Here is a 56,810-nt window from a genome sequence, read left to right as displayed (position 1 = left end):
CACCGCCAAAGCCAACGGTCTCAGCCGCTTCAAAGTGGTCTTCACCGAAGCGCTGCCCAACGCCATGATCCCCTCGATCACCGTACTTGGCCTTGCGCTGGGCGACCTGCTCTACGGCGCGGTGCTGACCGAAACCGTCTTCGCCTGGCCCGGCATGGGCGCCTATGTGGTGAACTCCATTCAGGCGCTGGATTTCCCGGCTGTGATGGGTTTCACCGTGGTGGTCTCGCTGGCTTACGTGCTGATCAACTTGGCTGTTGATTTGATCTATATGGCGGTTGATCCGCGCATCCGGGAGGTCTCGTGATGAGCGACGCAACCGTCTCTGTGAACCCAATCAAACGCGCGTTGTCGCGGGTGGATTGGGGTTATCTCTGGTATCAAATCAAGAAAAGCCCGCTCACGCTTGGCGGCGGCGCCGTAGTGCTGACCGTGCTGTTTCTGGTGATCTTCGCACCGGTCTTTGCCACCCATGATCCCAACGCAATCGATCTGCGCGCCCGTCTGGCTGCGCCCAGCTGGGACCATTTCTTTGGCACGGATGAAGTGGGCCGTGATCTCTACTCCCGCATTCTTTATGGCGGGCGGCAATCCGTGGCTGTGGGCTTCTTTGTGGTGCTGGTTGCCGGTTTCATCGGCACGTTTGTGGGCGCTTTTGCCGGCCTGATTGGTAGGCGTGTGGATGTGGTGATCATGCGGCTGATGGATGTGGTGCTTTCTGTGCCGTCCTTGGTGCTGATCATGGCGCTGGCTGCCGCGCTTGGCCCAAGCTTGATCAATGCGGCCATTGCCATCGCCCTGGTGCGCATCCCGGTCTACGTGCGCATTTCACGCGGCCAGACTTTGCTGATCCGAGAAATGTCTTTTGTAACCGCCGCCGAAACCTTCAAAGCGTCCAAACTGCACATTCTGCGCTGGCATATCCTGCCCAACATCCTATCTCCGGTCATGGTGCAGGCGACGCTGGACCTCGGCAGCACCATCCTTCTGGCCTCCGCGCTGAGCTTCATTGGCCTTGGTGCGCAGCAGCCCACCGCCGAATGGGGCGCCATGGTGGCCACCGGACGCAACTACATCTTGGACCAATGGTGGTACTCAGCCTTCCCAGGCTTTGCCATCCTGATCACCGCCACCGCCTTCAACCTCTTGGGTGACGGCATCCGCGACATCCTTGATCCCAAACAGAAGGCACGCTGACATGGCGGACCCAGTACTAAAAATTGACGGGCTGGAAGTTCTGTTTCCAGGCTTTGCAGGTGATGTGCACGCGGTGAACGGCGTGGACTTGGATGTGCAACCGGGCGAGATTGTAGGCCTTGTGGGCGAAAGTGGCTCGGCCAAGTCGGTCACGGCCATGACGGCACTTGGCTTGTTGCCCACAGGCGCGTTCCGCCAATCTGCGGGCACCATCAGCATTCTGGGGCGGGACGTCGCCACCATGTCTGAGCGCGAGATGAACAAGCTGCGCGGCGGCGATGTGGCGATGATCTTTCAGGAGCCACAAACCGCACTCAACCCCACCAAGACCATTGGCAAACAGATGTTGCGGGTGATCGAACTGCACTCCGATCTGCGCGGCATGGCAGCCCGGGATCGGGCCATCGAACTGCTCAAGGACATGCGCATCAACGATGCCGAAGAAATCTTGGGGCGCTACCCGTTTGAACTCTCCGGCGGTATGCGCCAGCGTATCCTGATCGGCATGGCCTTTGCCTGCTCACCCAAGCTTCTGGTGGCGGACGAACCCACCACCGCCTTGGATGTGACGGTGCAACGGCAGGTGCTGCAATTGTTGCACGCCAAGGCCCGCCAAACCGGGGCCTCGGTGCTGTTCATCTCACATGATTTGGCAGTGATCAGCCAGTTCTGTGACCGCATCTATGTGATGTATGCAGGCCGTGTGGTGGAATCCGGACCGGCGCAAAAGGTGCTGGGCAATCCGCAACACCCCTACACCGCCGCCTTGATCGAAGCCCTGCCTGAGGACGCTGATCCGGGGGCGCCGCTTGCGTCAATTCCGGGCACCGTGCCCAATCTGGTCAACCCGCCAAAAGGCTGCGCCTTTCAGGCCCGCTGTCGTCACGCACATGCCGCTTGTGACTCGCGTCCTGTGCTGACCGACGTTGGCAGTAAACACCAAGCCGCCTGCTGGCTGCGCGAGGAGATCTCCGCATGACTACTGACAGCGTGATGACGCTCTCCAACATCCACATGCGCTTCCCGTTTGGCGAAGACTGGCGTGGTCGCCCACGTGGGTTTGTGCATGCGCTCAACGGCATTGATCTCGAAATCCTGCGTGGCAAAACGCTGGGTGTTGTTGGTGAATCCGGCTGTGGCAAGTCCACCTTGGCGCAGGTGCTTATGGGCATTCGCAAGCCGTCTGAGGGCGAAGTGATCCGCAACTTTGGCGCAGATCATGATGTGCAAATTGTGTTCCAAGACCCGCAAAGCTCGCTCAACGCGCGTATGCCGGTCTGGCGTGTGATCACCGAACCCGTCTTTGCTGTTTCCAAACGCCCCAAAGCCGAATTGCGTGCATTGGCAGCCGATCTTGCCGCCAAAGTGGGCCTGCGCCCTGAGGTGCTCGACCGCTATCCCCATGAATTCTCCGGTGGTCAGCGTCAGCGGATTGCCATCGCCCGCGCGCTGTCCTCCGATCCGGATGTGATTGTGCTCGACGAGCCGACCTCGGCGCTTGATATCTCCATTCAGGCGCAAATTCTGAACCTGCTCAAAGACCTGCAGGCTGAACGCGGCCTGACCTACATTTTCATCTCCCACGACATTTCCGTGGTGCGCTATCTCTGTGATGAGGTCGCCGTGATGTATCTGGGTCAGGTGGTGGAGCATGGCGCGTCTGACGCTGTCCTTGCCGGGCCCAAACATCCCTACACCCGTCTCCTGCTGGACTCGATCCCCACCATGCGCGCCACCGGCGGGCTGGGGGAGGCGCTTAGAAACACGGACCTGCCGTCCAACCGAAACCTGCCCACTGGCTGTTTCTTTAAAGACCGCTGTGAGCAGGCAGGCGCGGGCTGTGACGTGCGACAAAACATGGTGCCTACCGAGCAGGCCCAGGTGCGCTGTTGCCAAACAACAGCCGCCACCCCACAAAAGGTGTCCGCATGATGCTGGTCCCAATTCAACACGCGGCCATCGACGTGCAACTTGCCTATGCGAGCACCAATAACTTCGCCGGTGAGGTGCTCTACACCACGCCGGAGGATCAACAGGCGCGCTTGCACACACATGCCGCCGATGCGCTCTTTCATGCCGCCGATCGCGCCGCCGCCCTTGGACTGCGCCTTCTGCTGCTGGATGCCTATCGTCCCCAAGCGGTGCAACGCCGCTTGTGGGAGGTACGGCCCGACCCCGAATTTGTTGCAGACCCCGAGATCGGCTCGGATCACAGCCGCGGTACCGCTGTGGATTTGACGCTCACGGATGCCGATGGTGCCGTGCTTGACATGGGCACAGACTTTGACGCCGCCCTGCAACAATCGCATCACTCCAGAATCGACATCTGCCGTGAAGCTCAGCAAAATCGTTTGATTTTGTTAGGCCTCATGGCAGGTGCCGGTTTTGAGTTGAACCCCTATGAATGGTGGCACTACGCGCTGGAGAATTCGGAGAACTATCCGCTTCTCTGACGTAGTTGGGGCAGGGCGCCTTACCGCGCCCTCCGCCGCAACAGCCAGACAAAGAACATCCCGCCGATCAATCCGGTGACAATGCCAATGGGCATGTCTTCCGGTGCCATAATCGTGCGGGCGATGATGTCGGACCACAGAAGGTAGATCGCCCCAAACAAGGCCGAGGCCGGAATCACGCGGGCATAATCCCCGCCCACCAACAGGCGCACAATGTGCGGCAGCATCAGACCAACAAAGCCAATCATGCCGGAAAATGCCACCATCACCCCGGTGACCAACGCGCCGACAACAAAGATGATCAGGCGAAACCGCGCCACCGGTATGCCCAGCGTGGCAGCGGTCTCATCACCCACTGTCATGGCATTCAATTTGCCCGCGTTGGCCCAGATGTAAGCCCCGCAGAGGACAAGGACAGCAAAGGGGAAAGCCAGATGACTCCATTGTGCCAATCCCAATCCGCCCAACATCCAGAACACCACCGTGTGCGTTGCGCGTGGATCGCCCAGAAAGATCAGCACATTGGCCAGCGACATCACAATGAAAGACACCGCCACGCCCGCTAAAATCAACCGATCCGCGCTGGTGGCCGAGGCAAACTGCGACACCGCTAAAACCAGCAAAGTAGCGGCCAGTGCCCCGCCAAAGGCAAACAGCGGCACGGTGATCAGGCCCAAAAACATGCCGGTGTGCATCAGTGCCAAAATCGCGCCAAAGGCAGCGCCGGAGGAAATGCCTAACAGATGTGGGTCCGCCAGTGGGTTGCGCGTCACAGCCTGTAAACTGCCGCCAACAACCGCCAAACCGGCCCCCATCAGGCAGGCCAACAAGGCGCGTGGAAACCGAATGTCCCAGACAATTGCCTCGCGTCCTTTGGACCAATCCTGTTCCATTGTGCCCGGCGCCACCTGATTGATCAGGATGCTCCAAACCGTGTGCAGGGGCACAGACACGGCCCCGACACTGATTGCGATCGAAATCGAGAAAAGCAACAGGAGTCCCCCTGCGCCAATCACATAGGGAAATCTGCTCTTTGGCTGCCCTGCTGCTCTCTCGCCCATTTACTTCGCCCGGAATGCTTCGGCGAGGGTTTTCACCGCTGCGATGTTGCGCGGTCCCGGGGTTGCCTCAACGTACTCAAGGGTCACAAACCGGTCGTTCTTCACGGCGTCCATCTCCGCAAAAGCCGGGTTGTTCATCATAAACGCACGTTTTTCTTCGGCGGTCACATTGCCGTAGTTCACGATCACGATGACCTCCGGATTGCGCTCCACAACCGGCTCCCAGCCGACCTTGGCCCAGCTTTTCTCCAGATCGTTCATGATGTTGGTGCCGCCAGCCGCTTCAATAAGCGCGTTTGGCATTGCATAGCGCCCTGCGGTGAACGGAGAGTCTTCGCCGCTGTCATAGACAAACACACGCGGCGCGGTGTCCAGCGGTGCCAACCCATTGGTGAAGGTCGCAAGATCCGCTTTGTAGCCATCGACCAGCGCATCCGCCTTGTCTTTCACATCAAAAATCGCGCCGAGGTTCATGATGTCTGTGTACATGTCTTCCATACTGGCGGCGTCTTTTTCGCCAATGTGAATGCAGCTTTCGGTCAGCTCATAAACCTTGATGTCAAACGGTGCGAGGGTCTCCGGCGTGACTTCGCCGCCCACTTTCATGCCGTAGTTCCAACCGGCAAAGAAGAAGTCCGCCTCCGCACCGATCAGCACTTCTTTGGATGGGTACTTTGCAGAAAGCTCCGGCAGTTCTTCCACACCGGCGCGCATCTCTTTGTCCAGCGTCTTCCAGCCGGAAATGCCGGTGTAACCCACCATGCGATCCGCTAGCCCCAGAACCAGCATCATCTCGGTCAGGTTCACGTCATTGGAAATGGCCGCTTTTGGCGGCGCGTTAAACGTCACTTGGCGGTTGCAGCTGTCCACGGTGGTTTCCGCCAACGCGGTGTTGGTGGACAGGGCCAGCAGGGCGCCAACAGCGGCAGTGGTCAATTTGGTGGTCAAAAATTTGGTCCTTTAGGTGGGGAGGTGAAACGTAAGGTGTTGGTTCTGACTGACGCTCAGCACCTGGCGCTGGGCGGTAATCGAAAACGTGTCAGAGACAAGCTGTTCGCTGAGCACGTCATCGGCGCTGCCAAAGCCTAGGCAGTGTCCGTTTTTCAAAAGCAGGATGGCGTCACACACGTCTGCGGCCATGTTGAGATCGTGCAGCGAAACCACGATGGTCAGCCCAAGCGACCGGATCAGCGAGAGGATTTCGAGCTGATGGCGAATGTCGAGGTGGTTGGTCGGCTCATCCATCACCAACACTTGCGGTTGCTGCGCCAAAGCCCGCGCCACCATCACCCGTTGGCGTTCCCCGCCCGACAGCGTGTCAAAATCGCGGGTGGCCAATACTTCCAGCTGCATCCGCGCGATTGCTTGGGTTACTATCTCCGCATCCTGTGCCCCACTCGATGACAAAGCGCTGCGATGCGGGGTGCGCCCCAGCGCCACAATGTCACGCACCGTCAAGCCAAACGCGCCGGGTTGTTCCTGAAGCACAGCGGCGACCTTGCACGCTGCCGCTTTGGCGGACATGCCCCAGAGATCCTGCCCATCCACCATGACCTGCCCCGTTGTGGGTTTCTGATAGTGATAGATCATTCGCAACAGCGTCGACTTGCCCGCGCCATTGGGGCCAACCACACCAAGCACGCGCCCTGGATAGACCTCAAAACTCACAGGGTGCAGCAGAAACGGTTGGTTTTTTGCAGGACGCCAACAGATGTCTTTGGCCACCAAATGCCCGGTTCTCATGACAGGCGCTCCGCGCTGTCCTCAATCGCCAACATCATCGATGGCACCCGCGCCAACGTGTGTGTGCGCAGCTTGCCGGGGCGATCCACCGAGGAGCACCAGCCATCGCCTAGCACCGCATATTGCTGTGCAAAGGACACCAAGTCTTCGATATCCTGCTCCGGTGTGATGTCGCCAAACAGATAGGTGGCCTTGCGGGTGCTGTGATAGGCCACAGTGCAAGGATGTTTGCAGCCCGCCATACAGGCGACGCCCGAAATCTCGAACTCTTCCGTGATCGCATCACCCGCCATCTCGATGGCTTCGCGCAGGCGCTTGATCAACTCATAGCCGGGGCGACAGGTCTCGCCGACATGTTTGCAGGATGTGCAGATAGAAATTCTGTGGGTGGTGTGGTGCATCTCGCCCTCCGCGATAGCGCGGGGCAAGCACAGTCAGTTTTTCACACGGTTCAAACCGTAAAGCCATCTTGGCCTCCTGTCCGGACGCCCCGCCCGGGTTGAAGTTATCGTCTGGATGGCAGGTCTCCTGACTCGCGGATTGTGGCTTTCCCGAACCTTCCCAAACGCCTGGCGTTCAGTGGTCTTTTCGGGGTCGCTTACCGCTTACAGTTGCGGGGGCAGTCACGGATTTGGCACCTTGAGGTGGCCGCACCGTATTCCCTTTTCATCCCGGTTGACTGGCGTCGTTCGGGAACCATCCCTTTCCAAGTCGTGGAAACTGGCGGCTGAGTCAATAGCCATTCTGCGCCGTCGAAAACAAAATGCTGCGACACCTCGCGTCATGGATCACAAGATATTGTTTGAATACAATCCCCGCAGCTTGGCAAAGCGCGTCTTAACCGGAAACAGCTTCCCAATCTGTGCGGCTTGGAAGGTTGTTGTGCGCTGGAAAAACCGGACAGGGCAGCCTACATTGGGGGCCATACGCCGCACTGCGCCATCACATTTGGGGGAGGCCAAGACAATTGTTCCGAAGGGCAACTTGCGTCTTTTTCAAGCTTGGTATACATCGGCATACAATACCTGCCCTGTGACTCGCTATTGCATTAAAGACAGGGCGTTCATGCTTAAGCCAACCTCAAATCGCTAGGATCATCATGAGCTTGTATACAGATTATCTGAATGAGATTGAGACCCGGAAATCCGAAGGTCTGAATCCAAAGCCAATCGATAACGGCGCGCTGGTCAGCGAACTGATCGAACAGATCAAAGACACCGCCAACGCCCATCGCGAAGACTCTCTGAAGTTCTTCATTTACAACACCTTGCCCGGCACCACGAGTGCTGCTGGCGTTAAGGCAGACTTCCTCAAAGAGATCATTCTCGGCGCGGCTGACGTGGCCGAAATCTCCCCGGAGTTCGCCTTTGAGCTGCTGTCGCACATGAAGGGTGGCCCGTCTGTCCGCGTGCTGCTCGACTTGGCACTGGGTGACGATGCCGCGATTGCTGCACAGGCTGCGGACGTGTTGAAGACTCAGGTCTTCCTTTATGAAGCGGACACCGATCGTCTGGAAGAAGCGTTCAAAGCGGGCAATGCGGTCGCCAAAGAGCTGCTGGAAAGTTACGCCAAGGCGGAATTCTTCACCAAGCTTCCCGAAGTGGACGAAGAGATCAAGGTTGTGACCTTTATCGCCGGTATCGGTGACATCTCGACCGACCTTCTGTCCCCCGGTGCCGAGGCGCACTCCCGCGCAGACCGTGAACTGCACGGCAAATGCATGTGCTCGCCGGAAGATCAGGTGGCCATTCAGGAGCTGCAGAAACAGCACCCTGATGCGCGTGTGATGCTGATTGCGGAAAAAGGCACCATGGGCGTGGGCTCGTCCCGTATGTCCGGTGTGAACAACGTGGCGCTGTGGACTGGTAAGAAGGCATCGCCTTACGTGCCATTCATCAACATCGCACCTGTTGTGGCAGGCACCAACGGCATCTCCCCGATCTTCCTGACCACCGTTGGCGTGACCGGCGGCATCGGCATTGATCTGGACAACTGGGTCAAAAAGACCGATGCGGACGGCAATGTTGTGGTCGATGAAGACGGCGAAGCCGTGCTGGAAGAGGCCTACTCCGTGGCCACCGGCACCGTGTTGACCATCAACACCAAAACCAAGACGCTGCAGGATGCCGACGGCAATGTGCTGAAAGACATCTCTGCTGCCTTCACCCCTCAAAAAGTGGAGTTCATGAAGGCGGGCGGCTCTTACGCCGTGGTCTTTGGTAAGAAACTGCAGACATTTGCTGCTGGTGCACTTGGTCAGGAACTGAAATCTGCCTATGCGCCATCCAAAGAGCTGTCTGTAGAAGGCCAGGGCCTTACCGCTGTTGAAAAAATCTTCAACCGCAACGCGCTGGGCACCACCCCGGGTGTGACGCTGCATGCCGGTTCTGACGTGCGCGTGAAAGTGAACGTTGTGGGCTCTCAGGACACCACCGGTCCGATGACCGCGCAGGAACTGGAGGCGATGGCTGCCACCGTGATCTCCCCGTCCGTGGACGTGGGCTATCAGTCCGGCTGTCACACCGCGTCGGTTTGGGACAAGAAGGCACAGGCCAACATCCCTAAGTTGATGAAGTTCATGAACGACTTCGGCCTGATCACCGCGCGTGATCCGGAAGGCGAGTATCACGCGATGACCGACGTGATCCACAAAGTGTTGAACGACATCACCGTGGACGACTGGGACGTGATCGTTGGCGGCGACAGCCACACCCGTATGTCCAAAGGCGTTGCCTTTGGTGCGGACTCCGGCACCGTTGCTCTGGCGCTTGCCACCGGCGAAGCTTCCATGCCGATCCCTGAGTCTGTGAAGGTGACCTTCAAAGGCCAAATGGCCCCGCACATGGACTTCCGCGATGTGGTACATGCCACCCAGGCGCAGATGCTGGATCAACACGGTGACAACGTCTTCCAAGGCCGCGTGATCGAGGTGCACATTGGCACGCTTCTGGCGGACCAAGCCTTCACCTTCACCGACTGGACCGCAGAGATGAAGGCAAAGGCCTCCGTCTGTATCTCCAACGATGAGACCCTGATCGGCTCGCTGGAGCTGGCCAAAGGCCGCATCCAGATCATGATCGACAAAGGCATGGACAACGAAGCCGCGCTTCTGCAGGGCTTGGTGGACAAAGCCGACGCGCGGATTGCCGACATCAAATCCGGCGCCAACTCTGCGTTGAAGCCGGATGCGGACGCGAAATACTTCGCCGAAGTGGTTGTGGATCTGGACCAGATCGTTGAGCCCATGATCGCCGACCCGGACGTGAACAACGACGACGTGTCCAAGCGCTACACCCACGACACCATCCGCCCAATCAGCTACTACAACGCTGAAAAGAAAGTGGATCTGGGCTTTGTGGGCTCCTGCATGGTGCACAAGGGTGACATGAAAATTGTCGCGCAGATGCTGAAGAACCTCGAAGCTGCCAATGGCAAAGTTGAGTTCAAGGCACCGCTGGTTGTGGCGGCACCGACCTACAACATCATCGATGAGATGAAAGAGGAAGGCGACTGGGAAATTCTGGAGCGTTACTCGGGCTTCACCTTTGACGACATGTTCCCGAAGCAGCAGGCGCGCACCGAGTACGAGAACATTCTCTATCTTGAGCGTCCAGGCTGTAACCTCTGCATGGGTAACCAGGAAAAAGCCGCCAAGGGTGACACCGTTCTGGCCACCTCGACCCGCCTGTTCCAGGGCCGTGTTGTGGGCGACCTGCCAGAGAAAAAAGGTGAGTCGCTGCTCGCCTCCACGCCGCTGGTTGTGCTGTCTGCTATCCTGGGTCGCACCCCAACGCTGGAAGAGTACAAAGCGGCTGTTGAAGGCATCGACCTGACCAAATTTGCGCCACCACTTGAGGTGCCTGCAAACACCAAGTCGGCACACTTCTAAAGCCAAGGGCATGCACTTCGGTGCACCCAAAATAAACCACCCCCGCTGCGGAAACGCGGCGGGGTTTTTTTGTTACCTGCGCTTTGGGTGCCGCGATTGAGTAGCGTCAAAAGCCAGTGAGCGTCTGTTGCCAGACAGCTTGCCAGCTCAAAAAGAAAAGAGGAAAGCCCACCATGGCTTGTCGCGCGTTAGCGGCTATGGGGATCAAGAGCACACTTGAATGCGACGCCACCATTGACGCACAGTACACAGTATTATCGGCCATCCGCTTTGAAACAACTGGAGTTCATTCAATGAAAAATCTAATTGGCTCGGCTGCTATCGCCTTATCTTTTCTGTGCAGTGCTTCTCTGGCGACCACGCCAACCGATGCGAATTTTAACGATACCGGCGATATTCTGGCCCGCTCGGAAAAACACGCTGACATCGAATATGACATTATGGTGCAGCGCGCCACTCAGGCCGCCATCCACTATATGCCTGCAGTTGCTCAAGTGGACTTTATCAAGGCGACGGTGCGTGCTGGCGGGGATTACGATACGGTGAACTTTGTCACCAAGCCGTTTGGGTCGGAGAAAGGTTTTCTGACGGCAAACGACACCACTGCGTACGCATGGGGGTCGATCTCGGTCAAAAACGGTCCAATGGTTGTTGAAGTGCCGCCAATGACAGACAAAGTCGACTACTTTGGATCTTTCATTTCGGCATGGCACGTGCCCATGGTTGATGTTGGCTCTAGAGGGGCTGACGAGGGCGATGGCGGGAAGTACCTGTTCCTTCCCCCCGGATACAGCAATGAGTTTGGGACAGCAGATGAGTTGGCAGCGCAGGGTTACATAATTGTGCCCAACTTTGACACGCATGATGCGTCTTTTTCCTTCCGTCCAACACTGCTGAACGGCGCCACGCATGCCGAAGCTGGAGAGCATGCAAAGGGTATCAAAATCTACGCTCTGGAAGAGGCTGTGAACGGCGAAATCGAGCCAACGCATTACCTTGATGCGACCGATCTACCGTATGACTGTCTGCCCTACTACAACATGACTTTCATAGAAGACATCAACGATGTGGTGCAGAACAACCCGGTTCGAGAGAAAGATCGCGCCGTTTACTCTATGCTCCAAAGTATTGGCATCAAAAAAGGCGAGGCGTTTGATCCAACGCCAGCCCAGAAAAAAGCGGCACTTGAGGGCCTGGAGCTCGCATACGCATACATGCAGGCAAAATTTGTAACCGAAGGCGAAACTGTTGCGCCGCTTTGGGTGAAGGATGGCGAGAAGCTCTCAGAATGGTCCTTTTGGAATTTCGGCCCTCAGGCCCAAATGGGGTTCCCGTTTGAAGATGGTGAGGAGATCCTTATCGACAAGCGTGCAGCGACCTATTTCTACGTTACTTTCCTGCCTAGCGAACTGGGTGGTGCTACGTTTTACCTGACCGGTTTGCGTGATTCAGATGGGAATATGCTGAATGGTGAAGACACGTATAAGCTTAACGTGCCGGCTGATGTGCCCGCGAAAGATTTCTGGTCGGCCATCGTCTACAACATGGAAACCAAGAACTTCAATCGGGGTGTCGACCGTGTTGGCGCGTCCACCAAAGACCTGGATAAGATGGTGAAGAATGAGGATGGTTCGGTTGATGTGTACTACGCACCAAACTTGGACAAAGTTCCCGAGGGCTACGAGGCGAACTGGGTGACCACAGAAAGTGCATCAAGCGCAAATGATTGGTTTTTTCTGTTCCGCCTGTACCGGCCGGAAACGGAAGACTGGTTCAAGAACTGGATGCTGAATGATGTAGAAAATATCTCGAAAAAGTAAAATCCAAAGGGCTCTTTTGGGAGCCCTTTTTTGCTACCGCTTCGAAAAGTCGTCTCTGGCAACCATGTTCGGGCTTGAGCGATTTTGCTGGTTAGAGATCACAGGATCGCCTCGTGTGGCACAAGTGCACAGCGCACGCGTTACGCACAAATGAGACGGAGTTAACTATTTTGAGAGGGTGGTTTGGTGGAGCCTAGGGACGCAAAACCACTGTCCAGCAGTGTCCGTCGCTGACTGGTATCTTTCGAAAAATGACTTTAATTGCAAAGGGTTGTGGAGGGTTATGTCCGAGATTGTCCGGTCGCGTCTATTGACTGCCCGAGAAATTTAGGGGCAGGTTAGGGGCACAATAGGGGCGGGGATGCTGGATCGCGCAGCCCCACAGAATAAAAGGACTTCACTCATGAACACGACTTACCCGGCCCTTTGCGGCGTTGCCGCGAATGACTTCGCTGACGCGCTTGCCGCAATGTTTCGACTTCCCGACGCGGCGCGCGAGGTATTCCCCGAAGTTTGGCGCGATATGGCCGCCCTACTACACACATTGATCGAAGATTACCGGATGAACACCGGCGATGTTGCGGAGGCGTCCGGCTTGCCGGTGCAAGTTGTTTCGCGCTATCGCGTAGCAGTCGGCGTGTAATCCGGGGGGAGAGACTATGGCACGGGGTATGCACCTCCTCACCGCAAAGCAGGTTGAAAATGCCGCGCCCGGCAGTGGAGTGAATGACGGCGGCGGTCTGTTTTTGCGCGTCACCGCCAAGGGAAATAAGCGCTGGGTCTTCCGCTACAAGAGAAAAGGCCAAAAACAAAAGGAGATGGGGCTAGGTGGCTTCCCCGCCACGACACTAGCTCAGGCCCGCCCGAAGGCCGCTGCGGTGCGAGATGTCTTGGCACGGGGCTTGGACCCCGTGACCGAGGCCGCTGTGCAGGTCGCGCAGGAGAAGGCGCAAGCGGCTGCAGAGGCAGCGAAGGGCGTGACCTTCGGAGCTTACGCGGACAAGTTCGTCGAATGGAAAATAGCCCACTCGGGGTTTAGTAATCCGAAACACACCTACCAGTGGCGGCACACATTCAAGGTCCACGCGGCACCGCTACGTGACAAACCATTGGCGGACATAACGCGCAGGGACATTCTGCCGGTTCTTGAGGAGCTGTGGGAGTGCAAACACGTGACCGCGACACGGGTGCGTGGCCGCCTTGAAAATCTCTTCGACCACGCCATCCAGAATGAGGCGTACCATCACGACAACCCCGCAAGCTGGAAGCTGTTCAACGCCACATTGTCTGCACCCAAAAAGCTGACGCATGGGCACAGGTCTGCAATGCCGCGCAGTGAGGTTTTTGACTTTGTGACCGAGTTGAGGGGGCGCGAAGGGTGTGGCGCGTTGGCACTTAAGTTTGCAATACTGACCGCTGCTCGGTCTGGGGAGGTGCGCCTTGCAACATGGGCGGAGTTTGATCTTGAGCGGGCAATTTGGTCAATCTCCGCAGAGCGCATGAAGGCGAAGCGTGAACACGTGGTTCCGCTATCTGGCGACGCAATAGCGGTCTTGGAGCGTGCACGAAGCCACTGCCTGAGCGCCCCCAGCCCGAACGACTTCGTGTTTCAGGGCGTTCGTGTGGGCAAGCCGCTGTCTGATATGACCCTGAGGGCAGTCATGAGGCGCATGGGGCGGGAACAGTATGTTCCGCACGGGTTCCGGAGCACTTTTAGAGATTGGGCCGCTAATGACACCGAGTTCCCACGCGAACTTGCGGAGGAGGCCCTCGCGCATCAGCTAGGCCAAGTTGAAAAGGCGTATCGCCGCGAGCAGGCGGTGGAGCGCCGCCGTGTTTTGATGGAGGCGTGGGCCGACTTCGTGAGCGGCAGGCAAGTAAGCGGCGACGCGGTGGTTCAGCTGCACGCACGCAAATAGCACTCAACCTGCGCACGCCCAGTGACGATCGAGCCGCACGGGGCGTGCAACCTCAAGGGTGGTTGCGCCAATTCTTGGGGGAAATTCAGTCAAATACGATTTACCGAAAGATTGTTCTTCACATTTGACTGGCCTGTCAGAAAAGCGAAATCTTGTCCCGAAGGCGGGCAAAACCTAGACTTAGCTGTTGAGCAGTCATGGACGGGATCGGATATTGACGGAAATCACCGGAGACCGTCTATGAAGAACACCGCCGCCCCTCAGCCCTCAAAAGGCGAAGACCACTCTACCCGCTTGTTCCGCGTTCAGGAACTGACCGCGCGGTTGGGGGTGGGCCGCAGTACAGTCTATGATTGGCTGCAAAATCCGGACCCGGAGCACCCTTTCCCGCGTCCGGTCAAAATTGGGCGCATCACCGCGTGGCGCGCGAGCGATGTGCAAGCTTGGCTTGATGCGCTGCCCGCGTCGGTTGCCGCCTAACTCTACACCTCTGTGAAATGAAAAGCCCCGCAGTGCGGCCAGCACACGCGGGGCTAAAAGAAAGTTTTGTCTTGAAAAATACTACACAACCCGCGCTGGGCGGGCAACCAATCCATGTACCGTCACCCGGTGAAGTCTTGGACGTTCTGAACGACTTCCGTCGCTCCGGCGCTTAACGAGGCATTGGCCGTGATTGGCGCGGATAGCACAGGCGATCTGTCGCGCCTTATGCGCCTTCCCTACACCCTCAATGTGCCCAGTGAAGGCAAACGCCGAAAAGGGTGTGTGGTGCGCTTTGCCTCACCAGTGGACGCCTTGGCAGTACAGGAGGCCGCAGCTTGAACTCTGCACACACATACACCGTAGGCAACTTCTGCGCCATCATGCAGGACGTCGCAGCTACTTTGAGCCTGCCCGGGTACAATCCGTCACGTTCCACGCATATCGCACAGGGGGGGCTCTTTAGTGTTGCCGCGCAGCCCAACCGAGTGCCGGACCTTGCCCTGATCTCGCAGTTGATGGGGTACATGCCGAACCCGACAGGGATGGACCGAAACGGGCAAGTGGGCGTCGCAAACGCAGTGAAAGGCGCGGTAACTGGAACCGGATTTGAGGCAGCAGGACGAGATCTCTTCCTTGCATGGAGCGCCAAGTGGTGCGGTTCTGACCCGGTTGAAGATGCGCGTATTTATGACACGTTAGGTGCCCCGAAGAATGACTGGTCGTCGCTACTGCGCATTTGCCACCAGCTTGACCCCAATCTTGCTCAAGAGGTGCGTCTTGCTGAGGCAAAGCAGGTGTTTTCTAAGGCGGCTGTTCGCGAGGGCATAATCGACAATTTGGTCGCCCGTAACGGCGGAAGTAAGTCCTCACGTGCGCTTGAGCGATTGGTGCTGACCCCAACAACCGCTCCCTCAGCAACAAGTATTCCCCCACGCCAGTGGCTCTACGGGCGCAGCCTGATTGCTGGATCGCTCAGCATCATTGCTGCACCGGGCGGCACAGGAAAGTCCGTGCTGACTATGGTTGAGGCGGTCGCTATGGCGTGCGGACGGACATTGCTCCCCGGTGAAGCGCCGCAGCGTCCGCTCCGCGTTTGGGTCCACAACGCAGAAGACCCTCAAGATGAATTGGACCGGCGCTTGGCGGCGATCATGAAGCAATACGGCCTCTCGGACGCTGATCTTGGTGGACGTCTCTTTCTGACGTCTGGACGCGAAATTGACCTGTGTTTGGCAAAGTCTGAACGCGGTGAACCGCGTATGGTGCCGGGGATTGAAGACAAGCTGGCGGAGTTCGTCGAGGGCCACAGTATCGACGTCCTTGTTTTGGACCCCTTGGGCGCGGTCCACACGCTGCCTGAGAACGACAACACGGCGGTCAACGTGCTCTTGGGCGCGCTTCGCCGTATCATGGGCCGCACCAACCTTGCAATTCAAGCTGTACACCACACCGGCAAGCAGGCGGCTAATGACATGAAGGGAAGCGGCTCCGGTGCGGTTCGTGGGGCGTCGGCGTGGGTGGATGGGGCACGGAATGTTCGCCAACTCGCGCGCATGACGTCGGCTGAAGCAACAAACTTCGCAATCCCGGCGGAAGAGGCCTTCAAATACTTTCGAGTGGACAACGGGAAGGCAAACCTTGCGCCAGCGGCCAAGGCGGTGTGGCGCAAAATCGAACCGGTGGGCTTGGGTAACGGCACGCCGCAATACCCGGACGGGGATAGCGTGGGCGTACCCGTTGAGTGGTCGCCACCTACCCCCATGGCCGAGACGGTGACTGCGGGCGAATTGCAACTGGTGCAGGCCGCGATTGACAAGGCCCCGAACCCTCCTCGCGCCAGCGAACAATCTTCGGATTGGGTGGGATATCTCGTGGCGGGTGTCTTGGGCCTTGATGTGGGGCTGCGCGGCACCAAGCGCGAAGAACGTAGCGCTGAGCAAAACCGCGAACGGGGGCAGGTCAAAGGCCTCGTGAAGCAGTGGCTAAATAGCGGCGGACTTCTCCGAGAACCTGTATCTGATCCGAAGAAGGGGCGTGCCACCCCTGTTATCCGCACCGGGCAGCCCGCAGTGCTCCTGCCTAACGGCGGCGGAGAAAGTGCCTGTAGCTAAGTTCGCTGGACGCGACCAACGCCAAGGAAGTGCACTTCTCCCATTTGATCCGAGGTGGGGTAAAGGTGGGGTCCACCACCGAGTCGGGTAAAGTAAAATGGCGGTGGAATAGGGGGGTGTGTCCCCAACAGGGACGCCCCCACCACCACCTGTTTTACTATAGAGCGGAAGTGGTGGGGGAGAAGATCAAATTGGGGTGCGAAGTGCGGCAACTCAAAGACTTTAGCCGGTACCGGTGGCTCGCATTGGGGGCACAAGCGTGGCTTGCACTAGTGCGAGCCACCTTTGATGCGCGCTCGCATCTTGCGGTGCGTTTAAGTAGGCCCGAAGAGTCCGTAGAACGGCCCACTGCTTTGTCTCGCCTGTGGACATGTCCATAATCGGACGTAAGACGCCGATATGGTCACGGTAGAGGTTCAAGAGTTCTTGTTGCTCGTCTGTGCTCACGGGACGAATACGCGGACGCCCAGTGCGCGCGGTAGCAGGTGGACGCACGGGCTTGGAGGCGCGGGGGGGATCTGGCAGGCTGCGGCGCGACGGTGCTACAGGAAGGCCCTTTGAGGGCTGCCACGCCTCCTGATGGGCAAGGGTCTCCGGAGTGCACTCCAAGGCGCTCACCGGGCGCTGTCCGGTGCTCTCTATGCGTGCTGGTAGCTTGTTCAGCCGCACGTCCAACCACTTCGGGTCGTTCCGCGTGTCAATTTGTAAGCGTTGGTACTTCCAGCGCAGCCAATCCGCGACGGCAGGGGCGAGCGCGGCCACGTCAATGCCGCCCAGCGCCTCCGCAAACGCCTCCTCGTTCTCTCCAAGGTCGATTGTGCGCCCCGAAATCCAAGGGTCTTTTTTCCTCGCATCGCCAAGCCGGTTGGCTGCACGGCGAGCTTCCGCCCGGTTCCACTCCTCTGCAGTGACTTGACCGGCCTCAAAGCGGCGCTTCTGGCGTTCCCGGAAGGCATTGGCAGCCTTGGGGCCGCAGTGGCTCAGGCAGCGCCCCTTACCCTCTTTTATCGGCAGGTTTGCACAAGCACCTCCGTTTCGGGTGCGGGCACCACACGTCGGGGCTAGAGGCCCGCCGCGCTGAAACATCTTGGCGCTCTCTTGGAATGCTTCGCTCTGGATTGATCCTGTCATGGTCACGCTCTCGCTATTGCTATACCGCCGCTCATGGGTGTTACTTTATAACATACCTCCAACCTCGTCACTCTTTGGATTATGCGAACCTGATCAGGTGATTTTTCCAAGGATTGGACCTTCAAGCGGATCCCGGCGTCACCGATTGCCTTAACCCCAGAGCAGAAACTGGCGAAAGTACTGCTATGGCCGAGATGTGGGGTGAAGCCGCCTTTTAGACTATCCGTAGGAATGACGGCTCTCAGCCCAAAGCGGACACGGCTCCATTGCTTCATGGTGCAAAAGCGGACATCCACGAAGAGGCTTTCGCATGGCTGCTGAGCGGGACCAAACCGACCTTGGATTCTCAGCCTACGCTGATGCAGCATTGGCTTGGGCCTGCGGCACGTTTGTTGTTGCGGCGCAGCGCTTGTCGTCAATGCGGTCGTTCGCGGGCGTCGATTTCGCTTGAACCGAGACCGCACTTTAGCTGCACCGCGCTCAGACACGAAAGTTGAGGACAAATCTGCAATTCCTCTTGTCTTGGCGAACGGCGGCTTCAGGCGATGTTGCAAGAAAACGCAGGGCAACTCAAAATTTACCGTAGTTGTTCCCGGTCGCATTCGGGCCGATCTTTTCCTGGACGTCCCAGTGCTCGACGATCTTGCCATCGTTCAGGCGGAGCAGATCAAAAACGGCCCAGTCATCGCCGCCCTGTTTCACATGACTGAAGATGACGACGAAATTACCCTGGCCCAGAAGGCGGTGCACATTGACATATTGCGAAGCGTGACCGCTTTCCATCACTCCCTTGAAATGCCTGCCAAAGCTCTCCAATCCGTCACCCACCTCGGCGTTGTGCTGGTCGTATTGCTTGACCGAGTTATAGTCTGTCACCAGATCGGCCCGCCCGCCCTTCAGCAAATTGTCGACAAAGCCCTGCATCACCTCCTTGTTGGCATCGGTCTTGTCGAGATCTTCGATCTCGGTCGGGCCGTCCACTATCGTTCGGCCCGAGATAGTGGGGCATTAATACTCGTCGAACACATCCCAGTGTTCGACAATCCGGCCCTCTTCGTCGGTGTCGAAAATGTCGGCGGTGACCCACTTCGCCTCACCATTGTTGAGGCTTTGATAGACGTGGACGAAAACGTAATTCCCGTCCTCGATAAAGCGCAGGACCTGAATGTCGCGCACCGGGCTGCGCTCTAGAAACGGGGTGAAGAATTCAATAAACCCTTCCTTGCCATCACGCACGCCAGCGGAATGCTGGGTGTAGCGGTGGCCCGTGTACTTATCGAGCGCCTCATTCATATTGCCGTCTCGGATACCCTCCAGATAAAGGCCATTGGCATTTGCTAAGTGGATACTGTCAGTCACGAAGTTTGTCCCGATTTAAAAGTTAAACGAGGCCAATAAACACCAGCAGCGCGCCTTTGCCGGACCATGCCACGATGGCCGACAGTGTGCCTGTGATCATAGCGGGAATGCCGTCTTTCCAGGTATCCCAGATCAGATGGCAACCGATGGCGCCGATCGATGTGCCCAGAAGCGCGAGCGCCCCAAGCGGGCCCACCCACGATCCTTGAAACCAGATCGCAGTTGCTCCGAACAATTCAACGCACCCGACCAGAAGCATGATTTGCCGGTTCAGGCCATAGGAAATGAACATACCCAATTGAACGTCGAAGATCTTCTTTTGCCATCCAAACATCTTGATCGAACTGGCAAAGAGGAAAAACGCTGACAGCACGCCAATCATGATGTCCAGTGTCATGATTTCGGGTCCTTTTGCGATCTTCGAAATGCAGACGGCGACATGCCTGTCCATTTGCGAAAGGCTCTGGAAAAGGCCGTAGGGTCGGAATAGCCGAGCCCTGCTGCAACGTTGTTCACCGAATGCCCGTCTTGCCGTAGTAGCTTTTCCGCCTGTTCCCGTTTGAGCCTTGTGATGACCTGCGACGCCGTCTGATCATACTTTGTCAGGCGGCTGTTCAGCGTATCGGGATGGATGCCGCACAGCTTTGCGAGTTTTTCAACACCGAATCCGGGGGTGGCGAGATGATTGCCTATCAAACCTTCTAACCCGGCGAGGAAGTCGATTGGGGCGACAAGGTCACGACCCTGAGCCAGCACATCCGGCGCGTTTTCCAGAACCTGTGGCGTCAGGCTGTAGCTCAGCCATGAGGATGGGAACCTGATCGAGTACCCTTGGGGGCTGCACTTGATGGGCTTGACACCGTGAAACTGTTTGGGCAGCGCGTCAGGGTCGCTGACCCGCAGTATGATTTCGTGGGGGTCCCATCTGAAATCCAGAACCCGGTGCAGAAGCGAAATCCAAATACTCGCCAGAAACGCGTCCGCCTGTCCGGGGGACACTGTGGGGCAAAAGCTTCTCCTGGCGCTGAAATAGGCGTGGCTCTCTTCGACAAGCAGGGATTGCGTCGTCGCGTTGGATTCCCTTGATACGGCCTGCGTAAACCGTGTGAAAAAGCCCCCAAGCGTCAATGCCTCGGTCAGCATATCGCCGAGCGGGATGAACTGAACCAGGTCGGTGTTTTGTCCGACCGATGCACAGAAGTTGGGATTGGTTGCCTCGGATACAGCCTGAAAAACCTGATAGATCACGTCATGGGGAAGAAAACTCTGAGGGTCCATCATCTGCGCCTCATTCAACCCGAGCGGGTCCAGAACAAACGCCGGTTCGACATTCACGGTCTGCAATGCGGCAATCACCGGAGCCGCCACTGAGGCCCGCACAAGCGGCAGTTTGCTGCCCGGATTGAATGTGTGATCGGTGGTCATGTCCGCTCCAATGGCGGCCAGCTTATTGGCTCAGATCGGACAGGTCACAAAAAAATCACAAAACCTGACATTTTCCGGAGATCTTTTTTCAGCCCTCCGCAGAGGTGTCAGGCTTTTCTTGGGGGGGGCGTCTATCCTGGTCGTCAGAAAAGAAGAATTTTTAATTCGAAATCAGGAGGGCACAATGAGTTACATCATCACCCGGCCCTTGAAAGACGGAGTGGTCGCCGCAAGTCTGTCTGGGTCAAAACAGGATGCGGCACAGGACGAGGAATTATCTACCCTGTTTACAAACGTGCATCTCTTTGATGGCGGCGAGCGTAAGTTGATGTCGAGTTCGACCGAGAGCCGCGAATTTCCGAACATGTAACAGGTTCAAGCATCACAGAAACGACCATCCCGGTCATAATAGGTGCCTACGATGAAACATAAATCAGACAACGCAGTTGCTGGATCAAAGCAATCAAACGACCTGTTCCGATACCCCCTTGATCATCTGAAGAAACTTGCATTGCTTTTCCTGACACTGGCTTTGTCGTCCGCAATAAGCCCCGCCTTTGCAATTACTGACGAGGAGGTCGAAGCCAAGAAACAAACATTGTCCGAAGGTGTCGAACCCCGGACAGAAGAAGAACGATCCGGCGACATCGATGTGATTGAGCGTTACAAGGACGCAATTGTAATCGATGCGCTGATCCCTGGCACACCGGAAGGGTATGTTGACGGAACGATCGCGGACTACGAAGCAATGGTTGCACGATCCCGCGAGCACGCGTTTGATGCGGTGTCTTACACTGCCGCTGTCGATGACACGTTCGAGCCGCTGCAGATTGTCCAGTGGATCGGTAAGGCGTTGGAATACTACGCCGCCAACTCAGACCGTTATCAATTCGTCGAAACCGTCGATGATCTGCGGAGAGCCAAATCCGAAGGCAAATTCGCTGTCATGCTGAACTTTCAGGGCTCTAACGCCTTGGGGGGCGAATGGAAATGGTCGATGTCTATTACCAACTCGGCATCAGACAAATGAATTTCGCCTATAACGTCCGGAATTTCATGGCGGATGGCGGTGGCGTCGATCCGTTAAGGGATGCGGGGCTGAGCAAGCAGGGTTTTCAACTTGTTACTGAGATGAACCGGGTTGGCATGATCGTGGACTGCACGCATTCGAGCAACAAGACCTGCCTCGATGCCGCGAGCGTCTCGACAAAGCCGATCATGCTGAGCCACTCCAACCCGTACGGAGCCTATAATTTGCCGCGCAATGCACCGGACGAAGTTGTCCGCGCTGTGGCAGAAACCGGCGGGGTCATCTGCACCAACGGGTTGGGTGGTTTCCTGAACAAGGAAGGCAACGCTGGGTCAGAAGACGTTGCGCGACACGTCAACTACGTCAAGGAACTTGTCGGTGCCGAGCATACTTGCTTCGGGTCAGACCACTTGACGGCCGAGGCTTACGTCAGCGCCTTGGATTTCGTCTTGCGCAACCCGGACTCGTACCCGCCGGAATTGGGTTACGGGAGCCAGACACAGATTGCGCGACCTCAGGATATCTGGGGTGTTGTCAGGGTGCTCGAGGACGTCCACGGCTGGAGCCCGGAGGATGTGCGGGGATTTCTCGGTGAAAACCTGATGCGTGTGTATCAGGCCAATTGGGTTGAGTGACATTGCACGTGTTGGCCAACGCGTATGACTTCATGGCCGCGCGGGGTGTTGATCCCTCGGCACCCCGCGGATTCAAAAAATTGACCAAAGGAGACTATCTATGCTGCATCGATTTCTACTTTCAACCGCGTTGACGTTCGTCGCAGGAATGGCTGCGGCCCAGGACTGCGACGTCGCTATCGTAAACGGCAGGGTGATGGACCCTGAAACCAACTTTGACGCGGTGCGAAATGTCTGCATCAAGGGTGATCGGATTGTGTCAATCACGGCAGATGCCCTTCGGGGCACTAAGGAGATTGACGCCAACGGTCATGTCGTTGCGCCTGGGTTCATCAACACGCATTCGCATTCCTTTGGTCCGTTCGATCAGAAGATGATGGCCCATGACGGGACGACCACAATCCTCGACACCGAAAGCGGCGTCGCCGATGCCGAGCTGTTTTATGACAAGTACGAGGGTAAATCCTTTCTCAACTATGGAGTCGGGATGGGGCACGAAGAAATCCGCCGTGTCGTAATGGATTGGGTTCCGATCGAACTTGCCTCCGATCCCACCTATATCCTTGCCTCCCGTGGCGCAGCCGAGAAGGAGGACGGTCACGCCAGTTGGGCGTTGGACGTGCCGTCCAAGGGCCAGCTTGCCGAAGTCATGACGATGTATGAGAAGGGTCTGCGCGCCGGGGCGATCACCGTGAATACGACCGTGGGATACATGGGCTACAACACATTCCCCAAGGAAATTTTTGCGCTCCAGAAACTGGCCAAGAAGTATGACCGCTATTTCGGCGCGCATACCCGCTTTGGTCCGACCGAGAGTCTGCCGCTCTACTATTCTCTGGGCGCGAACGAGGTTATCGCCAACGCCGTCGCGCTGGACGGGTCACTGATCGTATCGCACATCCAGAATCAGGGGTGGGAGGAGATCTACGAACTGGTCCGCCGCCTGCAGGGGCGCGGCATGAACATCTTTGCCGAGTATTATCCGGCGGTCACCGGCAACCCGAATATCGCAACCCCGCAGCTGTTGCCCGACAAGATCGAAGGGAACAACATAAAGGTGACACGCGATATCTTCGACACAGCCACCGGCGAGCTCTACGAGTCTGAGGATGAATTTTTTCGTCAGCAGAAAGAGGATCCCAGCAAGCCTATCTTCATCAAAGTACGTCCCGATCAGGATCTCAAGCGCTGGTTCCACATGAAGGATATCGCCATCGCCAACGACATTGTCGGCTACCTCGTCGATGGAGAGCCGCTCCCCTTTGATGCAGATTTCAGTGAATACGGCGGGCACCCGCGAAACTCGGGATCCTATGGCATCGTCTTCCGCGAGGCGCGCGAACAGGGCATTCCGTTGATGGAGATCGTCAACAATGCATCCTACATCCCGGCCAAGTATTTTTCTCGTGTTGGCCTCAAGCCGATGCAGGAACGTGGCCGAATGCAGGAAGGTATGATTGCAGACATTACCATCTTCAATCCGGACACGATCACCGAAACGTCCTCGATGAAAAAAGGAATGAACGGGTCGTTCACCAAAGGCATCCCTTTTGTTCTAGTCAGTGGTCAGGTGATTATTGACGGCGGTGTGGCCGTCCCCGACTTGAAGCCTGGTCAGCAGATCCGCTATCCGGTCATCACCGATGGTGAAATCGATCTGGATCTCGGAGACAAGCCGTTCACCTGGCATGCCGATATCGACACGCCCGACGACGAGCACTCCGAGTTCCCCGATCGCCCTGCAGCGTTGGAAAACTCTATTCCCGGAGCACCGGAGCAATGACCCTCAGGGGGCCATTCTCACTTCATTCGGATTGGCCCCTTAACTTGGTGGAGTTCTCACGAGGCATGTCGAATAATTCGGGAACTTTGTTGGTCGAAAACACGTATTCGCAGGCACGGGCTTTGTCTTCGAGATGCCCGTTCCAGGTCTCTAGTGATTTTTCAAAATGGGCCAGATTATGAAGGACGGTGCCATTCACAAGAACACACTCAACTGAGTGTCGCGCGGGGTGTTGATCCCTCGTCACCCCGCGCATTCGGATACTACTCCAACAAAAAGGAACGACCATGAAGGCACTTGTTTTCTCAGTAATTCTTGGCGCGTCCGCATCCATGACCATGGCCGAGGCAACGACCGACAACCGCACGTTCATGTTTGTCGGGACACCCAATGGCCCTGCTTGGGAGATGTTGATCGGTTCGCCCGGTGACCGCGAGGCCAGCGTACGCAGCGGCATCGAGAAGCTTGGCGGCGAACTTCTGAGCTATTACTGGGGCCTTGGTAACGGCAAGAATTACATCACCGTTTCCTTGCCCGATGACCCGACATTCATTCAGGCGTTCTATCTCAGCCGCATGGGAGATGGGTTGCTGAACGACTATCAGATGATCGAACTGATGAGCAGCCCCGATATGGCCGAAGCGCTTGCACGCGTGCCTGAGGTCAAGGCCGTCGATGATCTGAAATAGTGGAGGACGGAACTGGCTTCCAGGAAGCAAAGGAGACTGTATGACAGGCTTGGATTATGCCGCATTGGGGCTATTGGGGTTTATGGCCGTGTTGGCCGTCGGCTTGTTGGTGTTTGTTGGCGGCTAGCCAGGACCGCCCGTGATCATCCCTACAGGACGGCCGTGACAATTGGAGGGTGGGTCACGCTGATCGGTGGCGGGGTGTTTTTCCCGCTGGTCCTGATCTGGGCCTATGCAGGTACGCCGGACGCGGCGCTTCAATCAGTAGCCAGGGAGGACATTGCATGATCATGATTATCATCGGCGTCTGGTTGGCGATCCTGTGGGTGTTGGTGAAGATTGGCGTTCTGAAAAAATGGCACTTGTGGATGAAGCTCTCACCAGTTGCCGTCTGGCTGATAGCGAATATTGTGCTGTTCTTACCGCTGAACTGGACCGCGCCTGTTGGCCCGGTCACCGTAACGGTGTCATCCGTTCAGATCGCCCCTGCCGTGTCCGGCGTTGTCGAAGATGTGCCTGCCGTATCCTGGAGGCAAATGAAACAGGGCGATGTGTTGTTCCGCATCGGCGCACTGAAATACGAGGCGGCAGTTCGGCAGGCGCAGGCGCGCGTGTCGCTTGCCGAGGATGTGCTGAGCAGAAAGAGGCAACTACTGACGTCCAACACGGTTGCGCAAGCCGAAATTGACAAGCTCGAAGCGGACGTGGCGGTTGCCAACGCGCAGCTGAGCATCGCGCAAGAGGATTTGAAAAATACGGTCGTTGTTGCGCCCATGGAAGGGATCGTACCGGCTGTCACATTGCTGCCGGGCGACCGGGTTTCCGCCAGTGTGCCGGTTATGGCGTTTCTCGATGTGGACAGGCCCTTTGTGAATCTGATCCTAAAGCAGAACGGCATCCGCAACGTTCGGGCTGGCCAACCTGCCGAGGTTGTTTTCCGCAATCTTCCCGGACAGACATTCTCAGCCAAGGTTGCGCGCTTGTACCTGTCGTCACCTGATGCCGAATATGTTGGTACCGGGCTGTCTCCCCGTGTGCCTGAAGTGCGGGACACGCAATACGTGGTCGGGCTAGAGGTAGATCTTGGCGACATCGTCTTGCCCCCGGGTGCATCGGGGCAAGGCGCGGTGCTCACAGACCAGGTTGGCGCTTTGGGAGTAATACGACAGATTACCTTACGCATGACCACATGGATGAACTACCTATGAATGGCCACAAAATCTTGATTTCAGCCTGTTCTGGGCTTCTGACAGCGTTGCTGTTGAGCGCAACGGCTGACGCTCAAGAAAACTCGCCTCAAAACGCGCTTGAAGCTGCTGCCTCAGCATCCATCGGTGGTCCTGCATCTGCCCAGGCGCAGCAAGAACAGGATCGGTTACGGCGTCTGGAAGAGTCGCGTTGGCCGTCTTTGGATCGGGCTCTGGACCCGACCGAAGAAGCCCTCAGCAGATTTCAGAAATCGTCCGGGCTGTCGCTGTCGTTTGACTATCAGGCGCTGTATCAGCAATCGACGCACAGCCTGACAGGATTGGACCAATCGGCATCGGGGCAGGCCCGCATCATCGGCAACTGGAGTCTTTTGAACAGGGACGGCCCGAACACTGGCAGCCTCGTGTTTATCCTAGAGAACCGACACCTTCTGGGTCAGGCAATTTCGCCTGCCAGCCTCGCCGGCCAGATTGGATATGTCGGCGCAACAGGCGTGACGTTCGGGGACACCGACACCAGCCTGTCGGTCGCCTATTGGTCGCAGGTACTGGCTGGAGGACGGGCGGGATTAGTGGCCGGGCGGATCGATCCCGGGGATTATTCTGACATCCTTGGATATGTGAATCCCCGCACGACCTTTCAGAATTACTCGATCCTGTTCAGCCCGGTTCTGCCGATCCCCGATCCGGGATTTGGCATTGCCGGTGGCGGTTTCATCACCGATCATATCTATGCGCTTGGTATTGTGAGTGACGCGAATGGCTCGCTTACAGATGTGAATTGGTTTCCGGGTGGAGCCGAGTTTTATACCTACGGTGAAATTGGGTGGACTCCCGCAAAAGACCAGCGGTATTTGACCAATGTGCACCTTGGCGTTTTCCATGTTGATGACCGCGAAGACGCGGGCGTACCGAGCAGTCACGGGGCCATTTTATCGGGCAATGTGACATTTAACGAAAACTTGATGCTGTTTGGACGTCTTGGCTGGTCGGACGGCAGTGCACCCATCGCGCGACGTGCTGTAAATGCTGGGTTAATGTGGCGGCCTGGGTTGTACGATGACCTGTTTGGGTTCGGTGTGACCGTTGCCGATCCAAGTGATGCGTCTTTGTCGGACCAGACAACGGCAGAGATGTTTTATCGCTTTGATGTCTCTGACAATTTCGCGATCACCGTAGACGCACAGTACCTGAAAAACCCCGGACTTGCTGAAGATGACACTTGGGTTCTGGGGCTACGAATGCGATTAAATTTGTGATTGGGTCTGGTTTCATTTGACCTGACAATTCTTCGAATCGGAATTTCAATTACGCAGGTTTCGTTCGCTAAAGACGATGTAAGCCAGTTGTCAGCATCATGACGAATGCCCGCTCCGTCGCGCAACCTGTAAATTCGACGCCTGACCCATGCTGCTATTTCCACGAATGACCACTTGTCTCGCTGCGCGGCGGCGTGAAGTTTTTTGCTCATGCCGCATTTTTCACGCTGCGAGCGCGCGCGGCAGAAATATCTAAGGTACAGGTTGGGCTCTCTATCGTCATACGCCGCGCTTTGCACGAAGGTCCGCTGTTGGGAACCCAGCCAAACTTTGCAAAGGGCGCTAACTGCGCAATGCCGCCATTTGCACCTCTCGTCGAAGCCGGTCAAGCGCTCGTTGGACAAGCATTTGTGCCCTGAGGTCGGCTCCCAGCCCTTTTACGACATTGGTGCGCAGTGCAGCACAGGGGACGTCTGAAGCAGGAAGGGCGGTTAGCTGACACTCGCTGCGATCTGATCCAACGTCGGCTATTGGCAATGAGTGACGGATGACTGCCATTTCCGCGCATACTCAAGCAGCATTGGATTGGGCGATCCGCATCTCTCTACGTTTGAATTTGGTGAAGCAAGTTCCTGATAAAGCATCGCCGCCCCCACACTGGTTCCAGTTGCCGACTTAGCCGTTGCGACCCCACGCTCGCGCAATGTCATAAGCATATCCACATAGTCACCGTTCTTGGCGAAAGGGCCTTCGACGACAGTTGCGCCTGTCCCGCCGATCAGCCCAAGACAGAAGTCGGTCATCAACGCCAGATACAATGAAAGTGCATACACCTTTTGCCCGTCGGTTTTAGGCTCGCGCGACCAACTCATACTTTGCCCGCGGAATGGGCCGCTCTCCGACACTACAGAAGGTAGTAACATTATGTGCTTCTCGTGAACTTCCCGGCGATCTTCATCTGTAGGGATGCTCAGTGAACCGTTTAGAATGATCTCATACTCGCGCCCGCCCATAAAGCGGGCCGAAGGCACTGGTTCACCCAATGCGTTTACGTTTACCAATGTGTCCCGATCGGAATCCAGTTCTTTGGAATTGGGAGAACCAAGCGCCATACAGATAACCCAAGTTCCAGTAGACACAACTGAAGTTGGGCCATCGTCGTGGTTTAGATAGGGCACAAGAGAGGCGTTGCTGTCGTGAATTCCGCAGAGAACCGGTGTGTTGTCGGGCAAACCGGTGATGCGACTTATCCCGTCGCTGACTGTCCCCAAAACCTCGGAAGACCTCCGCGATGCCGCAAGTTTTTCCGAAATTCCCAGTCTTGCGGGCAACGAAGATGGCTGCCTCTTCCACGGGTTCCAAAGATCTGTATGACACCCAAGGGATGTAACGTCGCAAGCCATATTCCCGGTCAGGCGAAAACCCCAGTACTGGGGATAGGTGATCACATGTTCCGTACGCGACAACAAAGCCGGATCGGTTTTCAACAACCAATGCAGTTGTGCGCCTACGTTTAGCCCGCCAGCAAGCCTTGGCGAACCAGTCTCAGAGAATGGCGGTCGAAGCTTATCGTATGCTTCAGCCAGGGCATTGGGGCCATCAAATTCGTAGTCAAGCATGGGCGTGGCCAGAGTGCCATCAGCCTGTAGAAGCACAATGGAAGCACCATGCGTGGTGATTGAAATCGCATCGATTCCATACTTCGTATTGAAGGCCTTCAGCGCTTCCAGAAAGAACTGCCAATGCCCCTCAAGATCAAAATGTGGATAAGGCGGACCGGGAATGACCGTGTTCGGGCGGGTGACAACCGCCACTTCCGTCAACGTGTTGCCATCGACGAGAGCCAGCTTGGCGTTGGTCTTGCCTACGTCAATGACGGCGACATTTTTACGGGCCATAGTCAGATCGGTCATGGCAAGTGAAACACTTGCTCAAGATCTGTCAACACAGGGCTATTGTCGGCATTTGTGTCCATAATGTCGGCCATATAGGCCCACCAGCGTTTCATTACTGGATGGTCTGGAAGGTGGTCCATGCCGTGATCCTCACGACGCCACAACACACCAAAAAGCTGATGTGTCTTGGGGTTGAGGTGTATGGAATAGTCTTCCACGCCCGCGTCTTTTAGCAAGCCCACAAGCTCCGGCCATATCGCGTCATGGCGCTCACGGTATTCATCAATTTTGTCGGCGTGAAGTTTCATGCAGAATGCCACCTTTTCCATGTTCTCACCTCGCGTTGTTGCGCCACATTGCCCAGAGACGAGGCAATGCAATCACGCCGATCAGAAGTAAGCCTATGAAAATCGACATGACGATGCCGGGTACATTCAGCAGCCCAAGTCCAAAAGTAACCAAACCCATCACAAAGGCCGCAATTACAACGCCTGGAATGGAGCCTGATCCCCCCAGAATATTCACGCCCCCCAGCACAACCATGGTGACGATCTCAAGTTCCATACCCGAAGCGATTGAAGGACGGGTCGAGCCAAGCCTGGATGTCAAGCAAACGGCCGCCAATCCGGACATCAAACCAGTGAGTAGGAACAGGGTCATTTTGACCCGGTCAACACGCACCCCGGAAAAAAGCGCTCCGGTAGGATTGTTGCCAATTGCGTAGACCATGCGCCCAAAATTAGTCTTGTGAAGCAGAACACCAAACACGACAGCAAGAATGGCAAAGATGACAAGTTCAACGGAGATGACCCAGAAAACATAGCCCTGGCCAAACCAGGAAAATGAACTCGGATAGCCTCTGAAGGCGCCATCACCAAGCACGATATAGCTGATGCCGCGAAACAGGCTCATAGTGCCGATGGTGACTACGATGGATGGCAGGCCAAGCTTGGTCACAAGGGCACCATTAAAGGCCCCACACATGAGACCTGTGGTCAGGCCAACCAGCACCAACGCGGGTGTACCCGCGCCCATTTCCATAGCCACCCCCATCGCGGTTGACGCAAGCGCAATAATGGCTGCTACCGAGAGATCAATTTCTCCTGAAATGATCAGCAGCGCCATGGCAAAGGCGATCATTGCTTTCTCAGTGAAGTTGAATGTGGCGTCCGACAAGTTCCATGCGTTTAGGAAATATGGTGATGCCAGGCTGTTCAGGATGAATATGGCCACCGCAACGGCCAGCAACAGGCTTTCCCAACGCACCAGCTTTTCCTGAAGCGGATGACGCAGTCGATCGGGAATGTGACGGGGGGCGTTTTCGACAAGGCTCATTGTGCGTGCTCCGCAGATTTCAGAATAACGCGCCCTTTGGAGCGTCCCGATTGCGCATTGAAAGCAACCGCAATGATGATGGCCGCGCCGGAGATGGCGAGCTGCCAGAAGGGAGAAATGTCCACTACGGGAAGCGCGTTTTTTACGACACCAAGGAACAGGGCGCCCAGAAGTGTTCCAGCAACCGTGCCGGCCCCGCCGGCAATGGAGACCCCGCCGATTACGCAGGCAGCAACAACATCAAGCTCAAATCCTCCGGCGATATCGACATAGGCAACCGAATACCGCGCCACCCAAAGATATCCTGTCAGGCCAGCCAGCATCCCGGATATCACAAAGGCCGCAAACTGCGTCTTGCCCACGTCTATTCCTGTGTAAACTGCTGCGTGTGGGTTGCCCCCAACGGCGTAGATCGATCGCCCCAATGAGGTGCGGGACATTGCCACGATCATGACAACCGAGACCACGACGGCGATCCACCCCAACACGGACATTCCCAGAATGTCTGCGCGCGGGAACCCGGTGAAGTGAGGGCTCATTTCGTGGGCATTGATCCACTTTCCTTCAGTCAAAAGGAAAATAATGCCGCGAAAAATGGTCATGGTCCCAAGCGTGACCACAATTGGCGGAATACTCAGCTTCCAAACCAGAATACCATTGATTGCCCCCAACATCGCCCCCATCGCAATGGACACAGCCAAGATGACCGCAACCGGCAAATCTGGAGCGGCCACATTGATCATGGCGCAGACCATGCCAGTCAAAGCCAGGTTGGCAGCCACGGACAAATCGATACAGCGGGTCAGGATCACCGCCATTTGACCAACTGCAAGGATCATCAAGGGAGACGTGTCAGTGAACACTGCGACAAGGTTTTGCGGTGCGACAAACCCAGGAAACCGGGTTGCGACGACCAACAGCAGGCAACCAATAGCGCCAAACAGGATGGCCTCGCGTGACTTGAGATAGCTCATGCCGCATCTCCTTCAACCTGAATGCCAACAGCGTGTCGCACCAGCGTTTCCGGTGACAATTCTGCGCCTTCCAGCTCCGCCACCATTCGGCCCTCGCGCATCACTATGACCCGGTCAGACATCCCCAGAACCTCTGGGATTTCCGAGGAGACCATGATCACCGACAGGCCCTGTGACGCAAGTTCCGACATAAAATCGTGCACCGCCGCTTTGGAACCAATGTCGATCCCTTTTGTGGGCTCGTCGAGAATGATGACGCGGGGCTGGGTGGCAAGCCATTTGGCAATAACCACCTTTTGCTGATTGCCGCCGGACAGCGCGCCAACGTTTGTGTCTAACGAAGCCGCACGTAGATCCAGTCTTTCCGTGTACTCACGCGCGAGCGCAAATTCTTCCGCCAGTCGAAGGAAGCCGTCACGAGAGGTTTTGTTCAATGACGGCAAGGTCACATTCTGAAAAATGGGCATATCCAGGATCGCGCCTTGTTTGCCCCGATCCTCAGGAACATAGACGATCCCCGCCTTGATCGCGTCGGCTGGCGAGCGGATGACCCGCACCTTGTCGTCAATACGCGCCGCGCCTTTGGAGGGCCGTGTGATGCCAATCAGAGATTGCATAAACTCGGACCGCCCGGCACCAACCAACCCGTAAAAACCGAGGATCTCCCCCTGCCTCAGAGTGAAGTTGATGTCTTCGAACTCTGTTGGGTGGCTGTAACCAACGACCTTAAGAACTTCAGCACCGATTTCAGCGTGGCGCTTGGGAAATAGTTGCTCCACCGCACGGCCAACCATCATTTGAACGAGATCGCTTTCTTGAACGTCCGCAATTTTGCCGTCCCCGACAAATTGCCCGTCTCTGAAAACCGTGTATCGGTCCGCGATCCGAAAGATCTCATCGAACTTGTGGGAAATAAACAGGATTGCTTTCCCCTGAGCTTTCAGGGTGTCGACCAATTCGTAGAGCTCTTCGATTTCCGTTTGACTGAGAGCGGCAGTCGGCTCGTCCATAATCACCACGCGCGCCTCAATCGACAGGGCGCGGGCGATGGCCACAAGGTGGCGAGACGCAATCCCCAGATCTTTGAGCTTAACACCAGCGTCAATGTTTGCGCCGATTAACGTAAGGATTTCCGCTGTCCTGAGGTGCATGGCCTTTGTGTCAATCAGACCAAACCGCGTTTTGGGAGCGTGCCCAATAAATACGTTTTCCGCCACCGTTAGCTCGTCAAACAGTACAGTCTCTTGGTGAATAGCGGTCACACCGGCATCAGCGGCATCTTGGGGTGCCAAGAAATGTACAGGCTGACCATCCATAATGATACGCCCGCCGTCGGGCTGATAAATTCCCGTCAGTGTTTTCACAACTGTGGACTTGCCCGCGCCGTTCTCGCCGATCAGCGCGGTGACCTCGCCGGGATAAAGATGCAGATCAACGCCATCCAGCGCTTTGACACCGGGAAAGGACTTGGTGATTTTATCCAAAGACAGAATAGGGGCTTGGGCCGCGCTGCTGTCACTGGATGGAGCGAGATGGCTCATATGCATATCCCCGTCTCAAGCCTGCTACAGGCCAATAGTAGTTTAAAAAAAGGGCGACGCAGATATCACGCCGCCCCCTTCCTTGGGAGTTAGCTTAGAAGATTTCTTTGAAATCATCGATGTTGCTGGCGTCATAGACAAACGGGTCGGCCATGGCCGCAGCGTTTGTGTCATCCAGCGTGATGGTGCCCATACGCCCGATCGAAATCTCAGCGCCAGGTTCTGCGGTCGCCGCCTCTGTGGCCAGTTGGTGTGCCAGCATCGTCGCGGAGTAGCCCAGATCGATCGGGTTCCAAATTGCAAAGGACTTGGACGCGCCGCTTTCGATGGCTCCTGCCATTTCGGAAGGCAGGCCCAGCCCGGTTACGTTGACCTGACCAATTTTTCCTGCATCTGCAACGGCTTGCGCTGCGGCCACAATGCCAACAGATGTCGGCGCAATGATCGCGTCCAGCTCTGGGTGGGACTGCATCAGGCCGGTGGCTTCACGATAAGATTTGTCAGCCAAGTCGTCGCCATAAACGGTCGACACAACTTCGATGCCGCCATAGTTGCCCATAACCTTGCTCATTTCGTCGATCCAGATGTTCTGGTTCGTCGAAGTGGTTGTGGCGGACAGGACGGCAACTTCGCCGCCGTCAGGCAGGTGATCAGCCGCGAGTTTGATGATCATATTGCCGATCAGCGCATTGGAAGACGGGTTCAGATGTGCCTGGCGGCCGTCCTCGGCCACGCCAGAGTCCCAAGACACAACGGTGATACCGCGCTGCATTGCTTTTTTGAGGGTTGGAACAAGCGCGTCAGTGTCATTGGCAGAAACGGCAATGGCGTCAACTTTCTGCGCAATCAGGGAATTGATAACTTCGATCTGGCCTTCTGCAGTGGTGTCGGTTGGGCCGGTGTAGATGATTTCTACGCCGCCGATCTCCTTTGCGGCCTCCTCTGCGCCTTCCGCAGCAGCCTCAAAGAAACCGATGCCGAGCGCTTTCACAACCAAAGCAATCCGCATGTCATCTGCGGCCGCAGGACCGGCGAACAATCCCGCAGCAACGGCTACGGATGTCATGAGTTTGGTAAAATTCATTGGGTTTCCTCCCTGGTTCCCCTAAATTTACGGCTCGCCGTCTCCTATTGGCTGACTACGATGCCGCCTCCTCCTTCGAGGCACCGACTGGCACCACGATCAGTTTGATGTCCGCCGATTCCACCATTGCGGCAGAGCGGTCACTGATACCGTCGTCGGTAATCAGGACATCGATGTCTTTGAGCGGGCAAAGCACAAGGCTGGAGCGCTCTTTGAATTTCCCGGAATCCACCAGCAAAACGACTTCGTCGGCTTGGCCGATCAGCTTTTGCTCTGCTTGTATGATCAAAGGGTCTGCTTCCATCACGCCCAACGGCCCAACCCCTTGTGCGCCCATAAACATGCGGCGCGCGTAGAAGTTTCTGGTCACATCGTTGTCGAAAGGCGACAACACGATGTTTTGTTCCCGGTAGATCACGCCGCCAGACATCAGAACCGTATTCTTGGAGTTCTTCAGCAGATGTTCCGCGATGGGAAACGAGTTGGTGAAAACTTGGCACCGGCGCGTTGCCAGCGGGTGCACCATCTGAAAAGTTGTCGTGCCACCATTGATGATAATTGGCTCGCCCTCTTCACAAAGCTCGACAGCCCTGCGTGCAATTGCTTGCTTTTGAGCGATATTGATCGTCTCATTTACCGCAAAAGGTCTGCCGGCGAGACCGGGCAGTTGATTAGGGTGCAAAGCCTCCGCGCCTCCGCGCACTCGGCGTAGTTTCTTAGCTTCATGTAACGCAGCAATATCTCTACGGATCGTTGCTTCAGACGCACCAGTCATGCTGCACAGCTCCAAAACCGTCACAACCGGACGATCCTGAACTGCGGACAGTATGATCCTATTGCGTTCCTTTTCGTGCATTACTTTCCTCCCGTTGACGCTGACGATGCCGCAAGCATTCAATCATTGTCAATCATTAAATGTCAACTTCTTCCATATTTAGTCAGTAATTGATCGTTTATGATTGTTTGTGATTGACATTCTGTCGCAACACGCACAACCTTTGACCAAATCTGATTGAACTATCTGTGGATCGGGAGGAGATCACAATGGCAACCGAAGCCAACCGGCTTGTTTCTCAATGGGATGAGGCCAAGGCAGCGCACATGAGCGAACCTGAAAAGCTTCTTTATCGCTCAAATCTGCTCGGCTCTGACAAACGCGTGACCAATTATGGCGGCGGCAATACGTCCGCAAAGGTACATCAAGACGATCCGCTCTCTGGCGAGAACGTCGAAGTTTTGTGGGTCAAAGGGTCGGGCGGTGATGTGGGATCCATCAAAATGGATGGTTTCTCAACACTCTATATGGACAAGCTGCGCGCGCTGAAAGGCAAGTATCGCGGCGTTGAATTCGAAGACGAAATGGTGAGCTACCTGCCTCACTGCACCTTCAATTTGAACCCCCGCGCGGCTTCTATCGACACGCCTCTGCACGCATATGTGCCCAAGGCGCACGTGGACCACATGCACCCTGATGCAATCATTGCCATCGCAGCGTCCAAAGATAGCAAGGCGATGACCCAAGAGATTTTCGGGGACGAAATTGGGTGGTTGCCCTGGAAAAAACCGGGTTACGAACTCGGCCTTTGGCTGGAGAATTTCTGCCAAGAGAACCCAAACGCAAAGGGTGTCGTTCTCGAATCTCACGGCTTATTCACATGGGATGATGACGCCAAGGCGTGTTACGAGCTGACCCTCGAAATCATCAACAAAGCAATTGCGTACTTCGATAAGAAAACGGTGGATGTCCCTGCGTTTGGCGGTGCTGTTCACACGAGCCTGTCTAATGGCGCGCGTCGAGCAGTGGCGGCGAAGTTGATGCCCGCGATTCGAGGTTTTGTGTCCGGTCAACAGCACATGGTTGGCAACTTCGTAGACACAGAGACCGTGCTGGAATTCGTAAACGCAAAGGACATGCCTGCGCTCGCAGCACTTGGAACATCCTGCCCGGATCATTTCCTGCGCACAAAAATCTGCCCATTGGTTGTCGATTTTGATCCGGCCAAGAAAAACGTCACGGAGGTTCTTGAGGGCTTGGAAGCACAGATAGCGACCTATCGTGAAGGGTATGCAGCCTATTACGAGCGCTGCAAGCGCGACGATAGCCCGGCCCTCAGAGACCCGAATGCTGTGGTTTACCTGATCCCGGGTGTTGGCATGATCACGTTCGCAAAAGACAGAGCCACCGCACGAATTTCCGGCGAGTTTTATATCAACGCCATCAACGTGATGCGTGGCGCAGTAGCGGTTTCGGAGTATTGCGGACTGCCCGAACAAGAAGCCTTTGACATTGAATACTGGCTGCTTGAAGAGGCCAAGCTTCAACGTATGCCCAAACCCAAAAGCCTTGCAGGTCAAGTGGCGTTGGTTACTGGCGGCGCTGGCGGCATCGGCGCTGCTACAGCGGAACGTTACCTTTCGGAAGGTGCATGCGTGATGCTGGCAGACATCGATGCCAAAAACCTGGAAGCGACCTACCAAAACTTGGCAGGACGCTTTGGCGCCGACGTTTTGCGGACAGTTGTAATGAACGTGACAGACGAGGCTGCCGTGGAATCCGCCTATGCTGAAACCGCTGTAGAATTTGGCGGGGTCGACATTCTTGTTTCCAATGCTGGGATCGCATCGTCAGCACCGGTTGAGAAAACGACGCTGGAACTTTGGAACAAGAACATGGACATCCTGTCCACTGGCTATTTTCTCGTGTCCCGCGAAGCGTTCAAAATGATGCGCGTTCAAGGCATGGGAGGCTCCGTGGTGTTTGTGGCATCTAAAAACGGGCTTGCGGCCTCGCCGAATGCCTCGGCCTATTGCACAGCAAAAGCATCGGAGATTCATCTTGCCCGGTGTTTGGCACTCGAAGGCGCCGAGGCGGGTATTCGGGTCAACGTCGTGAATCCAGATGCTGTTTTGCGGGGGTCCAAAATCTGGGAAGGCGATTGGCTGGATCAGCGCGCTGATACCTACGGAACCAACAAGGAAGGGCTTGAGGAGATGTATCGCAACCGTTCGATGCTCAAACGTTCGGTACTGCCCGAAGACATCGCAGAAGCCGCCTATTTCTTTGCATCTGATAAATCAGCAAAGTCGACCGGCAACATCATCAACGTGGACGCCGGCAACGTTCAGGCGTTTACGCGCTAAGCTGAATTCGGGAGGAATACCGTGACACCTTATGAATCAGCCAAGGCACATTTTGCCGACTGGAATGTGGACACCGAGGCTGCGCTGGCAGCCTTGGCAACAATCCCGATTTCGATGCATTGCTGGCAAGGCGATGATGTCGTGGGATTTGAAAAGCAAACCGGGACCTCAGGAGGCGGCATACAAGCGACAGGCAACCACCCGGGCCGGGCTACGTCGCCCGAACAACTCCGTGCCGATTTGGATTTTGCGTATTCGCGGATTCCCGGCAGTCACCGTCTGAATCTGCACGCGATCTATCTCGACACAGATGAAACTCCGGACCGTGATGAGATCGAGTTTCATCACTTCGCCTCCTGGGTCGACTGGGCAAAGTCACAGGGTATCGGCCTTGACTTCAATCCGACGTTTTTTGCGCACGCCAAGGCTGACGATAACCTGACTTTGAGCCATCCAGACCAAGGCATTCGTGAATTCTGGATCGAACATGGCAAACGCACCCGTGAGATCGCTGCACAGATGGGGGACGCGCTTGGCAGCCCGGCCATCAACAACATCTGGGTGCCTGACGGCTACAAGGACAACCCAATCGATCGAATGGCAGCGCGGGCGAGGCTGGAAGCCTCTCTTGATGCCATGCTGGAAACCAAGTTCGACAAAAAACGCATGCTTGATGCAGTGGAAAGTAAGTTGTTCGGGATCGGTGTGGAAGCCTGCACGGTTGGAAGCCATGAGTTCTATCTTGGGTATGCGATCCGCAACAGCACCGTACTTTGCCTCGACATGGGGCACTTCCATCCGACTGAAAACGTTGCCGACAAACTGAGTTCTGTCGCCCTGTCCGTCGATGAAATTTTGCTGCATGTCTCTCGGCCCATGCGCTGGGACAGCGATCACGTCATTTTGCAAAACGACGATATCCTCATGATGGCGCAGGAGCTGGTGACATCTGACCTATTGGGACGCACGCACATCGGGCTGGATTTCTTTGACGCGACCATTAGCAGAACAGCGGCCTGGGTAATTGGCACACGCAACATGCAAAAAGCACTTCTACGCGCGTTGCTGTTGCCAATCGCGGATCTAAGGCAGGCCGAAGACAATTTGGATTTCACAAGCCGGCTTGTGTTGACCGAGGAGTTCAAGGACCTCCCGTTTGGCGCAATTTGGCGGGAGTTTTGCGATCGACAAAATGTTCCTACAGGACAGGCCCTGTTTGCGGACCTGCAAACCTACCAAAACGGTGTCTCCGCGAGAGCCTGAGGCTGCAGAATTGGAAGACTGTCGCCGCCCCCCGGCACGACGGAATGCTTGATTGTCGAACCAGCGTTTTGCGGCACAGATAATCGCTTACGCGCTCCAAAGCGGACATTTTCCAACCTTTGTTGGAATGCCCGCTTTGGGCCGATCATCCCGCATCATGCCTCCTGGATACACGACTTTGCAAATTCCGATTTCTGCGCATTACTGGCCTTGGTTGGCCTCTAGTCAAGGCAGCGCACATGAACTTCGTGTTGGGCGTATGCCACCGGCATGGGATAACTATTGACCCGATAGCTCACCATCGAGGCTGACGTGGCCCTTGGACGCCGCGTTCTCTACTGCATCATCTGCGTCATTCGGAACCGCCTGCGTTGACGAGACGCTCCGTCTTTCTACACGCAATCGCCGCGCCGACGGAGTAAAGGGGGGATTCTGAGGATTTTTGAGGTGCTTTTTCCCTGGGTTGTCTGACTGCGCAGTCAAAAAGCCCAGAAATGCCTCGCTTTGTCGGCGGGGCATATAGATCGAGGTGGAGCGTCGTCGGGTGAGGCCGGGGGGTGGGGAGTGTCGAGTGTGGCAGGTTGACGCAGGAGTGTTCAGCCTTGATCCTGCCTTGCGACCCGAAACAATTTAGGGGCACGTTAGGGGCAAAAACACTGCCTCCACAAAAAAATGTTTGTTTTCAGTGAGGTTTGGTGGAGCCTAGGAGGATCGAACTCCTGACCTCTTCGCTGCCAGCGAAGCGCTCTCCCAGCTGAGCTAAGGCCCCAAAACCAGTCTGGCATCTCTGCCTGTGCGCGATTAATTAGGCGCATACCGGGGCGGGTTCAAGCGAAAAATTCCGCCCCGGTGTAACTTTTTTCGACGATCAGTTTTCTTCGTCGTCAGACGCAACATCCGCGATTTCATCCAGCGAAACATTGTCGTCATCTTCGTCGTCGTCCAGAACATCATCATCGAGTTCCAGATCAACGGTGTCATCATCATCCAACACGTCATCCGCGTTGTCCGCGTCAGCCGCTTTGGCTTTCAATGTTGCTGCATCAGCTTCGTCAGCAGCAATCATCCGGCTCTTGCCGGCTTCTACTTCCACGACATCGCCCGTGTAGGGGCTGATGACTGGGTTTTTGTTCAGGTCATAGAATCGCTTGCCGGTGGTTGGGCAAACGCGCTTGACGCCCCATTCTTCCTTGGGCATGGGTTGTCCCCTTCAATCGGTTGAGTCTCTCTCGACGATTTGGGGGAGGTGCCATAACAATGGCCCCGTGTCAAAGGGTAACATCGCATTGTCTCTATAGGAGCGTAGATGGCGCAACATATCATCCCCGGAACACCTCCCGTGACGGTGGTTTTGCGCCGATCCAGCCGTGCGCGGCGCATCAGCCTCAGAGTCTCGCGACTTGATGGCAAGGTGACGCTGACGATTCCTTCCGGCGTGTCGGATCGGGAGGCGATGGCTTTTGCCCATGAGAAGCAGGACTGGCTGCGCAAGCAGGTGTCTCAACAGCCGGCGACGGTTGTGGCGGCGCATGGGGCTGCGGTGCCCGTTGCGGGGCGTGCACGCTTGATTGTGCCAGGGGCAGGGCGCTCTGTGCAGTTGGGGGCGGATGAGCTTGCCGTGCCAGGCAAGCCGGAGCAGGTGGGGCGCAAAGTGCAGGGCTTTCTGAAAGAGCTTGCCCGCCATCGACTTGTTGAAGCCGTTGATCACTACGGCGCGCGCCTTGGCCGTCAGCCGACCAAACTCACCCTGCGCGACACCCGCTCCCGCTGGGGGTCCTGCACCTCCAACGGTGCGCTGATGTTTTCATGGCGTTTGGTCATGGCGTCGCCTGATGTGCTGGACTACGTCGCCGCGCATGAAGTGGCGCACCTCAAGGAAATGAACCACTCTCAGGCGTTTTGGAACGAGGTCACCATCATTCATGGACCTTATGAGACCCCACGCCTGTGGCTGCGCAACCAGGGTCAGGAGCTGCATCGCTACCAATTCACGACGTGACCCCGCATTGACCTTTCTTGCGTTTGTGATCACAAAGGCGGCATGATCCCAACCAGTCGCCAGCCACAAGACCAATCCGCCGCCGCGCATGACCGCGTGTATCGTGCTTTGCGCACCAGCATCATGTATGGCGAGCTTGCCCCCGGGGCCGCACTGACACTGCGCGGCATTGGCAAGCAGTTTGAAGTCTCCATGACCCCGGCCCGCGAAGCGGTGCGCCGTTTGGTGGCCGAAGGCGCGTTGACCCTGTCCAATTCCGGGCGGGTGGCGACGCCGGAACTCAGCAGCGAGCGCCTTGAAGAACTTGCCGCTCTGCGGGCTCTCATCGAAGTCGAATTGGCCAGCCGGGCTTTGCCGCGCGCGCATATGGCGCTGATAGATCGCCTTATTGCGATCAATGGCACAGTGGCTGATGCCGTCAGCCGCCGCGACTCAGTGGCTTACATTCGGGCCAATCTCGAATTCCACCGCACACTCTATTTGCGGGCTCAAGCCCCTGCGATGCTGGCCATGGCCGAAACCGTATGGCTACAGCTTGGTCCCACCATGCGCGCACTTTATGGCCGCCTGCGTCAAACCGAACCGCCACATTACCATCGCCTGATCATCGCCGCGCTCAAAGCCGGCGACGAACCCGGCCTGCGCCTTGCGGTGCGCTCTGACGTGACCCAAGGCCTGCGCCTGCTGGCGCGCTAAGTCATCTTAGCCGTGTGTCGGCCACGCGTGGTGTTCGTCATCAATCACAATGGCATGGGCATGGCGTCGTCCGCCGTGTTCCTTAAGGTGCGGATGGTCGTCTGGCAGCTCCGGATGCTCATGCATCACCTCTTTGGGCGCCGGGGTCCACACCCAATACCCCACAACCGTGCTCGCCAATCCAAGCGCCCCCAGCACCAACAAGGACAGCGCTTGCGATCCTTGCGTCGCGCTCCACCCCGCCAGCGGATAAGCGCCCAGCCAACACACGTGGCTCAAGGCAAACTGCGCGGTGAACACGGCTGGGCGATCCTCTGAATGGGCCGAGCGGCGCAACAAGCGCCCCGAGGGTGTCAGAATGGCGGAATAGAGCGCGCCAATCACGGCCCAAAGTCCCAAAAACGCAGGCCAACTTAAAATTCCAACGCTTTGCATCCACAGACCATGTGCGACCGTCACGCCCGCCAAGGCAATTGCGCTGGTGCCCATGACCCGCCGGTCCGGCAGTTGCTCCAACAGGCGTGGCAACGTCAACGCCGCTGCCATGCTGCCCGCGCCAAAGGCCCCCATCGCCATCGCAAGGCCGGTCTCCCCCATGCCGTAGCTGTCGCGCACCAACACCACAGTGTTCACAAGCACGTATGATACACTTGCCGCGGCGGCCATATTGAACGCTAGCAATCCGCGTAATCGAGGCGTGGCCAGATAAATCCACGCCCCGCGGGTCAGGCGCTCGCGAAACGGACGGTCTTTGCTTTTGGGGCGGGGCGGCAGCGTTGTCATCAGGATCAACAGAGTTGAGATCAAGAAGCCTGCGGCCGTGCCTACAAACAGCCCATGATAGCTCATCACCAGCAGCAAAACACCGGCCAGTGCTGGCGACAACAGGTTCTCCAGATCATAGGCCAAACGCGACAGCGACAGTGCCCGCGTGTAGTCTTCTTCTTTGGTCAGGATGTCTGGAATGGTGGCCTGAAACGTCGGCGTAAACAGCGCCGACGCGCTTTGAAGCAAAAAGATCAGCACATAGATCTGCGCCACCGAGTCCACAAACGGCAAAAACAGCGCCACGCCAAACCGCACCAAATCAGCAAAAATCAAAACCCCACGGCGGGGCAGGCGGGCCGCCAACGCACCCAGGACCGGGGACAGACCGACATAAGCCACCATCTTAATGGCATAAGCCGTGCCCAAAACCGCACCAGCCGCAGGACCAGCCAGATCATATGCCAAAAGCCCCAGGGCGATGGTCAATAGTCCGGTGCCTGCCAGTGCCACAACTTGGGCGGCAAACAACCTGGCGAAGGCTGGGTGTTTGAGAATCCGTAACATAGCGCCACCCTAGTCCTGATGTACCAAAGGGCAAGAGCACCTGTCGCAGCGTCCGCGCGACAAAAGTGCCTGTTCCCCATTGCCTGCGCTCTGGTAGACAGAGGGCACACCACAGGGAGACCAGCATGTCACAGACCATGAACGCCGTTGAAATTTCCAAACCCGGTGCCGCGGATGTGCTTCAAATGGTGCAATGCCCGATTCCCACACCTGGCCCCGGCGAAGTGCTGATCAAAGTGGCCTATGCGGGGGTGAACCGGCCTGACGTGCTGCAACGGGCGGGCCTCTACAATCCGCCACCCAATGCCTCCGACCTGCCGGGCCTTGAGGCCTCGGGCACGATTGCCGCTGTTGGCGCAGGTGTAAGCGAGTGGGTGGAAGGTGACGCGGTTTGCGCCTTGCTGCCCGGTGGCGGCTATGCCGAATATGTTTTGACACCGGCTGCACATTGCCTACCAGTGCCCAAAGGCATGGACATGAAAGAGGCGGCCTGCCTGCCGGAGACGTTCTTCACCGTCTATTCCAACGTCTTCCAGCGTGGTGGTCTCAAAGCGGGCGAAAAGTTCCTCGTGCACGGCGGCTCGTCCGGCATTGGCACAACTGCCATCCAACTGGCCAACGCCTTTGGCGCACGTGTGTTCACCACCGCAGGCTCTGACGAGAAGTGCGAAGCCTGCCTGAAACTTGGCGCCGAAAAAGCGATCAACTACCGCGCAGAGGATTTTGTCGATGTGCTGCGTGCCGAAGGTGGCGCAAACCTGATCCTCGATATGGTGGGCGGCGACTACCTGCCGCGCAACGTGAAATCTCTCGCCGATGACGGGCGTCTGGTACAAATCGCCTTCCTGCAAGGTCCGCAGATTCAGCTCAACTTTGCCCATGTCATGATGCGCCGTTTGACCATCACTGGCTCCACCCTGCGTCCGCAAAGTGATCTCGCCAAAGCCAAGATTGCCGACGCCCTGCGCGCCGATGTCTGGCCGCTCTTGGAAAGCGGTCGTGTTGCGCCTGTTATGGACAGCGAGTTTGCTCTGGCGGACGCGGTGGCGGCCCATCAGCGTATGGAAAGCAACGGCCACATTGGCAAAATCGTGATGAAAGTGGCCTAAACTCTGGTTTATTCCGCCATTTTTGGCGGAATACCCCCTTCCCACCGAGGCTGCCCCTGGGGCATGTAGGCCGCGCGAACTGATGGTCATGTGTGACCTAGGCACGAAGTGGGAACAGAACTGTGAAAAAACTCGGACTTCTTTTGGTGGCAGTGGCTTTGGCGCTGCCGTTTGTGTGGTGGCCTGAAATTGCCCAGGGGCGCGACGGCCTGGCGCTGTTCAGTCAATATCTCGGTCTTGGCGCGCTCATCGCCATGGCGTTTTCCCATGTGATCGCCACCCGCTGGCCTGGCGTTGAAATGATCTTTGGTCCGATGGATCAATCATATCGCTTGCACAAATGGCTCGGCATCGGCTCCATGGTGGCCATTCTGCTGCACGACACAATTGATGCCGACATGAAGGGGCTGGGGCGTGAAACCATGCTGGTCGATCTGGCGGAAACACTGGGAGAAGTCAGCCTCTATGGTCTGCTGATGCTTGTGGTGATCACGGTTGCGACCTTCATCCCCTATCACCTGTGGAAATGGACCCACCGCTTCATTGGGATTTTCTTCCTGTTTGGTGCCTTCCACTATCTCTACATTCTGAAGCCTTTTAAAAACGGCGACCCGCTGGGGCTCTACATGTGGGCGGTTTGCATCATCGGCACCGTTGCTTATGCCTGGACCTCCGCGCCGCGGGGTATGCGTCCGCGCAAGCGCTATGAAATCACCGCTGTGACCAAACAGGGTGAAGCGATTGCCGTGGACATGAAAGCCACCGGCCGTCCCTTGCGCCATCGTGCGGGCCAGTTTGCCTTCTTCCGCTTCTCCGGTGCAGGCCTGAACGAGCCGCACCCCTTCACCATTTCCTCTGCACCAACCGAGGATGGCAGTCTGCGCATCACTGTCGCGCCGCTGGGCGATTTGACCAACCGCGTTTCACGCAGCTTGGCAGTAGGGCAAGCCCTTCAGGCGGATGGTCCCTACGGCCACTTTGGACGCGCCAAGGGGGCGCAGGTCTGGATCGCAGCGGGCGTGGGCGTCACCCCGTTTGTGGCTCTGGCACAGGCTTTGCCAGCTGACGCAGCCCCGGTCACGCTGGTCTACTGTGTGCGGGACACATCGAACGCGCCTCATCTGGCGGAACTCGAGGCACTGGCGGCGGCCAAGCCAAACCTAACACTGGTGCTTTGGCAAAGTGCCGAGCGCGGCCGCTTCACAGCTGCCGCCTTGCCTGATCTGGTGGACGACATCGCGAGCCGCAAAGTGCTCTTCTGTGGCCCCGTCCCAATGCGCCGCGCCCTGTCCAAGGACCTGCCGAAACAGGGCGTCTCCCAACGCAATTTCCACTACGAGGCGTTTGAGATTCGCACCGGCATCGGCATCCGGCGTCTGGCAGAGTGGCTGTGGCAACGCCACCAATCGCGCAGCACAAGCTAAGCGATCCAACGGACTAGGCAGAGAAATGGCGCGGTGAGCAACCTTTAGTTGACTCCGCACCTTTTCTCGGCGACCATGAGTGTACTCGATTTTATTCATGCTGATTGCCACCACTCACCTAGCTTACAATCAGCATGCCATGCCCCGCTCACGGGACGCTTTGCGCTTTTGCTGTGATCGGCACAGCCTTAAGCCCACAAAAAAGGCCGGAGTGTTGCCGCTCCAGCCCTTCCTGATTTTTCTCGGTCAGGCCGATCCTCAGATCGCCGCCTTCTTGCTCTCGTCCAGATAGATCTCGCGCAGGCGGGTCGCAATTGGCCCCGGTGTGCCATCCCCCAGCGCCACGCCGTCGATCTCCACAACTGGCATCACAAACGCACTTGCGGAGGTGGTGAACGCCTCATCCGCACCCTGCGCTTCCTCAACGGTGAACAGGCGCTCTTCGATCTTCAGCTGCGCCTCAGCCGCCATCCGCAACACCGCCTTACGCGTAATCCCATGCAGGATGTCATTGCTCAGCGGACGCGTCACAATCACACCGTCTTTCACAAAATACGCGTTGTTCGACGTGCCCTCGGTCACATAGCCGTCTTCCACCAGCCACGCGTCATCCGCACCGGCCTTCTTGGCCATCATCTTGCCCATGGATGGGTACAGCAGCTGCACGGTCTTGATGTCACGACGGCCCCAGCGGATGTCCTCGATCGAGATGATCTTCGCGCCCTTCTTGGCCGCAGGGCTGTCTGCAAGGCCCGGTTTGTTCTGTGTAAACAACACGATGGACGGTGGTGTGTCCTCAGACGGGAAGACAAAATCACGGTCGCCATCGCTGCCACGGCTGACCTGCAGATACACCAGACCTTCCACAATGCCGTTGTCCTCGACCAGCTTGCGGTGGATCGCCAGCAACTCGTCTTTGCTGCAAGGCTCCGCCATCTCCAGCTCATCCAGCGAGCGCTTCAAACGCACGGCGTGGCCGTCAAAGTCGATCAGCTTGCCGTCCAGCACCGAGGTCACCTCATAGACCGCATCCGCCATCAGGAAGCCCCGGTCGAAAATCGAAATCTTGGCGTCTTCTTCCGGCAGGTATTCGCCATTGACGTAAACAGTGCGGCTCATCGTGTGTCTCTCCTAGCAATCTGCTGCTTTGTCGGGTGCGCTGCACCACAGGTCAAGCGTGTTTCGAAATCTCAGGTCTCAAACCATCCGGTTTTCAACGGAAGCGCCCAATCCGGGCGGTTGTGCGCCAGCGCCAGCGCCACCATGCGGGTCGCATCATAGGTCGCGCGGTGCAGGGAGATGTTCCACTCATGTGGTCCACGCTCCATCACCGCAAACCGCGCCGCCGCATCGCCGCTTTGCACCACATGTGGCACCGGTGTGATGTCGTCATAAGCGGGCAGGCCAACGCTGCCGGGGTTGAGCACCACTGCACCAGTCGCCAGTTGCACATTGCGCGGCAAATGCGTGTGCCCGCACAGAAGCACCTGTGCCTCTGCAGGCGCGAGTGCTGCCAGTTCCGTCACCGCGGGTGCACTGCGATCTACCAAGTCCCCTTGCGACGTCACATCATACAGCCAATAGGTCTCGTCACTCTCCGGTGTGCCATGGCACAGGAAGACATCCTCCACCAAGGCTGTTGCCGGTAGCGCCGCAAGCCATTCCTTGTGGGCGTCCGTCAACTGCGCCGCCGCCACCGCATCCGATGGGCCCAGCGTCTTTCGCGGTGTCAAAAGATAGCGGTCATGGTTGCCGCGCACAGAAATCATGTCATCCCGCGCCATAAGCACATCCAGCGTTTCCGCTGCCGCTAAAGGCCCGCTGGCATGGTCGCCAAGGTTCAGGACGCGGGAACAGCCCAGCCGGTCAATCTCGGCCAACACCGCTTTCAAAGCGTCCACATTGCCATGGACGTCGGAAATCACCGCCCACCGGTCCGCCATGACTTAGCCCCAAAGCGCCGCGCTGGGCGGGTGCACTCCGTCTGCGTCAAAAGTCAGCGGCGTGTCGCGGTCTTCTGCCAACAAAAGCGGACCATCCAGATCGGTGACCATCGCCCCCTGCGCCACCAGCGTTGCCGGGGCCATCGCCAGGGAACTGCCCACCATGCAGCCGACCATCACCTTATAGCCTTCCGCCAAGGCCGCTTCACGCAGACGCAGCGCCTCGGTCAACCCGCCGGTTTTGTCGAGCTTGATGTTCACCACATCATATTTGCCTTTGAGCTTGGACAACGTCGAGCAATCATGTGCGCTTTCATCGGCGCAAACCGGCACAGGCCGCTCCATGCCTAACAGCGCATCATCATCCCCCGCAGGCAGGGGTTGCTCCACCAGCGCCACACCCAGCCGCACCAGATGCGGCGCCAGATCGGCATAGACCTCGGCAGACCAGCCTTCATTGGCGTCAACAATGATGGTGGATTTTGGCGCACCGGCGCGCACCGCTTCCAGACGCGCCATGTCGTCCGGCGTGCCCAGTTTGATTTTCAACAATGGCCGGTGTGCGTTTTTGGCGGCCTGCGCCTGCATCTCTGCCGGTTCCGCCAAAGACAGCGTATAGGCGGTGATCTCCGGTCCTGGCTTCGGCAAGCCAGCCAATTCCCAGGCGCGTTTTCCGGCCTTCTTGCATTCCAGATCCCACAGCGCACAGTCCAGCGCATTGCGCGCCGCGCCCGCAGGCAGGGTATACAGACCCTCACGGGTCACCGGGCCTTTCACGCTTTCAATCAGCTGTGTGACATTCTCCAATGTCTCGCCATAGCGCGCATAGGGCACACATTCGCCCCAGCCAACATATCCGTCTTCTTCAACCTTCACGGTCAGAACCTTGGCTTCGGTGCGCGAGCCACGGGAAATGGTGAACACCTGCGCCAGCTTGAACACATCAGGGGTGACGGAAATTTGCATGTGGAGGCCTTTCAAAGCGTCTTGCGGCCAATATTCGTGCACAGCGCATCGCGCCGCACTTTCATTTGGCCAAAAATATCCCGGGAGTCCGGGGGCAGCGCCCCCGGCTTGTCGCCGTATCTTTACAGTGCTGCGAGCGCGTCCACCAGCTTGCTCGCGCCAAAACGGAACGGATCGGTGGCGGGCAGGCTCATATCGGCCTCAACCTGTGCCAGATAGGCTTTTGCCTCATCTTCCGCCATGTGTTGGGTGTTCACCGACACGCCCACAACCTGACAGGCCGGGTTGGCCACTTTGGCCAGCGGCAGCGCCAGATCGCGCAGTTCCTGCAGGCTAGGCTGCTGATACTCTGGCAGGCCGCGCATGTGGTCGCGGGTTGGCTCATGTGCCAGGATCAGCGCGTCCGGCTGACCGCCATGGATTAGCGCCATGGTCACACCGGAATAAGACACGTGGAACAGGCTGCCCTGACCCTCGATGTGGTCCCAGTGGTCTTCATCATTGTCCGGTGTCAGCCACTCGACGGAACCAGCCATAAAGTCAGCAATCACCGCGTCCAGCGGTACGCCGTCGCCAGTCACCAGAATGCCGGTCTGACCGGTGGCGCGGAAGGTCGACTTCATGCCGCGCTTGCGCATTTCCGCATCCATGCAGAGGGCGGTGTACATCTTGCCTACGGAGCAATCTGTGCCGACGGCCAGCACCCGCTTACCGCTGCGCTTTTTGCCGTTGGCAATCGGGTATTCCACTTCAGGTACCCGCACATCGTGCAGTTTCTGGCCGGTGGCTTCGGCCACGGCGATCAGGTCCGGTTCGTCACACAGCAGGTTGTGCAAGCCGGAGGCCAGATCAAAGCCCTCTTCCAGTGCCATCACCAGCACCTTTTTCCACTCCTGGGAAATCACGCCGCCACGGTTGGCCACGCCAATCACCAGTGTCTTGGCACCGGCTTCCCGAGCTTCCACCAGGCTCATGTCGGTCAGCCCCATGTCGGCCTTGCAGCCCTCCATGCGGAATTGACCCACGGCATTCTCTGGACGCCAGTCCTTGATGCCCTGCGCCACTTTGGCGGCCAGTTGGTCCGGTGCATCACCCAAGAACAGAAGGTATGGAGTTTCGATCATCACGCGTCCTTTTTGTATCATCCCCAGTTAACGGACAAAGTTTATGCGCTGGGCATCGGGGCAGGTTCTCAAATGTTGCTGTCATGCAGTGTTGCTTTGCAAATTTCTTCGAAATCGACTCGAGTTAACGAAAGAACTTTGCTGCAGCCGCGAAAAATTCGCACCTCCGTGATGCAGCCGCGATACCGACACAATACCGACGTGCCAAATCCCACTTTTGCGCCGCGACGCAGCGAAATTAATGCCGCGCGCGCACAATTTACTTGCGGTTAAGTGCGCAACTTCCTAACAATCAGCGCCAGAAAAACGTAATATCCTTACCTAGAGAGTGACGTCATGAGCTTCCGACTTCAGCCTGCCGCCCCCGCCCGTCCCAACCGCTGCCAGCTGTTTGGCCCGGCGTCCAACACCAAGCTGTTTGCCAAAATGGCGGCCTCCGCGGCGGATGTGATCAACATTGATCTGGAAGATTCCGTGGCCCCGTCGGACAAGGACATGGCGCGTGCCAACGCAATTGAAGCAATCAATTCAATTGATTGGGGCAAAAAGACTCTGTCCGTGCGCATCAACAGTCTGGACACGCCGTACTGGTACCGCGACGTGGTTGACCTGCTGGAACAGGCCGGTGAGCGTCTTGATCAAATCATGATCCCAAAGGTCGGCTGCGCCGAAGACATCTATGCTGTGGATGCTCTGGTCACCGCGATTGAAGCCGCCAAAGGCCGCAAAAAGCGCATTGCTTTTGAAGTTATCATCGAATCGGCCGCCGGCATCGCCCACGTAGAAGCCATCGCCGCCGCCTCACCCCGTCTCGAAGCCATGTCCCTCGGCGCCGCCGACTTCGCCGCCTCCATGGGTATGCAGACCACAGGTATTGGTGGTACGCAGGAAAACTACTACATGTTGCATGAAGGTCAGAAACACTGGTCCGACCCATGGCACTGGGCGCAGGCCGCGATTGTGGCTGCCTGCCGCACCCACGGTGTTCTGCCAGTGGACGGCCCCTTCGGCGACTTCTCTGACGATGAAGGCTACATCGCACAGGCCAAACGTTCTGCAACATTGGGCATGGTAGGCAAATGGGCGATCCACCCAAAACAGATTGGCCTTGCTAACGACGTGTTCACACCATCTGAGGAGGCGGTCGCTGAAGCCCGCGAAATTCTCGCAGCGATGGAGCAAGCCAAAGCCAACGGAGAAGGTGCCACCGTTTACAAAGGCCGCTTGGTCGATATTGCGTCTATCAAACAAGCAGAAGTGATTGTGGCGCAAGCGGAGCTGATTGCAGCCAGCTAACAGTTAGATGCTGATAAAGCTTTGAAAACGCCTGTGGCTTTAGAGCCGTGGGCGTTTTTCTCTCCAGCAAGTGGCTATGCCCGTTCGTCTTTTGGCGAGCCCATCACCACATAGCTGGTGATCGAATGTACCTGTTCGACCGTGCCCAAAACCTCCGTATGGAAGCGCTTATAAGACGGCAAATCCGCCGCCTCGACGCGCAACAGGTATTCCACCTGTCCGGTGATGTTGTGACACTCCCGCACCTCCGGTGCCAACGCCATCGCCCGCTCAAATGCCAGCTGCGAGTCCTTGGTGTGCTTGTTTAATCCAACCGTGATGTAGGCGACAAACCCTGTCCCCAAGGCCGCCCGGTCGAGCACGGCGCGATAGCCAGTGATGATCCCGATCCTCTCCAGCGCTGCGACCCGCCGCAAGCAGGCAGAAGGAGACAGACCCACATTCTCAGCCAAAGCCAGGTTGCTCATGCGCCCATCCTTGGAGAGTTCGCGCAATATATGTTCGTCAATTTGATCGAGTGTCGTCATAAGTTGTGAAATTATCTGATTTGCGCACAAAAACGCAACTCAAATGCGCGGGCTTTGCGTCACGCTTACTCCATGACTTACGATATCCTGACCGCTCTTCTTCTGTTTGCCTTTGTGTCCTCGATCACCCCGGGGCCCAACAACCTCATGCTCATGGCCTCTGGGGCCAACTTTGGGTTTGCCCGCACCATTCCGCACATGCTTGGCGTGGGGATTGGATTTGTGGTCATGGTGGCCCTGGTGGGTGTCGGGCTGATGCAGGTGTTTGACCGATACCCAATTGCGCACACTGTTTTGGCGGTTGCGTCCGTTACCTACTTGCTCTGGCTGGCTTGGAAGGTTGCGAACGCTGGCGCGCCTGATGAAGGGGAGGGAACCGGCGGTACGCCCATGACTTTCCTGCAGGCCGCAGCTTTTCAGTGGGTTAATCCAAAGGCCTGGACCATGGCGCTTACCGCTGTCACGCTCTATGCGCCCGACCGGTCCCTGACTGCTGTACTTTTGGTGTCTGCCGCCTTTGGGGCTGTGAACCTGCCGTGTGTCTCAAGCTGGACGGTACTGGGACAGCAAATGCGACGCTTGCTGACCTCCCCGGCACGTTTGACCGCGTTCAACTGGACCATGGCGGGATTGCTTGTCTTGTCTCTTTATCCGGTGGTCGCTCCGATGGTATCAGCTGGCTAGAAACAGGTTTCATGGGCTGATGTGGCAGGGGTAAGTGCGCTTCCCGTTGCAATTACCCGAAGTCACCGTCATATAGCCTTGTCAAGAAACCAGTGTGTGGAGTGCACAATGACCAACTATCTCGACTTCGAAAAACCGCTCGCAGAGATTGAGGGCAAAGCCGAAGAACTGCGGGCGCTTGCGCAGCAGAATGAAGAGATGGATGTCAAAGATGAAGCCGAGGCACTGGATCGCAAGGCGGCGGAACTGCTCGAAGAGCTCTACAAAGACCTGACCCCTTGGCGCAAATGCCAGGTGGCGCGTCATCCGGAGCGCCCGCATTGCCGGGACTATCTCAATGAGCTGTTCACAGATTACACGCCGTTGGCTGGGGACCGAAACTTTGCTGATGACCTTGCCGTCATGGGCGGTTTGGCGCGTTTCAAAGATCAACCAGTTGTGGTGATTGGCCAGGAGAAAGGTCACGATACCAAATCTCGAATTTCTCACAACTTTGGCATGGCGCGCCCTGAAGGCTACCGCAAAGCTGTGCGTTTGATGGAAATGGCGGATAAGTTTGGCCTGCCGGTTGTGACGTTGGTCGACACAGCTGGGGCTTACCCCGGCAAAGGCGCCGAGGAGCGAGGCCAATCCGAAGCCATCGCGCGCTCCACAGAGATGTGTCTGCAGATCGGTGTGCCGTTGATCTCCGTGATTATCGGCGAGGGTGGCTCTGGTGGCGCCGTGGCCTTTGCAACCGCCAACCGCGTCGCGATGCTGGAGCATTCGGTGTATTCCGTGATTAGCCCGGAAGGCTGCGCGTCGATCCTGTGGAAAGACAGCACCAAGATGCGCGAGGCGGCCGAAGCGTTGCGTGTGACAGCACAGGATCTGGAGCAGTTGGGTGTGGCGGATCGCGTGATTGCAGAGCCAATGGGCGGCGCACACCGTGACCGCGAGGCGACCATGCAAAGTGTTGCCTCTGCGATTGAAACAATGCTTGGTGAGCTGGAAGGCAAGTCCAAAGAGGTTCTTGTGGCGGATCGTCGCAAAAAGTTTCTCGACATTGGCTCCAAAGGGTTGGCTGCCTAAAGCGACCAACTCCTCGAAGTACCAAAATAAAACCCGATAGAGTGCGGTATCTTTCGGGTTTTGTGTTTTAGGGCCTCTGACACGTGCTGAGAGGCACGCCGGCTTAGTTGCCTGTCTGCCCCCAATGGCCCGGCATATTTTCAGGGAAAGTTGGCGCGCGCAATTTGGAGAGCGCGCCCAATGGGCCAGACATCATTTTACCAACAGGGCTCTTGTTGATTTGAGCTTTGGTTTTCTCAAACTGCATGACGTTTTCGATGCGCCTGTCCAGGAACGCCCAAGTGGCCGCGTGCCCGTCGCTGTCATCCCCCAGCCAATACAGCACTGTTGCAGAGTAGACCGCAGAAAGCGTGGCCCGTTTGGAGTACCAATTGAAGTCTTGTGACGTATCGCCAATGGCGGTCCAAATGGCGTCCGCCGTGCCCCAAATCAGCTGCGCGCCCGCGGCCGCATGTTGGGGCAGGGCAAAGAGCGTGCTACCGCGGCGTACAATCTCACGGTCGGGGCACAGTTCCAGCCGGGTGCGCACCGCAAAAGTGATTTTCTCGCGGATTTTCATCTCAGACAGTACGTCTTCACTGAGGGTTGCGACCATCTGAGAATCACCACGTTTATGATAGGCGATCGCCAGATCCACCGCACCACGCGGACAGAGCGCTTTGGCCACAACCGGGTCCACACCACTGTCGCCTATCGCTGCCTTAAATGTTGCGTCGGACCAACCATCAAAGGGCACGTGCATCTCTGCGGCATCCAAAAGAAGGGATTTGACGTCGGTTTGCGCTGTCTCTGACATGGCGGAACTCGCTTTGCGATGAGGCTGTTGCAGCCATACTAGACAAAGCGCAGGCAAGTTGCTATATGCGCGCTTCCTGCAATTTCATTGCAACTCAAACTTAGAAAGGTGGTGAAAACCACATGCAGGTTAGTGTTCGTGACAACAATGTCGATCAGGCGCTTCGCGCTCTGAAGAAAAAGCTGCAGCGTGAAGGCGTATTCCGCGAAATGAAGCTCAAGCAACATTTCGAGAAGCCGTCCGAGAAAAAAGCACGCGAAAAAGCTGAAGCGATCCGCCGTGCCCGTAAACTGGCACGTAAGAAAGCACAGCGCGAAGGTATGCTCTAAGCACATCTTTTCCAGCTTTGGACACAAGAATTGACACCCCCATGGCTTGGCCATGGGGGTTTCTCTTTTGTTGTCGCGACGGAATATGTGCTTACATGCGTGTAACCATCGAGCAAAGGCTCGCAAAAGAGCAAGACAGGATTTGAAATGAAGCGCACCTTTGGTTCGTTTGTGTTTGTGTTGGTTGCAGGCGCCATTATTGGGGCGCTCTACGGCCTCATGATGAATGAAATTCTGGACCGAAATTGGGGGCTCAAAGCGCCCATTCGTGGCGCGATCCGTGGCATGGTGGTTGCGTCGGTGGCTGTGGTGCTTGAAGTTTGGATCAGCAACAGCGCCATTGGCCGGTGGCAACGCAGCGTGAAATTTCGTCGCGGTGTGGCGTTGCGCGTGATCATTACCTGTCTGATTATTTATGTCGCTTTGGCGGGATCGCACCTTGTGTTGATCGCCGACAAGGAAATCTACGTGCAGTGGATCCAAAACGGGTTTGCGCCGGATTTCCTGTTTGCTCTGGGGGCCGGTGTGGTTATTCAGGTCATGTTGCAGGCACGGCGATTGATTGGCGGGCGCACGCTGACCTATTTCCTGTTGGGCCGGTATGCGCGACCAACAGAAGAACGCCGGATTTTTGTGTTGGCCGATCTGAAAGACTCAACCGCGCTTACTGAACAGCTAGGGGATCAAAAGGCGCTCGAACTTATCACGGGTGTCTTTCTGGATATTGATCCGGCAATCAAGAAACACCGAGGCGTCATTCACAACTACGTTGGTGACGAAATCATCATGAGTTGGCTGGACCGTGGACCGGACGGCAATATGAGATTGCTAAACTGTATTGATGAGATCTTTCAGATCCTGTCTGTCCGTCAGGCACATTACCTAAGAAAGTACGGTGTGGCACCAACGCTGCGCTTGGGGATCGCAGGCGGTCCTGTGGCTGTCGGGGAATGTGGCTGGGAAAAGCGCCAAGTGGTCTACATCGGTGACACAATCAACAAAGCCAAGCGGATGCAGGAGGCCTGCAAACGTCACGATTTGTCGGTGATTTTGGATGCGGAGACCGCGCGTGGCATCACAATGCCTATGGGGATGGGAATTGATGTGGTCGAGGAGGCTACGCTGAGAGGGCGCGCGGAGACGACCAAAATGTTGACTCTCACGGGGCCAGACGGGACCGCGCTTGAGGCGCTCCCGTCCGGTGTCATGTCCGCCTGAGTTTTATTTGCCGCTCTTGCCTTTTGCTGCTTTGGCTGCTGCGGCGCGGGCTTTGTTCTTTTTGCTGTTGGCTTTGCCTTTTGGCGGCGGTGGGCCTTTGGGCTTGCGGCTTGGTTTGGCTTCGCTCAAGGCGCCGTCTGACATGGCCTTGCGTCGTGGAGCCGCATCGCCACCTGCTTTGGGCTTGGAGAACTTGGCTGAGGACTTCGGTTTTTTGAAGCGCGGTGCTGGATCGTCATTCCAGTCAGTTGGCGGCGTGGATTTCCCTCGATTGGCACCGGTGCCAGGCTTTTTAATTTTGTTTTCGCTAAATTTTTCCGACTTTGGCTTGTCGTAAGCAGGCTTGTCATCCGATGATTTGCCGCGATAAGGGCGGTCAGAATTGTCTTTATCGAACTTGCCACCGCCACGATGCTCTTTGCGCGGGCCTTTGTTCTTGTTGTAAGGCTTGCGGTCGCCGCCTTCGCGCGGGGCACGGGCCGGACCACGATCAAAGACGGGGTCTTTGTCCATTTGAGCCAGTTTGGCACCTTCTTCCAGTGTCATCGCCGGTCCAACCGCAGCCAGGAAGCCTGCAACGCTGGTTTCGAGCACTTGCACGTAGCTTTCTGACTGATTGATGCGGATCGCGCCAATGTCATCTTTGGTCAGATCGCCCGCTTTGCACAGCATCGGAAGCAAGCGGCGTGGCTCTGCCCCCTTGTCGCGGCCACCTTCAATGGAGAACCAAACGCTTTTACCAAAATCTTTCCGTGGCGTTGGTTTCGCATCCGACGCGGCGATCTCTTCCGGTGCGGAATGTTTGGAATTGTAAAGCCGCAGGTAGGCAGCGGCCACTTGCTCGGGAGTAAATGTGCCAAGCAAAGATTCAATTAGAGGCGTTTCGGATTCAGTGATGTCCACAGACCAGTCCGGATCCGCAAACATCCGGGCGTGATCTTGCGTGCTGACCTCTTCGGCAGAGGGCGCGCCGGACCATTCGGCATCCAATTTCGCCCACCGCAAAAGGCGCTCTGCCTTTTTGCGCGACTTACGGGTCACGATCATGGCCGAGACACCTTTGCGTCCAGCACGACCGGTACGACCGGAGCGGTGCAGCAATGTTTCGTGGTTGTTCGGCAGTTCCGCGTGCACCACCAAATCCAGGTTGGGCAAGTCAATACCACGTGCGGCCACATCAGTGGCGACACACACGCGCGCACGGCCATCACGCATGGCTTGCAAGGCGTTGGTGCGTTCGGATTGGCTCAACTCGCCAGATAGCGACACAACCTGAAACCCCCGGTTGGACAGGCGGGTGGTCAGGCGGGCCACCATGGCACGGGTATTGGCAAACACAATTGCGTTTGGCGCCTCATAAAACCGCAGCGTGTTGATCACTGCGTTTTCGCCATCCCGATCCATGACCGTCATGGCGCGATAGGTGATGTCGGCGTGCTGCTTTTGCTCGGATTTGGTTTCAACGCGGACCGCGTCTTTTTGGTAACTTGTTGCCAGCTGCGCGATCATTTTTGGCACGGTGGCTGAGAACAGCAGAGTCTGACGCTCTTCCGGGACCTGCTCGAGAATGAATTCCAGTTCCTCGCGGAAACCCAGGTCCAGCATTTCGTCGGCTTCATCCAGCACCACAGCACGGACATCCAAAAGGTCAATGGAGCCGCGATCAATGTGGTCCCGAAGGCGACCTGGCGTGGCAACAACAATGTGTGCACCGCGTGCCAAGGCGCGACGTTCATCGCGCATGTCCATGCCACCCACGCAGGACGCAACTTTGGCGCCAGCTTGGGCATAGAGCCAGGTGAGCTCGCGTTTTACCTGAAGCGCAAGTTCGCGGGTTGGGGCGATGATCAAGGCAAGCGGCGCACCTG

The 56,810-nt window shown here is 56.9% G+C and carries 54 protein-coding genes, 1 tRNA gene, 1 pseudogene and 1 riboswitch (2 of these 57 only partly in view); of the genes and pseudogenes, 30 read left to right on the top strand and 26 right to left on the bottom strand.

Going from position 1 to position 56,810, the window contains the following annotated elements; translation table 11 throughout:
• The 5 genes in view from Q0955_RS14065 to ddpX are tightly spaced (at most 1 nt apart) and all read left to right on the top strand, a layout consistent with a single transcriptional unit that may run on beyond the window.
• Nucleotides 1-307, top strand: the final stretch of a protein-coding gene (locus Q0955_RS14065; RefSeq protein WP_299425149.1) for an ABC transporter permease. Its footprint begins 710 nt before the window's first position; the window shows 307 of its 1,017 coding nt (coding positions 711-1,017); the start codon falls outside the window, past its left edge; it ends in the stop codon at nt 305-307.
• A complete protein-coding gene (gene ddpC / locus Q0955_RS14060; RefSeq protein ID WP_299425148.1) occupies nt 307-1,197 on the top strand; it encodes a D,D-dipeptide ABC transporter permease in 891 nt (296 codons plus the stop codon). Before Q0955_RS14065 ends, ddpC begins: the two co-directional genes overlap by 1 nt.
• A gap of 1 nt (nt 1,198) precedes the next feature.
• Nucleotides 1,199-2,176 carry an ABC transporter ATP-binding protein gene (locus Q0955_RS14055; RefSeq protein ID WP_299425146.1) on the top strand — a complete coding sequence of 326 codons (978 nt, stop codon included), beginning with the start codon at nt 1,199-1,201 and terminating at the stop codon, nt 2,174-2,176.
• A complete protein-coding gene (locus tag Q0955_RS14050; RefSeq protein WP_299425144.1) occupies nt 2,173-3,129 on the top strand; it encodes an oligopeptide/dipeptide ABC transporter ATP-binding protein in 957 nt (318 codons plus the stop codon). Before Q0955_RS14055 ends, Q0955_RS14050 begins: the two co-directional genes overlap by 4 nt.
• On the top strand, nt 3,126-3,650 hold the full coding sequence (ddpX, locus tag Q0955_RS14045; RefSeq protein WP_299425143.1) for a D-alanyl-D-alanine dipeptidase: 525 nt from the start codon (nt 3,126-3,128) through the stop codon (nt 3,648-3,650). Before Q0955_RS14050 ends, ddpX begins: the two co-directional genes overlap by 4 nt.
• A gap of 20 nt (nt 3,651-3,670) precedes the next feature.
• On the opposite strand, the gene Q0955_RS14040 is transcribed toward ddpX, so the two are convergent.
• From Q0955_RS14040 to Q0955_RS14025, 4 genes are read right to left on the bottom strand one after another with little or no spacing between them, the layout of a single operon-like run.
• Entirely contained in the window at nt 3,671-4,711 is a 1,041-nt protein-coding gene (locus tag Q0955_RS14040; protein WP_299425141.1) for an iron ABC transporter permease, read from the bottom strand.
• Entirely contained in the window at nt 4,712-5,623 is a 912-nt protein-coding gene (locus tag Q0955_RS14035; protein ID WP_299425181.1) for an ABC transporter substrate-binding protein, read from the bottom strand.
• A gap of 48 nt (nt 5,624-5,671) precedes the next feature.
• Entirely contained in the window at nt 5,672-6,454 is a 783-nt protein-coding gene (locus Q0955_RS14030; RefSeq protein ID WP_299425140.1) for an ABC transporter ATP-binding protein, read from the bottom strand.
• Nucleotides 6,451-6,855, bottom strand: coding sequence for a DUF1636 domain-containing protein (locus Q0955_RS14025; RefSeq protein WP_299425138.1), 405 nt, complete (start codon nt 6,853-6,855; stop codon nt 6,451-6,453). Before Q0955_RS14025 ends, Q0955_RS14030 begins: the two co-directional genes overlap by 4 nt.
• Before the next feature lie 99 nt (nt 6,856-6,954).
• A riboswitch (cobalamin riboswitch) is annotated at nt 6,955-7,170 on the bottom strand.
• Between the two features lie 383 nt (nt 7,171-7,553).
• Here Q0955_RS14025 and Q0955_RS14020 point away from each other — a divergent pair.
• From Q0955_RS14020 to Q0955_RS13995, 6 genes are all read left to right on the top strand, one after another.
• Nucleotides 7,554-10,343 carry a bifunctional aconitate hydratase 2/2-methylisocitrate dehydratase gene (locus Q0955_RS14020; protein WP_299425137.1) on the top strand — a complete coding sequence of 930 codons (2,790 nt, stop codon included), beginning with the start codon at nt 7,554-7,556 and terminating at the stop codon, nt 10,341-10,343.
• Nucleotides 10,344-10,516: 173 nt separating this feature from the next.
• Nucleotides 10,517-12,163, top strand: coding sequence for a DUF1214 domain-containing protein (locus tag Q0955_RS14015; RefSeq protein WP_299425135.1), 1,647 nt, complete (start codon nt 10,517-10,519; stop codon nt 12,161-12,163).
• A 403-nt stretch (nt 12,164-12,566) separates the two neighbouring features.
• Nucleotides 12,567-12,806 carry a hypothetical protein gene (locus tag Q0955_RS14010; protein ID WP_299425134.1) on the top strand — a complete coding sequence of 80 codons (240 nt, stop codon included), beginning with the start codon at nt 12,567-12,569 and terminating at the stop codon, nt 12,804-12,806.
• Nucleotides 12,807-12,822: 16 nt separating this feature from the next.
• Complete coding sequence (locus Q0955_RS14005; protein ID WP_299425132.1) at nt 12,823-14,082, top strand: site-specific integrase; 1,260 nt, start codon at nt 12,823-12,825, stop codon at nt 14,080-14,082.
• Between the two features lie 240 nt (nt 14,083-14,322).
• Nucleotides 14,323-14,562 carry an AlpA family phage regulatory protein gene (locus Q0955_RS14000; protein WP_299425130.1) on the top strand — a complete coding sequence of 80 codons (240 nt, stop codon included), beginning with the start codon at nt 14,323-14,325 and terminating at the stop codon, nt 14,560-14,562.
• Nucleotides 14,563-14,900: 338 nt separating this feature from the next.
• A complete protein-coding gene (locus Q0955_RS13995) occupies nt 14,901-16,676 on the top strand; it encodes an AAA family ATPase (RefSeq protein WP_299425129.1) in 1,776 nt (591 codons plus the stop codon).
• A 222-nt stretch (nt 16,677-16,898) separates the two neighbouring features.
• Here Q0955_RS13995 and Q0955_RS13990 read toward each other — a convergent pair whose 3' ends face one another.
• Nucleotides 16,899-17,807, bottom strand: a complete 909-nt coding sequence (locus Q0955_RS13990) for a hypothetical protein (RefSeq protein ID WP_299425127.1) — start codon at nt 17,805-17,807, stop codon at nt 16,899-16,901.
• Between the two features lie 310 nt (nt 17,808-18,117).
• Between Q0955_RS13990 and Q0955_RS13985 the strand changes: the two genes are divergently transcribed.
• On the top strand, nt 18,118-18,258 hold the full coding sequence (locus tag Q0955_RS13985) for a hypothetical protein (RefSeq protein WP_299425126.1): 141 nt from the start codon (nt 18,118-18,120) through the stop codon (nt 18,256-18,258).
• A gap of 119 nt (nt 18,259-18,377) precedes the next feature.
• Here the strand turns inward: Q0955_RS13985 and Q0955_RS13980 are convergent, their stop codons facing one another.
• Genes Q0955_RS13980 through Q0955_RS13965 form a run of 4 tightly spaced genes read right to left on the bottom strand, consistent with a single transcriptional unit; the run spans nt 18,378 to nt 20,591 of the window.
• Nucleotides 18,378-18,788 (bottom strand): nuclear transport factor 2 family protein, encoded by a 411-nt coding sequence (locus tag Q0955_RS13980; RefSeq protein WP_299425124.1) that lies wholly within the window; start codon nt 18,786-18,788, stop codon nt 18,378-18,380.
• A gap of 27 nt (nt 18,789-18,815) precedes the next feature.
• Complete coding sequence (locus tag Q0955_RS13975; protein ID WP_299425123.1) at nt 18,816-19,166, bottom strand: nuclear transport factor 2 family protein; 351 nt, start codon at nt 19,164-19,166, stop codon at nt 18,816-18,818.
• A 22-nt stretch (nt 19,167-19,188) separates the two neighbouring features.
• Entirely contained in the window at nt 19,189-19,563 is a 375-nt protein-coding gene (locus Q0955_RS13970) for a DoxX family protein (RefSeq protein WP_299425121.1), read from the bottom strand.
• Nucleotides 19,560-20,591 carry an AraC family transcriptional regulator gene (locus Q0955_RS13965; protein ID WP_299425120.1) on the bottom strand — a complete coding sequence of 344 codons (1,032 nt, stop codon included), beginning with the start codon at nt 20,589-20,591 and terminating at the stop codon, nt 19,560-19,562. Before Q0955_RS13965 ends, Q0955_RS13970 begins: the two co-directional genes overlap by 4 nt.
• On the opposite strand from Q0955_RS13965, the gene Q0955_RS13960 reads away from it, so the two are divergent.
• The 7 genes and pseudogenes from Q0955_RS13960 (at nt 20,590) to Q0955_RS13930 (ending at nt 27,195) form a co-directional block, all read left to right on the top strand.
• Nucleotides 20,590-20,961 (top strand): hypothetical protein, encoded by a 372-nt coding sequence (locus tag Q0955_RS13960; protein ID WP_299425118.1) that lies wholly within the window; start codon nt 20,590-20,592, stop codon nt 20,959-20,961. The two genes, Q0955_RS13965 and Q0955_RS13960, sit on opposite strands and share 2 nt — an antisense overlap.
• Nucleotides 20,962-21,012: 51 nt before the next feature.
• A pseudogene (locus tag Q0955_RS20895) lies at nt 21,013-22,256 on the top strand (membrane dipeptidase).
• A 100-nt stretch (nt 22,257-22,356) separates the two neighbouring features.
• A complete protein-coding gene (locus tag Q0955_RS13945; RefSeq protein ID WP_299425114.1) occupies nt 22,357-24,039 on the top strand; it encodes a hypothetical protein in 1,683 nt (560 codons plus the stop codon).
• Between the two features lie 287 nt (nt 24,040-24,326).
• On the top strand, nt 24,327-24,728 hold the full coding sequence (locus tag Q0955_RS13940; protein ID WP_299425113.1) for a hypothetical protein: 402 nt from the start codon (nt 24,327-24,329) through the stop codon (nt 24,726-24,728).
• A gap of 12 nt (nt 24,729-24,740) precedes the next feature.
• Entirely contained in the window at nt 24,741-25,016 is a 276-nt protein-coding gene (locus Q0955_RS20890) for a DUF3302 domain-containing protein (protein ID WP_366140690.1), read from the top strand.
• Nucleotides 25,013-25,936: an efflux RND transporter periplasmic adaptor subunit gene (locus Q0955_RS13935; RefSeq protein WP_299425111.1), complete on the top strand. Its 924-nt coding sequence runs from the start codon at nt 25,013-25,015 to the stop codon at nt 25,934-25,936. The genes Q0955_RS20890 and Q0955_RS13935 overlap by 4 nt, the downstream gene beginning before the upstream one ends.
• Nucleotides 25,918-27,195: a carbohydrate porin gene (locus tag Q0955_RS13930; protein ID WP_299425110.1), complete on the top strand. Its 1,278-nt coding sequence runs from the start codon at nt 25,918-25,920 to the stop codon at nt 27,193-27,195. The genes Q0955_RS13935 and Q0955_RS13930 overlap by 19 nt, the downstream gene beginning before the upstream one ends.
• Before the next feature lie 527 nt (nt 27,196-27,722).
• Here the strand turns inward: Q0955_RS13930 and Q0955_RS13925 are convergent.
• The 7 genes from Q0955_RS13925 to Q0955_RS13895 form a co-directional block, all read right to left on the bottom strand.
• Entirely contained in the window at nt 27,723-29,108 is a 1,386-nt protein-coding gene (locus Q0955_RS13925; RefSeq protein ID WP_299425108.1) for an FGGY-family carbohydrate kinase, read from the bottom strand.
• Entirely contained in the window at nt 29,105-29,419 is a 315-nt protein-coding gene (gene rhaM, locus Q0955_RS13920; RefSeq protein ID WP_299425107.1) for an L-rhamnose mutarotase, read from the bottom strand. Before rhaM ends, Q0955_RS13925 begins: the two co-directional genes overlap by 4 nt.
• 4 nt (nt 29,420-29,423) lie before the next feature.
• Nucleotides 29,424-30,425 carry an ABC transporter permease gene (locus Q0955_RS13915; RefSeq protein ID WP_299425105.1) on the bottom strand — a complete coding sequence of 334 codons (1,002 nt, stop codon included), beginning with the start codon at nt 30,423-30,425 and terminating at the stop codon, nt 29,424-29,426.
• Nucleotides 30,422-31,399, bottom strand: a complete 978-nt coding sequence (locus Q0955_RS13910) for an ABC transporter permease (RefSeq protein WP_299425104.1) — start codon at nt 31,397-31,399, stop codon at nt 30,422-30,424. Before Q0955_RS13910 ends, Q0955_RS13915 begins: the two co-directional genes overlap by 4 nt.
• A complete protein-coding gene (locus tag Q0955_RS13905; RefSeq protein WP_299425102.1) occupies nt 31,396-32,946 on the bottom strand; it encodes a sugar ABC transporter ATP-binding protein in 1,551 nt (516 codons plus the stop codon). The genes Q0955_RS13910 and Q0955_RS13905 overlap by 4 nt, the downstream gene beginning before the upstream one ends.
• Nucleotides 32,947-33,034: 88 nt before the next feature.
• Complete coding sequence (rhaS, locus tag Q0955_RS13900; RefSeq protein ID WP_299425100.1) at nt 33,035-34,024, bottom strand: rhamnose ABC transporter substrate-binding protein; 990 nt, start codon at nt 34,022-34,024, stop codon at nt 33,035-33,037.
• A gap of 55 nt (nt 34,025-34,079) precedes the next feature.
• Nucleotides 34,080-34,880, bottom strand: a complete 801-nt coding sequence (locus tag Q0955_RS13895; protein WP_299425099.1) for a DeoR/GlpR family DNA-binding transcription regulator — start codon at nt 34,878-34,880, stop codon at nt 34,080-34,082.
• Nucleotides 34,881-35,068: 188 nt separating this feature from the next.
• Between Q0955_RS13895 and Q0955_RS13890 the strand changes: the two genes are divergently transcribed.
• Nucleotides 35,069-37,165 carry a bifunctional rhamnulose-1-phosphate aldolase/short-chain dehydrogenase gene (locus tag Q0955_RS13890; protein ID WP_299425097.1) on the top strand — a complete coding sequence of 699 codons (2,097 nt, stop codon included), beginning with the start codon at nt 35,069-35,071 and terminating at the stop codon, nt 37,163-37,165.
• A gap of 21 nt (nt 37,166-37,186) precedes the next feature.
• A complete protein-coding gene (locus Q0955_RS13885; protein ID WP_299425096.1) occupies nt 37,187-38,428 on the top strand; it encodes an L-rhamnose isomerase in 1,242 nt (413 codons plus the stop codon).
• A gap of 693 nt (nt 38,429-39,121) precedes the next feature.
• Here Q0955_RS13885 and Q0955_RS13880 read toward each other — a convergent pair.
• Both Q0955_RS13880 and Q0955_RS13875 read right to left on the bottom strand, forming a co-directional pair.
• Nucleotides 39,122-39,197, bottom strand: a tRNA-Ala gene (locus Q0955_RS13880).
• 99 nt (nt 39,198-39,296) lie between these two features.
• A complete protein-coding gene (locus Q0955_RS13875) occupies nt 39,297-39,626 on the bottom strand; it encodes a TIGR02300 family protein (RefSeq protein ID WP_299425094.1) in 330 nt (109 codons plus the stop codon).
• A gap of 108 nt (nt 39,627-39,734) precedes the next feature.
• On the opposite strand from Q0955_RS13875, the gene Q0955_RS13870 reads away from it, so the two are divergent.
• Together Q0955_RS13870 and Q0955_RS13865 are read left to right on the top strand one after the other, a co-directional pair.
• Nucleotides 39,735-40,427, top strand: a complete 693-nt coding sequence (locus tag Q0955_RS13870; protein WP_299425093.1) for a SprT family zinc-dependent metalloprotease — start codon at nt 39,735-39,737, stop codon at nt 40,425-40,427.
• Nucleotides 40,428-40,469: 42 nt separating this feature from the next.
• Entirely contained in the window at nt 40,470-41,123 is a 654-nt protein-coding gene (locus tag Q0955_RS13865; protein WP_299425091.1) for a GntR family transcriptional regulator, read from the top strand.
• Nucleotides 41,124-41,129: 6 nt separating this feature from the next.
• Here Q0955_RS13865 and Q0955_RS13860 read toward each other — a convergent pair whose 3' ends face one another.
• A complete protein-coding gene (locus tag Q0955_RS13860; RefSeq protein ID WP_299425090.1) occupies nt 41,130-42,455 on the bottom strand; it encodes an MFS transporter in 1,326 nt (441 codons plus the stop codon).
• A gap of 125 nt (nt 42,456-42,580) precedes the next feature.
• On the opposite strand from Q0955_RS13860, the gene Q0955_RS13855 reads away from it, so the two are divergent.
• Both Q0955_RS13855 and Q0955_RS13850 read left to right on the top strand, forming a co-directional pair.
• Nucleotides 42,581-43,564, top strand: coding sequence for an NAD(P)H-quinone oxidoreductase (locus Q0955_RS13855; protein WP_299425088.1), 984 nt, complete (start codon nt 42,581-42,583; stop codon nt 43,562-43,564).
• Between the two features lie 122 nt (nt 43,565-43,686).
• Nucleotides 43,687-44,988 (top strand): ferredoxin reductase family protein, encoded by a 1,302-nt coding sequence (locus Q0955_RS13850; protein WP_299425087.1) that lies wholly within the window; start codon nt 43,687-43,689, stop codon nt 44,986-44,988.
• A 258-nt stretch (nt 44,989-45,246) separates the two neighbouring features.
• Here Q0955_RS13850 and Q0955_RS13845 read toward each other — a convergent pair whose 3' ends face one another.
• The 4 genes from Q0955_RS13845 to dgcN all read right to left on the bottom strand — a co-directional run bounded on the left by Q0955_RS13845 (nt 45,247) and on the right by dgcN (nt 49,021).
• Complete coding sequence (locus Q0955_RS13845; protein ID WP_299425085.1) at nt 45,247-46,107, bottom strand: D-amino-acid transaminase; 861 nt, start codon at nt 46,105-46,107, stop codon at nt 45,247-45,249.
• Nucleotides 46,108-46,178: 71 nt separating this feature from the next.
• Nucleotides 46,179-46,931, bottom strand: coding sequence for a metallophosphoesterase family protein (locus Q0955_RS13840; RefSeq protein ID WP_299425084.1), 753 nt, complete (start codon nt 46,929-46,931; stop codon nt 46,179-46,181).
• A 3-nt stretch (nt 46,932-46,934) separates the two neighbouring features.
• Nucleotides 46,935-47,897, bottom strand: a complete 963-nt coding sequence (gene dgcA, locus Q0955_RS13835) for an N-acetyl-D-Glu racemase DgcA (RefSeq protein ID WP_295175681.1) — start codon at nt 47,895-47,897, stop codon at nt 46,935-46,937.
• 122 nt (nt 47,898-48,019) lie between these two features.
• On the bottom strand, nt 48,020-49,021 hold the full coding sequence (gene dgcN / locus Q0955_RS13830; protein ID WP_299425082.1) for an N-acetyltransferase DgcN: 1,002 nt from the start codon (nt 49,019-49,021) through the stop codon (nt 48,020-48,022).
• Nucleotides 49,022-49,357: 336 nt separating this feature from the next.
• Between dgcN and Q0955_RS13825 the strand changes: the two genes are divergently transcribed.
• On the top strand, nt 49,358-50,317 hold the full coding sequence (locus Q0955_RS13825; protein ID WP_299425080.1) for an L-malyl-CoA/beta-methylmalyl-CoA lyase: 960 nt from the start codon (nt 49,358-49,360) through the stop codon (nt 50,315-50,317).
• Nucleotides 50,318-50,391: 74 nt separating this feature from the next.
• On the opposite strand, the gene Q0955_RS13820 is transcribed toward Q0955_RS13825, so the two are convergent.
• Complete coding sequence (locus tag Q0955_RS13820; RefSeq protein ID WP_299425079.1) at nt 50,392-50,844, bottom strand: Lrp/AsnC family transcriptional regulator; 453 nt, start codon at nt 50,842-50,844, stop codon at nt 50,392-50,394.
• A gap of 72 nt (nt 50,845-50,916) precedes the next feature.
• Here Q0955_RS13820 and Q0955_RS13815 point away from each other — a divergent pair, with 72 nt between their 5' ends.
• Together Q0955_RS13815 and Q0955_RS13810 are read left to right on the top strand one after the other, a co-directional pair.
• On the top strand, nt 50,917-51,528 hold the full coding sequence (locus Q0955_RS13815; protein WP_299425077.1) for a LysE family translocator: 612 nt from the start codon (nt 50,917-50,919) through the stop codon (nt 51,526-51,528).
• A 108-nt stretch (nt 51,529-51,636) separates the two neighbouring features.
• Nucleotides 51,637-52,599, top strand: a complete 963-nt coding sequence (locus tag Q0955_RS13810; RefSeq protein ID WP_299425075.1) for an acetyl-CoA carboxylase carboxyltransferase subunit alpha — start codon at nt 51,637-51,639, stop codon at nt 52,597-52,599.
• A 103-nt stretch (nt 52,600-52,702) separates the two neighbouring features.
• Here the strand turns inward: Q0955_RS13810 and Q0955_RS13805 are convergent, their stop codons facing one another.
• A complete protein-coding gene (locus Q0955_RS13805) occupies nt 52,703-53,395 on the bottom strand; it encodes a COQ9 family protein (RefSeq protein WP_299425074.1) in 693 nt (230 codons plus the stop codon).
• 122 nt (nt 53,396-53,517) lie between these two features.
• Here Q0955_RS13805 and rpsU point away from each other — a divergent pair, with 122 nt between their 5' ends.
• Both rpsU and Q0955_RS13795 read left to right on the top strand, forming a co-directional pair.
• Entirely contained in the window at nt 53,518-53,724 is a 207-nt protein-coding gene (gene rpsU / locus Q0955_RS13800) for a 30S ribosomal protein S21 (RefSeq protein WP_008207378.1), read from the top strand.
• A 147-nt stretch (nt 53,725-53,871) separates the two neighbouring features.
• A complete protein-coding gene (locus tag Q0955_RS13795; RefSeq protein ID WP_299425073.1) occupies nt 53,872-54,942 on the top strand; it encodes an adenylate/guanylate cyclase domain-containing protein in 1,071 nt (356 codons plus the stop codon).
• Nucleotides 54,943-54,945: 3 nt separating this feature from the next.
• Here Q0955_RS13795 and Q0955_RS13790 read toward each other — a convergent pair whose 3' ends face one another.
• Nucleotides 54,946-56,810 carry the 3' portion of a DEAD/DEAH box helicase gene (locus Q0955_RS13790; protein ID WP_299425071.1) on the bottom strand. Its footprint extends 196 nt past the window's final position, so the window shows 1,865 of its 2,061 coding nt (coding positions 197-2,061); the start codon falls outside the window, past its right edge — the gene reads right to left on this strand; the stop codon is at nt 54,946-54,948.

This window comes from uncultured Shimia sp. (assembly GCF_947493595.1).
In the GTDB taxonomy this organism is placed as follows: Bacteria; Pseudomonadota; Alphaproteobacteria; order Rhodobacterales; family Rhodobacteraceae; genus Shimia.
The sequence above is the reverse complement of the archived record's forward strand: the minus strand, read 5'-3'. Positions and strand labels throughout refer to the sequence as shown.

Coding starts and splice junctions, on each gene's coding strand:
- dgcN (WP_299425082.1), bottom strand. CDS start 49,021: ATGATCGAAACTCCATACCTTCTGTTCTTGGGTGATGCACCGGACCAA.
- Q0955_RS14005 (WP_299425132.1), top strand. CDS start 12,823: ATGGCACGGGGTATGCACCTCCTCACCGCAAAGCAGGTTGAAAATGCC.
- Q0955_RS13875 (WP_299425094.1), bottom strand. CDS start 39,626: ATGCCCAAGGAAGAATGGGGCGTCAAGCGCGTTTGCCCAACCACCGGC.
- Q0955_RS14025 (WP_299425138.1), bottom strand. CDS start 6,855: ATGCACCACACCACCCACAGAATTTCTATCTGCACATCCTGCAAACAT.
- Q0955_RS14040 (WP_299425141.1), bottom strand. CDS start 4,711: ATGGGCGAGAGAGCAGCAGGGCAGCCAAAGAGCAGATTTCCCTATGTG.
- Q0955_RS13985 (WP_299425126.1), top strand. CDS start 18,118: ATGGCTGCTGAGCGGGACCAAACCGACCTTGGATTCTCAGCCTACGCT.
- Q0955_RS14000 (WP_299425130.1), top strand. CDS start 14,323: ATGAAGAACACCGCCGCCCCTCAGCCCTCAAAAGGCGAAGACCACTCT.
- dgcA (WP_295175681.1), bottom strand. CDS start 47,897: ATGCAAATTTCCGTCACCCCTGATGTGTTCAAGCTGGCGCAGGTGTTC.
- Q0955_RS13915 (WP_299425105.1), bottom strand. CDS start 30,425: ATGAGCCTTGTCGAAAACGCCCCCCGTCACATTCCCGATCGACTGCGT.
- Q0955_RS13930 (WP_299425110.1), top strand. CDS start 25,918: ATGGATGAACTACCTATGAATGGCCACAAAATCTTGATTTCAGCCTGT.
- Q0955_RS13970 (WP_299425121.1), bottom strand. CDS start 19,563: ATGACACTGGACATCATGATTGGCGTGCTGTCAGCGTTTTTCCTCTTT.
- Q0955_RS13925 (WP_299425108.1), bottom strand. CDS start 29,108: ATGACCGATCTGACTATGGCCCGTAAAAATGTCGCCGTCATTGACGTA.
- Q0955_RS13840 (WP_299425084.1), bottom strand. CDS start 46,931: ATGGCGGACCGGTGGGCGGTGATTTCCGACGTCCATGGCAATGTGGAC.
- Q0955_RS13815 (WP_299425077.1), top strand. CDS start 50,917: ATGACTTACGATATCCTGACCGCTCTTCTTCTGTTTGCCTTTGTGTCC.
- Q0955_RS13935 (WP_299425111.1), top strand. CDS start 25,013: ATGATCATGATTATCATCGGCGTCTGGTTGGCGATCCTGTGGGTGTTG.
- ddpX (WP_299425143.1), top strand. CDS start 3,126: ATGATGCTGGTCCCAATTCAACACGCGGCCATCGACGTGCAACTTGCC.
- Q0955_RS13910 (WP_299425104.1), bottom strand. CDS start 31,399: ATGAGCTATCTCAAGTCACGCGAGGCCATCCTGTTTGGCGCTATTGGT.
- Q0955_RS13940 (WP_299425113.1), top strand. CDS start 24,327: ATGAAGGCACTTGTTTTCTCAGTAATTCTTGGCGCGTCCGCATCCATG.
- rhaS (WP_299425100.1), bottom strand. CDS start 34,024: ATGAATTTTACCAAACTCATGACATCCGTAGCCGTTGCTGCGGGATTG.
- Q0955_RS14055 (WP_299425146.1), top strand. CDS start 1,199: ATGGCGGACCCAGTACTAAAAATTGACGGGCTGGAAGTTCTGTTTCCA.
- Q0955_RS14015 (WP_299425135.1), top strand. CDS start 10,517: ATGGCTTGTCGCGCGTTAGCGGCTATGGGGATCAAGAGCACACTTGAA.
- Q0955_RS13865 (WP_299425091.1), top strand. CDS start 40,470: ATGATCCCAACCAGTCGCCAGCCACAAGACCAATCCGCCGCCGCGCAT.
- Q0955_RS13855 (WP_299425088.1), top strand. CDS start 42,581: ATGTCACAGACCATGAACGCCGTTGAAATTTCCAAACCCGGTGCCGCG.
- Q0955_RS13860 (WP_299425090.1), bottom strand. CDS start 42,455: ATGTTACGGATTCTCAAACACCCAGCCTTCGCCAGGTTGTTTGCCGCC.
- Q0955_RS13890 (WP_299425097.1), top strand. CDS start 35,069: ATGGCAACCGAAGCCAACCGGCTTGTTTCTCAATGGGATGAGGCCAAG.
- Q0955_RS14050 (WP_299425144.1), top strand. CDS start 2,173: ATGACTACTGACAGCGTGATGACGCTCTCCAACATCCACATGCGCTTC.
- rpsU (WP_008207378.1), top strand. CDS start 53,518: ATGCAGGTTAGTGTTCGTGACAACAATGTCGATCAGGCGCTTCGCGCT.
- Q0955_RS13990 (WP_299425127.1), bottom strand. CDS start 17,807: ATGACAGGATCAATCCAGAGCGAAGCATTCCAAGAGAGCGCCAAGATG.
- Q0955_RS13825 (WP_299425080.1), top strand. CDS start 49,358: ATGAGCTTCCGACTTCAGCCTGCCGCCCCCGCCCGTCCCAACCGCTGC.
- rhaM (WP_299425107.1), bottom strand. CDS start 29,419: ATGGAAAAGGTGGCATTCTGCATGAAACTTCACGCCGACAAAATTGAT.
- Q0955_RS13965 (WP_299425120.1), bottom strand. CDS start 20,591: ATGACCACCGATCACACATTCAATCCGGGCAGCAAACTGCCGCTTGTG.
- Q0955_RS14020 (WP_299425137.1), top strand. CDS start 7,554: ATGAGCTTGTATACAGATTATCTGAATGAGATTGAGACCCGGAAATCC.
- Q0955_RS13945 (WP_299425114.1), top strand. CDS start 22,357: ATGCTGCATCGATTTCTACTTTCAACCGCGTTGACGTTCGTCGCAGGA.
- Q0955_RS13905 (WP_299425102.1), bottom strand. CDS start 32,946: ATGCATATGAGCCATCTCGCTCCATCCAGTGACAGCAGCGCGGCCCAA.
- Q0955_RS13895 (WP_299425099.1), bottom strand. CDS start 34,880: ATGCACGAAAAGGAACGCAATAGGATCATACTGTCCGCAGTTCAGGAT.
- Q0955_RS13960 (WP_299425118.1), top strand. CDS start 20,590: ATGTCCGCTCCAATGGCGGCCAGCTTATTGGCTCAGATCGGACAGGTC.
- Q0955_RS13870 (WP_299425093.1), top strand. CDS start 39,735: ATGGCGCAACATATCATCCCCGGAACACCTCCCGTGACGGTGGTTTTG.
- Q0955_RS13810 (WP_299425075.1), top strand. CDS start 51,637: ATGACCAACTATCTCGACTTCGAAAAACCGCTCGCAGAGATTGAGGGC.
- Q0955_RS13795 (WP_299425073.1), top strand. CDS start 53,872: ATGAAGCGCACCTTTGGTTCGTTTGTGTTTGTGTTGGTTGCAGGCGCC.
- ddpC (WP_299425148.1), top strand. CDS start 307: ATGAGCGACGCAACCGTCTCTGTGAACCCAATCAAACGCGCGTTGTCG.
- Q0955_RS14030 (WP_299425140.1), bottom strand. CDS start 6,454: ATGAGAACCGGGCATTTGGTGGCCAAAGACATCTGTTGGCGTCCTGCA.
- Q0955_RS13805 (WP_299425074.1), bottom strand. CDS start 53,395: ATGTCAGAGACAGCGCAAACCGACGTCAAATCCCTTCTTTTGGATGCC.
- Q0955_RS13820 (WP_299425079.1), bottom strand. CDS start 50,844: ATGACGACACTCGATCAAATTGACGAACATATATTGCGCGAACTCTCC.
- Q0955_RS14010 (WP_299425134.1), top strand. CDS start 12,567: ATGAACACGACTTACCCGGCCCTTTGCGGCGTTGCCGCGAATGACTTC.
- Q0955_RS13845 (WP_299425085.1), bottom strand. CDS start 46,107: ATGAGCCGCACTGTTTACGTCAATGGCGAATACCTGCCGGAAGAAGAC.